Genomic DNA, 57,671 nt, shown 5'->3' on the forward strand with positions numbered 1-57,671 from the left:
CTGTTATCCGGATGGGAAAAACCGAGAGGCATCACGGCGGATGAGTTTGTGTATTACGACTGTGTTGAAGATGGGCTTAATGATGTCAACAGTGGAAAAATCGATTTCTTTTACGGCCTATCCTCCCATATGGAAAATATTATTCGGCAAAAGAGTCTCTTTAATGTCCTTCAGGTCAGCCTGCCGAACCGCAGCACGGATATTAGCTTCGCGGTAAAAACCCCTGTGGATTCACCCTTGTTTTCTATCTTGAATAAATCGGTTACCAATATGACTGAAGCCGAAAAAGAGGCCATCAGTAGCCTTAACATGGTCTCTATCGGAGAGACTCAGTTCACGCTGTCAGGAATTGTGTCTTCCAATCCCTTATTGGCAGTCGCTGTCGTTGCGCTGTTTTTGTTAATAGTCGTAACTGCGGTTATACTCTCTTACCGTGTCCGGTTGCGTTCCGCTAAAATGCGGTTAGGGTTGGAGAAGGCAGAGGCAGAAAGCCAGGCCAAAACAGAGTTTCTTTCACGGATGAGTCATGAGATTCGTACACCAATGAACGCCATTATGGGGTTAGCAGATTTAACGGAACAAGTTCCCAGTCTGCCAAAGAAGGCAAAGATGAACCTGCATAAGATCAGGTCTTCCTCACACTATCTGCTCAGCCTTATCAGCGATATTCTGGATATGAGCCGCATTGAAAGCGGCAGGATGGAGCTGGAACAGGAGCCGTTTTCAATGGATGTGCTGCTTTGCGATATCGAGAGCATGCTGGCCACTGATGCAGAGCGCCGAAAAATCCATTTTCAGGTGGAAAGTGATCTGCGCGGGGAAGTCTATGTGGGCGACAATATTCGTCTCCGACAGGTAATTTTAAATCTGTTGTCCAATGCTTTTAAATTTACCCCGCAGGATGGAACAGTGCGCCTGTGCGCCAATGGAGAGTCGGAAACCGATACAAAACGCATTTTAACCATTAAAATCTCTGATACCGGTTCGGGCATTTTACCGGAGGATCAACAGCGCATTTTCCGAAGTTTTGAACAGGTGGGAGCCAGTAGCGCCAAAAGTCAGGGCACCGGGCTGGGCCTTCCCATCAGCCAGAGTATCGTTCGTCTGATGGGCGGTGATCTGCTTTTAAAAAGCAAACCCGGTGAAGGCAGTGTGTTTTATTTTACCATCACCCTCCCAAAGGGAAAATTGGACGACACGCCAGCAGGTGGGACGGCAGATAAACAGACACTCAACGGTATCAGTATTCTGTTGGCAGAGGACAATGATCTCAACGCGGAGATTGCCACGGAGCTGCTGCAAAGCCAGGGCGCAGCCGTGCAGCGGGTGGAAAATGGTAGGATGGCCGTGGAATTGCTGAGTGACAAACCGTCTGGCACATTTCAGGTGATTCTGATGGATGTCCAGATGCCGGAAATGAACGGTCTGGAAGCTACCGCCGCCATTCGTGCAATGGAAAGGCCAGATGCAAAGTCAATCCCTATTGTTGCAATGACCGCCAATACTTTTAAGGAGGATATGGAAGCAGCGATGGCAGCGGGGATGAATGGATTTATCTCCAAACCAGTGGATGTTGAGGTACTATATAATGAGATTTGTGTTGTCCTTCACAAACATATGAACTAATAAAGGTTAAAGATGGGTTATAGAGATCAGAATGCAAAAAGCTGAATTTGCAGCCATTTCATAAGGATATATCAGAGATAAATAGATCATCCAAGCCAAAGAATGGACAATCAATATAAGTAGCTTTTAAATAAACAGCCTATCTATATATTTTGAAAAAATAAAAAAGTAAATTACTATTGATTTGAGTATTTTTAGGTAATATAATAAATATATAAATAACCTTTTTGGGGCGGTAAATGATTTTTTAAAAGTATAAAATTGAATTAAATATGAAAAATTAATACTGCCTCTGGCAGGCAACTCATGATGTGTTGTAAAGGGGAACTCTGGTGAGAGTCCAGTGGCTGGTGCGCAGCCGTAATATCCTTTGAGATTAAGTCGGAAATTCGTTTTTTATATTCCATGGACAAAGAGCTCGCTTTTGGTTCTGCCATGATCCAATGATCTCCATAGCACTTTTGGAGCTTCTGTAATTATTTTTGACATTGTTTTTATTGTGTCAAAAGTATATCAGGAGCTCCTTTTTTGTTGGAATTATCCGGTAATGGCCGGTTGACATAGATAAATTAAAAAAGCAAAGGAAAGGAAATAAGAATGGAAAATTACAAAAGTAATGCACTCAAACGTTGGTTAGGTATATTGTTGATTGTAGCCATGGTACTTTCAACCATGACTCCGTACACCAAAGTTCGGGCTGCTGAAGAAGAAATGCAGCCGTCTGTGATTTTTTCGCTTGAAAAGGCTACGGTAGACGGCGGTGCAGATATTGGTTTGTCCGATGGTGCACTCAATGTGAACAAAGATGCTCTGATGACAAAAAATGCTGGCATCGACCCGGAAAAATTGGCGCAGAGGGAAGCGCAACCAGCCAGTCTTACGAAAGCGCAGGAGCGCTTTTAAAAAGCCTGGACGCATCATAATCCGAAGTGTGCCCTTTTTTGTGGGCTCCTAAACGAGGTCCACCTCCAATCCGTTTGTTTAAAAACAAATGGATTGGAGGAAAAAATGAAACGAAAACCAAGAGAATTTAGCCTGGAAGCGGCCTGCTATATAAAAGATCATTCAAAATATCATAAAATTACTTAAAAAGGATGGAAGAACTTGATCCAGAAGCCTTTTCCAGCAGATGGTTTATACCAATTGGGGGCGCTTTACTGGAAGTTGATTATCAGAACTATCAAGATTTTTATCGCGCTAAGGAGCGGCAAGATTATTTAGAAGCATTAGATGAAGAATATTATGCGATTTCTTATGAGACTTTAAAAGAACAAACACATCGAGAAAAAGAGGCAATCAGCGTTAAGGAAGTGGATGTGAATAAAATTGTTGAAGCAAGTATGTTGTTTGAAGAGCTCAGGAAAGCATTATCTCGCCTAAATAAGGATGAAGCAACGCTGATTAAAGCGCTTTATTTTGAAGATCAGACAGTGAAGGCGTTAGCCAACCGACAGGACGTTTCTGTCCACACAATATACAAACAGAAGAAAAGAATTTTACAAAAATTAAGAAAAATGATTGAAGGTTAATGAATTAAAAAGGACGCCCGCACTTTTGAGAGTGTCCTTTAAACAGTGCTGAAAAGTATTTTAAGCTTTATGACCACCGATTTGAAGATTTCGTTCCATCGTCGTTGCGCCTTCCTGTAGGTTCATGCCCTTAAAAATAGCATTGTTTCCGATACCAGCAGTAACGGGAATGCCTGTGGTTGCCCAAACGTCCTGAATGATCATTTTTGCCAGCTCGCGCGCGGTTATGGGGTGTCCGTTTTTATTGCGATTGGTCGAAAGGTAATGGGTTAAGTCCATAAAAACTCCGTCGATACTGTACACATGGATGTCCTCTTCAGAGATATATTGAAGATATATCGCATATATCCGGGCACTGTAGTCAATGTAAAGCTGCATTCTTGGAGGCGCAGCAATATAGGCAATCTCCCTGCCCGTTTGCAATTTGATTGCTTTTATTTTTTGTTCAACCTCGAAAAGGCGGGGCCTGCTGGGAATGCCATATCAGGGGAGACAGCCAGGCAAATTATTTTCTGAGTATGCGTCACATCAGCGACTACCAGGTTGGTCGTCAAAGGGTCAAGCCCACGTTCAACACATTCCACCGAGGCATAGAATGCTTTTAAATCAACGCAGAGATAAATGTGATCAGACATTTCCTCTGATGTACCAGGTGAGAGTTATTTTGTAGAAACGTTCATCATCGTGGATCTCACTTACCAATTAGCATAATTTCAGTGTTTACATAAGAATAAATAAAATTGGTCTTTTTTAAAAAAATCGTGGTAGATTTTTCGCGATGACACTGAAGAGAGGGCGATTCGACGGTTACGTGCTGCACTTCTTGTGATATGGAGTGAAGAAAGATGGATTCCCCTTACTTTCGTGGATTTCTCACCAAAAACCTTATCCAGATAATGCTTTGCCGGTGGTGTATGGCGAACCGGCTAAACTAAAATATTATGTTGAATTCTGGATTTATTGGAAAGAAAAAATATTGTTAGATGATTATCTACAGGATTGGCTTTTTAATGTCAAATACTACACATTAGATTCAGGCTCATTTGATCGTGTTGAAAGTACATATCTAGCGCGTATAAAAGGAAAGTTTGAAAATACTGCATTAAATGAAGTCACTTCACGACAAATACAAGATTTAATTAACAAAGATTGCGAAAACCTATCATTTTCAACGGTAAAAAAATAAAACTATTATTTAGATGAAATTTTCAAATATGCTTATACGGAAGGTGATATAAACAAAAACCCGATGACAAATGTAAGATTGCCCCAAAAAAGCCATTTCAAGCCAGAAAAAAGTAGAGATACTAGAAGATGATGAGATCTTGAGAATTGATGAACTCGCAGATAAAAGAAATAAGTCTGGAAATCCAATTTATTTATATGGATACTTAATAGTTTTTTTAATTCACACAGGATTGAGACGAGGAGAATTATTTGCGCTTAAGTGGGAAGATGTTGATTTGGAAAATCGGGTAGTGAATGTTAATAAAAGTATGGTACGTATACGGGATCGAAGTGTAAAGGAAAAAGTGTTTATAAATGGGAGATTAAAAGTACAAAAACTGAAAATGGTATGGGGTGCGTCCCATTAAATGATAAGGCTATTCATGCGATTATGGAACAAAAAAAGTATATCATAAAATTTCTATAGAATTTTAATTTGTTGCAACAACAAAATATGAACAACCAATTGGAAATAGTGGTATGAATAATTTATTAAGATCTATGCTAAAAAAGCTGAAGTAAATAAAAATATGACAGTACACCAATTAAGACATACTTTTGCTAGTAGAATACTAAAAATAGGGGTGGATATAAATGTTGTAAGCCAATGGTTAGGATACGAAAATATATCAACAGCATATGATATTTATATTCACGCAACTAAAAACCAAGAAAATGTAGCCGTCCAATTATTGTGCAGGCTATAATATCTGATATATATAACTATGTTTATTTACAAAGTGGTGTCAAGTGGAATAACAATTTTAAAAAAAAGCCCTAAAACAAAGCGTTTCAAAGCTTCTATATGTTAGTCTACCAACCGGGCAGTGCTTTTATCTTTGTAGTTTAATGATAACGGATACCTGTAGAATGGTCAAATTGTTTTTTCGTTTTTCAGGAAAGCAGGCGGGCTCTGGCATATCTGCGTAAAAGGTGGGGTTAAGGCTTTTTAATATGCAGCGTAAGCCAGTTATGCATAAATGGAGCATATTGACAGCAACCGAAAAAGATGGGATGGATTCGTCCCATATAAGCAACTGATTTTCGGAATTTTAAATCATAATGCATGAGACACCCGTTTAGCCATTTAATCACAAATGTTAAAGAAGAGACTGGCCGCTGGTTCAGAAAATTCATCTGATGGCTCCCAGATGTCTACAATATCACGAATCAAGAGTGTTTTACCGGATATTTGAAGCGTCCGTGTTTCCGGATTGATCTTTTCAACCCTGCCGGTGATTTCCATATGAGAACCGAGCGGCTCATTATTTTCCTTCGATTTTATTTCCGGCACAAAATGCCTGATGGTAACAGCGGCTTTTTGTCCCTCGTTCAGCCGCTTAGCCAGAAGATGCAGCTTCCGGTCAAGAATAGCCTTTGCGTCGTCGGTCAATTCGATTCTTTTTTCATATTTTATCTGCTTTAGCCTGAGCGCTTCCTCATAGCCCTTAAGCGCGGCAAAAGGGCTGAACTGCTTCGCCCGGTCTGCGCTTGACATATGCGGCCGCCTGTCAGAAATTGGACGGACTCGGTCCATGATATCATCGTAGTTCCCCATGAAGTAAAGCCTCCTTTCACGCTTTATGGCCGCCGATTTGGTTATTGCGCTCTAAGGTTGTCGCGCTGTCCTGCAGGTTCATGCCTTTAAAAACAGCGTTGTTTCCATATTTCTGCTTTATTTTGAGCAGCGTCTGCTGCATCCTTTCCTCTTGCTTTTCCTGTTCTGCTTCAAGAGAATCCTCTTCAAACAGGCTGAGCTGCCGGTATGCTGCGTTACGGCCCGTTACCCCTTCAACATCATTGAACGTCAGAGATACCCGTCGCAGCATAAGCGCCTTGTCGATGATCCGATCATAGAGCGCAAGTGCAGCGCGCATGATTTTCTTTGTCGAGTTGCTGTAGATGGGGCGGCCGCCCGCGTCAGTCAGTTGTTCTGTGCCATGTGCCGGCTTCGGTACTGCGCGGCCAAAATGGTCGATATGAACCCCACCGCTGTAGCGGTGATCATTCAGCCCAGCTTTGTCATAACTGATATGCAGGGTTACGCTGGATGCGGACAACCCTTTTTCAATGAGATCGTATACTAAAAGATCCACCATTTCCTGGACAATCAGTCTTCCCTGTACAGAATCATAAGCATGCGGAAGCACCTGACCCGAGGAGATGGAGTGGGTGCTTGGCCTGTAGTTTTTGATATCCGCCATGGTACAGGGCTCAATTCCCCAGGCATGGTCAATGAGTAACTCCGCGTCGATGCCAAACGCTTTATAGAGCAGATTTTCACCATACCTGTTATCATCGCCTCCCTGCAAGCTCATCCTGGCTACATCGCCCATTGTGACCATCCCGTTTTTCTCAAGCCGCCTGGCGATCCCCCGGCCCACGCGCCAGAAATCAGTGATCGGCCGGTGATCCCACAGAAGCTTCCGGTAGCGCATTTCATCCAGCTCGGCAATACGCGCGCCGTCGGCATCTGCCTTTACATGCTTGGCGACAATATCCATGGCCACTTTAGCCAGATATAGGTTTGTTCCAATCCCAGCGGCGGCTGTAATCCTAGTGTTAGCCAGAACATCGTGAATGATCATTTTTGCCAGCTCGCGCGCCGTACAGTGGCTGACCGAAAGATAATGGGTCACATCGATGAAAACTTCATCGATACTGTAAACATGGATATCCTCTTCCGAAACATATTTAAGGTATATCGCATATATTCGGGCGCTGTAATCAATATAAAGCTGCATTCTGGGAGTCGCAGCAATGTAGCGAACATCCTTTCCGGTTCTCAGACGGACGTCCTTCAGTTTTTCCTCAACTTCAAAAAGTCTGGGCCTGCCGGGAATACCATAGGCTTTTAGGGCAGGGGAAACCGCCAGGCAGATGGTTTTCTGAGTGCGAGTGACATCAGCGACCACAAGATTGCTTGTGATGGGGTCAAGACCGCGTTCTACACATTCTACCGAGGCATAAAATGACTTTAGATCAATGCAGAGATAGATGGGGCCAGTCTTTTCTGAGCCGTGAAGGGGCATATTTTTTGAAAGAGCATTCATCATTACAGACCTTTCTTACAACATCGTTTCAAAAATTCCGGCGTTTATTACGATATCGGAATAGAACTTTTGTTTATTAAATAACGAACGTAAGTTTTATTAATGTTATATTATAACGATATTGCAAAATTGTCAAGGCATAAATTTGCCTTAATGCACAGGCCTGTTTGAAAACAAGAAATATGCTGTCCGCCTTGCATGTTTCATTCAAAAGAAATACAATAGGGCTACAGACAAATGGTGTATAATAAAATAAGCTTATGATAAAAGAAGCAGCAAAGGAGAATGAAAATAGATGAAACGCATATTTTTAGTTGAGGACGATCAGGCGATCGCGAGAAACCTGATGCTTTTACTCCAGTCGGAAGGGTTTGCCGTCACCCATGCCGCCACCCGGCGGGAAGCCTCGGAAGTGCTCGCCAGCAGTAAGTTTGATCTGGCACTCATTGATGTGTCTCTGCCTGACGGAAACGGTTTTACAGTTTGTACAGAGGTCAAGGAAGCACAGGATATTCCCGTGATTTTTCTGACAGCCTCCGGCGATGAGGCCAGTGTTGTCACTGGACTGAATATGGGTGCGGATGACTATATTACAAAGCCCTTCCGTCCCCGTGAACTGATTGCGCGAATCGGAACCGCCCTGCGGAAAAGTGGACGCGCTGTATCTGCCTTTGAGGTATGCGGACTCCAGGTCGATACAGCGAGCGGTGTGGTAAAGAAAAATGGCGGCGAGGTTTTTCTTTCAGCCTTGGAATACCGGCTGCTATTGATGTTTGTGAACAACCCTAAAAGCATTATCACAAGAGACCGGCTGCTGGACGAGCTGTGGGACGCGGCGGGTGAGTTTGTCAACGACAATACCTTGACAGTGTATATCAAACGCCTGCGGGAAAAGATAGAGGATGATCCCGCGAAACCCAAAATTATCCGGACCGTCCGCGGGACAGGCTATCGTCTGGGTGACGGCTATGCTCAGGAATAGAGAATTTAAGCGGTTCGCGGTTTTGTTTTTGCTGATGGCCGTCTTTTTTACAGCGCTGGGATTTTTCATCAGCCGGGCGGCGGGGATACTGGCTCTTTTGTCTGCCGCCGCGTTTGGATTTGCTTTTTATGTGTATACCAGAGCCCGGTATAGAAGTATTGCAAAAATTTCCGATCAAATCGATCTGGTGCTTCACAATTACGACCGTCTGGATATTGACGAATTGGATGAGGGCGAGCTTTCCATTCTGTACAGCGAGGTGAAAAAAATGACACTGCGCATCCGTGAGCAAAACGATGCGTTAAAAAAAGAAAAGACACATCTTGCCGATTCGCTGGCAGACATCGCTCATCAGCTCCGTACACCGCTCACATCCATGAACCTTCTTTTGTCATTGCTGGCCAACTGCTCTGATGAAATTGAGCGGAAAGCTTTTGTGCGGGAAACCGAGGAACTGCTCATGCGCATGGACTGGCTGCTCACCTCCCTTTTAAAGTTATCCCGTCTGGATGCGGGCGTCGTGGTATTTCAGAGGGAACCGATTGATGCGCAAAGTTTAATATACGCTGCGCTTCGTCCACTTCAGATACCGATGGAGCTGCGCGCTGTCAATGTACAGATAAAGGCGCCAGAGGGAGCGAGGCTTCAGGGAGACGCCGGCTGGCTTTCAGAGGCCATCCAAAACATTCTCAAAAATTGTATGGAAAGCGTGGGCGAGAGTGGGAGCATTGAGATTATCTGCACAGATAATCCACTCTTTACCGAGATCGCCGTCCACGACAGCGGCCCGGGCTTTAAAAAAGAAGATATGCCATACCTGTTTGACCGGTTTTATCGGGGGAAAAGCACAGATGCATCGGGCTATGGTATTGGACTGGCGCTCTGTAAAATGATTGTAACAGGGCAGGGAGGGTCCATCACTGCAAGCAACCGCCCTCAGGGAGGCGCGGCCTTTACCCTTCGTTTTCCAAAGTGACAGATCTCTCACCTGAAAGTCACCGGAATGTTAGAGAAAAGCTTTATTATATGGGTATACCAAGAGAAAGGAGGCTCACATAATGGAGCTGTTAAGAATTGAAAATTTATGCAAGGTCTATGGTACAGAAGAAAACCAGGTAACCGCCCTCGACCATGTTTCACTCACAATTGAAAAGGGAGATTTCACGGCGATTATCGGTTCATCCGGTTCAGGAAAGTCTACCCTGCTTCATATGATTGGCGGTGTGGATGTGCCCACCAGTGGAAAGGTATTTTTGGATGGACAGGATGTCTATGCCCAGAGCAATGATAAGCTGGCCATTTTCCGCAGGCGGCAGGTCGGTCTGATTTATCAGTTTCACAACCTTATTCCCACACTCAATGTAGTGGAAAATATCACCTTGCCGGTTTTGATGGACAAGCGGAAGGTTAATCAGAAAAGATTGAATAACCTGTTGTCGCTGCTTGGCCTTAAAGACCGCCAGACCCATTTGCCAAATCAGCTTTCAGGCGGTCAGCAGCAGCGTGTTTCCATAGGACGCGCCCTGATGAACGCCCCGGCGGTCATGCTGGCCGACGAGCCCACAGGCAGTCTGGACAGCCGGAACGGCCATGAAATTGTCAATCTGTTAAAGTTAAGCAATAAAAAATATGGTCAGACCCTTATCCTTGTCACCCATGATGAAAATATCGCGCTTCAGGCGGATCGCATTATCGGTATATCTGATGGTAAGGTTGTGCGGGATGAGAGGGTGCGGCCATGAACATCTTCAACAAGGTCACTCTGCAAAGTCTGAAAAAGAGCCGTACACGGACGATTGTAACCATTATTGGAGTTGTTTTATCCGCTGCCATGATCACGGCAGTTGCCACCTTTGCCGTTTCTCTGCAAAATTATCTGATAAACAGCTCGGCAGTGAAATACGGGAGCTGGCATGTGGAGTTTCTGGATGTGGACTCCGCGTTTTTGCAGGAGCGAAGCCATGACAAGGGGGTCAGAGACACCGCGACAATTGAAAATATTGGCTATGCGGCTCTCAATGATGGAAAAAATCCAGACAAGCCCTATCTCTTTGTGACAGGCTTTAACGAAAAAGCTTTTAAAGACCTGCCCATCAAAATGATTTCAGGCAGGCTGCCACAGAACAGCGGCGAGGTTCTTATCCCCGTGCACCTATCGGCAAATGGCGGTGTCAATTATGCTGTGGGGGATACGCTTTCGTTGGCTGTTGGAGACCGTGTGAACGGTAGCGGCAGACTCACACAGCATACCCCGTATAATCCAGAGGGCGGGTCAGAAGCTGTTGTGCCAAAAGCCGAGAAAATCTATACGGTTGTCGGAATCTGTGAGAGGCCAAGCTTTGAGGAAGCCGCAGCGCCAGGATATACTTTGATTACAGCGTCCGACCCTGCCGACCAGGCAGACAGCTTTAACGTCTTTGTCACCCTTGATAATCCGCGGGAGGTTCAGAGCTACGTAAAGGACAAAGCTGGCGGCTACAACACAATTCTTAATGATTATGTGCTGCGTTTTATGGGACTTTCGGATGACACGCTGTTTAACACGCTGTTATATTCTGTTGGCAGTATCCTGGTTCTTCTGATTATGCTGGGTTCAGTTTTTCTGATCTACAACGCCTTTAACATCTCGCTTAATGAGCGTACGCGCCAGTTTGGGATACTCGCATCCGTGGGCGCCACATCAAAGCAGCTTCGGAATTCTGTGTTATTCGAGGGACTCTGTATCGGTGTGGTCGGCATCCCCATTGGCCTGGCTGTCGGCATTGGCAGTATTACCCTTGTGATTTCTGTCATCGCTGGCAATTTCAGGAATATTCTCTTAACCGATGTGCCTCTGACCTTAACAATATCTGTGCCGGCCCTTATCGCCTCTGCAGTTATCAGCATGATCACGATTTTAATTTCGGCCTATATTCCGGCGCGGAAGGCCGCGAAAAGACCGGTGCTGGAGAGTATACGCCAGACAAATGAAGTCAAAATCGATTCCAAAGCTGTGAAAACATCGGATTTCGCACAGCGTGTTTATGGCCTGGAAGGAATGCTTGCCCTAAAAAACTTCAAGAGAAATAAAAAACGTTACCGCAGTATTGTGCTGTCTCTTACCCTGAGCGTAGTACTGTTTGTATCGGCCAATGCCTTTGGGGAAAGCCTTAAGCAGGCAGCCAAGCAGTCTGTTGTCGATTCAGATTATGACATCTGCTTTACTACTCAGAATATGGATGAAAGCCAGCTGTTCCGGCTTTATGATAAATTGAAAGCGGTGGAAGGGGTCTATGAGAGCTCATATCAGGCGGTGTCAACCTATTCATGCACAGCCAGAGCCAGTGATTTTTCAGAACGCTACCGCGAAGCCCTTGGTCTGGCTTCCCCGGATGAAACAGTAGCCCTGCCAATGGATATCCAGTTTGTTGAGGACAGCGTTTATCTGGATTTTATCAAGGATCTGGGGCTGCCCGCAGAGGAGTATACCGGACAGAACGCGAAAATGACAGCTGTTGCTAAGGCGAAAGGGGACAGCGAACAATCGGGAAAGCGTTCGCTGTACAATATGTTTGACAATACCTCCATGGATTTCACCGTTGTGCCTGGAGCAGACGACGGGACTGCGCAGGATCAGGGTAAGACTGTAAGCCTGACCTTTGTCGATACCATACCGGTAGACGGAATCCCAAGACAATCCGCCCAGGTGAAAAGCGCTACCTTTATGATCGTCGCCCCTTATCAGCTGAAAAGTAATTTTGAGCCAGGGAGTGACGCTGTAACAGGCCTGACTTTCCGGTCAGATAACGCTGCACAGTCGGTGGCTGAGATGAAAACAGTCATCCAGAGCGAGGGGATTACCGCGAATTACAGCCTGTATAATGCGAATGAAATATTTGAGCAAAACCGCAATATCGTGTTCGTTGTGGATGTGTTTACCTATGTTTTTGTCTTCATGATCTCGCTGATCGCCACAGCCAATGTGTTTAACACAATCTCCACAAATATCAAGCTTCGCAGACGGGAGTTTGCCATGCTGCGCTCTGTGGGAATGTCGGACCGCGATTTTAGTAAAATGATGAATTTTGAGTGTGCCTTTTTCGGTATGAAGACATTGCTGTTTGGCGTACCCATAGCGGTACTGCTTTCATGGCTGATTTACAGGGGCATGGATGCCGGCGGCGCAAAGATCGGCTTTATCTTCCCCTGGGCCAGTCTTATTATCAGCGTAATCGGTGTGTTTTTTCTGGTGTTCATCACAATGCTGTATGCGACCCGGAGCATCAAAAAAGAAAACATTATCGACGCGCTTCGGGACGATATGACCTGATTTCAAATAAGATTTTTAAAATCTGTTTGCTGCGCAGCTGATATTGTTTTATACTTAAACAAGAAAGATTAAGGACTGAAAGGTTCTTAAAAACAAGGAGGCTAGTTAGATGAACGTGTTATTACTTAACGGCAGCCCTCATACAGGCGGCGCAGGTTATAAGGCTCTGGCGGAAATGACTGGAGTATTTGAGAAGAACGGAATTGAAACAGAGCTGGTTCAGGTGGGGAACAAAGCGGTCAGAGGCTGTATTGCCTGTAATTACTGCAGAGAGCATGGAAATTGTACCTTTGATGACCTGGTAAATGAAATTGCTCCCAAATTTGAAAAAGCAGATGGACTGGTCGTTTCCAGCCCAGTCTATTACGCGTCGGCCAATGCGACGATGGTGGCTCTTTTGGACCGGCTTTTTTACAGCACGCCCTTTGATAAAACCATGAAGGTGGGGGCGAGCGTTGTCACAGCCAGGCGCGGCGGCCTGTCGGCGACCTTTGACGAGCTAAATAAATATTTTATGATCAGCGGAATGCCAGTGGCGTCTGGACAGTATTGGAACAGCCTGCACGGCAGAAACGCGGATGAAGCGGCTGAAGATCTTGAGGGCCTGCAAATCATGAGAACCCTGGCTGAAAATATGGCATTTCTCATAAAATCCATTGCCCTTGGCAAGGAGCAGTATGGAATACCTCAAAAAGAGGAAACAGTATACACCAATTTTATCCGTTAAAAAGAAAAAATAGAAAAGTGATATAATGAACAGCTTTGAGAGCCGGAAGTTCCTGTTTGGACTTTCGGCTCTTTTGGTGCTGCCATTATTGCTGTTGAGGTTTTGTCTTTAAAAAACGTTAGCTTTTGTATTTTTCAATGGCAAAAGATATGAGTAAAACCCAAGTGGTCATGCTTTCGGATAAATCCAGACCAGTAAGGGCAGTAATTCGGTTCAACCGGTATTGGAGCGTGTTACGATGAATAAAGAGCTGTTCAGCTGATTGTTTCTGATTACACCTTGTGATCATAAAAGTACGTAACGTTTCATAATATTCCGTATGATGGCTTTGATCATGAAGTCTTAGCTGTGTTAGGGCAGGGTGGCAGTACCAGTCCAGCGGATATTTACCCGTATAATTTTCAAGCAGAGCATAAAAGGCATAGTTTGTAAAATTTACAACGCGATTTTTATCCTGATGCTTTTCAGCGAGTTTAATAACGCTGACCGATTGGTTAAAGTAGTGATGAAAATCCATAATATCTGAAAAACGCCAGCTGATTCCTATACGTGCATTGTCTTGCAACGCTAATTTTTCAAGAGCCTCATGTTGGACAGGAGCGACGCCTGAGGTGAGCGCGCAAATATATCCCTTTTTCTGGACAAGATGCCCTTCAGGAAAAATACCTTGCATTTCCTGCGAAAAGGCCCGCTTAATATATCGATTGTCATACCGGTCGACCAGGCGCGCGGTTACAGCCTGCATTTCTGCGGGAAAATCAAGGCTGTCCAGATTGGTGGGACCATTGTCTGAAGCGTTGTCAAGCAGTGCAAAAAGCGCGGCGGCGTAGGGCATGTCCTGTAGAGATACGGGTGCCTGCGGATGGTTTCGGGTGTAAGCGCTGTAAATCAGCTTTGCCAGTATGGGAAGTGTCTGTTGGTGCATGCTGCAAATGGGGGTATGATGGGCAACCATCACCAGGGCAGCCATTACGTGCCGGTCTTCTTCGATTCGTGCGACGAGCTTAGGCTGCATATCGCCTTCCAGAGTAATCTCCTGCACAGGCTGGCCGGTGCGGCTCCAGTCCTGCATGGAATTATTGGCACGGACCTTACGTGAAAAATCGCCAGTGTATGAACCTTGACGGATGTTTTCGGCCCACAAAGGATCCAGAATTTCAAAATCGCTGGAATAGCACAGCACAGCGCCGAAGAGATCAATGAGGATCAGCGCGTTTCCAATATAACGTGCAGCAGTATTTAAAATGCGTTCCATATCCGAAGCGTTGCTGGCCAGATCGATAAATTTAAGTAAATCCTCCTGTATAAAAGGCTTGACAGCCGGATAAAGTTCATTTGTCTGCAAAGTGGATTCCTCCTTATCAGAAAAACGCATATTGAAGTCTGAGCATAAGATTTAGGCAATATGCACAAATTTCTAACGTTTTTTCAGTCTTGTAACCGATATACATTATTCAAAGATGATGATATCATAAAAGCATCGGAAAAACAATCGGATAAAAATAAAAAGGAGTGAAAAAGATGATTACATCGTATGAGATTTTTGTACCCGTTATTATGGGAAGCGGTTCATCAATGCGTACCGGCATGAAAGTGCGGGAAATGGGATGCTCAAAAACGTTGGTCATTTATGACAAAGGAATGAAGGATACTGGCATCGCGGATCGTATTCTGGACAGTTTACACGAAGCGGGGCTGGAAACCGTGATTTTTGACGGCGTGGTGCCGGATCCGCCGGATACGATGGTAGAGGCTGCGGCAGAAGAAGCAAGGAAAGCAGGCATCGACAGTATTGTAGCTGTTGGTGGAGGAAGCGCGATCGATACAGCCAAAGGTGTCAATGTGCTGATCAATAATCCACCTCCGATCAGCAATTATTGTGGCGGCGTTCAGAATGGACTGAAGCCAGGAGTGAAAATGGTATTTATTCCTACAACAAGCGGCACGGGCAGTGAGGTGACAAATATGTGTGTTATTTCCCTTGTGGCGCAGAAAAAAAAGGACAGCGTTGTTTCGCCGGTATGCCTGGCTAATTTAGCGATTGTGGATCCGGACCTTACACTGGGGCTTCCACCTAAAATGACTGCGGCTACAGGCGTCGATGCCTTTGCTCACGCGGTAGAGTCGCTGACTGGCGGACAGGCTAACCCAATGGCAGACGCGCTTGCGCGGGAAGCTATTCGAATGATCGTTAAATGGCTTCCGGTTGCAATTGAGGACGGAAAAAATTTGGACGCTCGTGAGCATATGATTTTAGCTTCAACCTTTGCTGGAATGGCCTTTACCAACGCACTGGTACATATGGGACATTCCATCGGTCATACCTTTGGTGCGTTATTTCACCTCCCGCATGGCATTGCCTGTTCTCTGGCGCTTCCGGAGGTCATTTGCTATACGGCAAAAACAGAAGCACATAAGGTTCGTGAAATTTGTGACTGTATGGGTGTAGAGGTGCCCCAGGATGCGGATAATATAACAGTGGGAGAAATAGCCCGTGAAGCCATCCGATGTTTTTTGAAAAAAGCTGGAATGCCAAATATGAAAGAACTGGATATTCCCAAAGAGCCTCTTGGGGATATCGCAAAAGCGGTAACCCAAGATATCGGGTATGCGATTATACCTTATCGTATCAGCGCTTCAAAAGTACATGAGCTGCTTCTGCATGCTTATGACGCATAATGAGAGAGGAGAATGAACCATGTGGAATAAAATAACATTGGAGATGGATACACTTTCAGTCAACAAATTGCCTTTGGATGAGGAATACCATTTTCTGGGCGCCCGGTCCCTGGTAGCGGAGTATTTAATCCGAAATGTCCAGCCAACCTGTGATGCTTTAGGGCCAGAAAACAGGATTATCTTTTGTACGACGCTATTTGCGGGCACACCAATGACGACTGCCGGGCGACTTTCGGTAGGTACAAAAAGCCCGTTGACTGGAGGCATTAAAGAAAGCAGCGTTGGAGGCTGGGCAGCAACGCTGATGGCAGGTCAGGGGGTAAAGCTGATTGAGGTTCTAGGTCAGTCAGACGGTTTGTATTATTTATATATTGACCCAGAAGGGCAGGTTTCATTGGAGGATGCCTCCCATTACCAGTTGATGGGTAATTATGCTTTTAGCGCAGCGATGCGTCAAAAATATGGTGAAAAAATTGCGATTATGTCTATCGGTCAGGCTGGAGAGCGCCAATATAAAGCGGCCTCCATTCAGGTGACAGAGTTTGGAGAAGGTTACCCATCCCGGGCTGCGGGGCGCGGAGGTGTTGGCGCAGTCATGGGAAGTAAGGGACTGAAAGGAATTGTTATTGCAAAAGCCATAAAGCCTTACAAACCAGAATATGTTGATGAGGCACTTTTTAAAAAAGCCTGTGGAAAAATTAATAAAATGATCGCTTCTGGCGCATCGAAGGATCCTTTTCATAATATTGGAACCATATCAACCATTGAGTCGACCAGTAAAACAGGAATACTACCGGTTCAAAATTTTTCGGGCCGTCTGATGGCGGACTGCAGGGGCGTTAGCGCTCAGACCTTTTTGACCAATCTGGCCAAGCGGGGCGGCTGTAATAAAAAGCCCTGCCAGCCAGGCTGCGTGGTGCAGTGCTCCAATGTTTATAATGATGAAAAAGGCGATTACCTGACATCAGGATTTGAGTACGAGACGGTAGCGCTCTTTGGACCCAACTGCATGATTACCGACTTAGATATGATTGCGTGCATGGATCATCTTTGTGATGACATGGGAATTGATACCATCGAAATGGGGACAGGGATCGCAGTTTGTATGGAAGCAGGCAAGCTGAAATGGGGAGACAAGGCAGCGGCCTACGCGTTGCTTGAGGAAGTGCGTGATGGTACGGAATTTGGTATGGTGCTGGGAAACGGTTGTGAAAGCGCTGGAAAATACCTTGGCTGTGAGCGCATCCCTGTTGTTAAACATCAGGCTCTGGCAGGGTATGATCCCAGGAATACAAAGGGAACAGGGGTTACCTACTCCACCAGTCCCCAGGGGGCCGACCATACCGCAGGGCTGACTATGGGCCGGGCCTTTGATGACGCTGGACGCGCAGGGCAGGCCTATGCCTCAAATAAGCTGCAGTCTGTACTGTGCTTTGCAGACAGTATGATGTGTCTTTTTGCTTTTTCCAACTGTATTCCAGGGGTGCCCCATCTTGCTGAAATGATGGAAGGACTTTATGGCGGAAGCTGGAAGCCCGCCGATCTTCTGGGACTGGGCGTCAGATGTCTGTTGACGGAAAAGAAATTCAATACGCTGGCAGGAATGACCGTTGCAGATGACAGGCTGCCTTCCTTTTTCTATGAAGAGCGATCCAGAGCGACCGGTTCTCAGTTCGACTTAATTGATGAAGAGCTGGATGCCATCTTCGAATTCTAATGATAACCATTATTGATCCCTTCGGAAATCAGATTCAACTCGATTTTTACCAGGGCATGACTACCAACCAAGCATTAGAGAAAGCCCAGGTGATTTTCGACAGACTGGATATTGTTCTAATGAACCAGGAAAGAATTATCCCTCCACCTTTTGAAACAGAGGTAGAGGATAAAAGTACAATTCGCGTCCTCAGGATCGTCAGCGGGGGTTAATGGCTTACAGACAAAGGTTCGATAAATCTCTATTTCCATATCATCGCGTAAACGCCCAAAACTAGAAGAGTTATACTGAAAATTCGTGAATAGGGCACGTTAAAGCTTAAGAAAAACCCAAATAAGTCAAAGACCACTCTTTTGTGATAAAGAGTGGTCTTGTTTTTTACAGTCCAATGCCGAATTTATTTAAGTAGCCCATGATAAAGATAAAGAGAATCACGAAAGGTAAAATCCATGTTACGTAAAAGCGGATGCTCTTTGGAAATTTTAAGCCGTTGCCGGTATTGGCTTCAGTGATAAAAGCGTCCCAGCCCCAGCCTTTCTTAGAGACACAGAACAGCAGGTAAACAAGAGAGCCCAGCGGCAGCAGATTATTGCTGACGATAAAGTCCTCAAGATCAAGAATACCGGTGCCCTGGCCCAGCGGCTGAAAACCTGAAAGCACATTAAAGCCAAGAATACAAGGCATGGACAAAAGGATAATGGCGGCCAGGTTAATTAAAACGGATTTTTTTCGGCTAAAGCCCCAGCGGTCAATGGCGAATGAAATAATGTTCTCAAATACCGCGATAACGGTTGACAGTGCGGCAAAGCTCATGAACACAAAGAACAGAGCGCCCCAGACCTGGCCCATGGGCATTTCGTTAAAAATGTTGGGGAGTGTCACAAAAATAAGGGCAGGGCCTTCGTTGGGCGCGACATTAAAAGCAAAGCAGGCTGGAAAAATAATCAATCCAGACATAATGGCCACAGCAGTATCAAGCAATGTGACACGGAGGGCTTCGCCGCCCAGTGTGTGGTCTTTTCCGATATAACTGCCGAATATTGCCAGTGCGCCAATCCCAAGCGACAAGGTAAAAAAGGCCTGTCCCATGGCCGCGAAAATAGCCTCGCCTAAAATCATATTTCCCTGAGCGTCATACATCAGATTATTGAAGTCAGGCATCAGATAAAATTTCAGGCCTTCCGCCGCCCCTTCCAGCGTGACCGCGCGTCCAACCAGAATAATCATGACTGCCAAAAGGCAGATCATCATAACCTTTGTGATCTTTTCAACCCCATTTTGAAGTCCCCGGGAGCAAACCCCCATACAGATCAATACCACGATGACCATAAAAACCGTCATCAGGACAGGCTGTCCCATCAGATTTCCAAACTCTGCGGAAACACCGTCAGCGTTTAAACCGACAAAATCCCCCTTGGCCATTTTAAAGAAATAAAGCAGCAGCCAGCCAGCTATAGTGGTGTAGAACATCATCAGCAGATAATTTCCCGCGATACCGAAAAAGCTGTAGAGATGCCATTTTGTTCCCTTAGGCTCTAATTCATCAAAGGAACGGGCAATACTTTTCTGACTGGCACGGCCGACAGAAAATTCCATGACCATGATCGGCAGGCCCATGATGATTAAGAATAATAAATACAGTAAAACAAAAGCAGCGCCGCCGTATTTTCCAACAATATATGGAAAGCGCCAGACATTTCCCAAACCGATGGCACAGCCAGCCGAAATCAGGAGAAAGCCCAATCGGGATGAGAAAGTTTCTCTTTTTTGCACAATACATACCTCCCTTGCAAAAGTTTTCTTTTTAAATAAGTACAACTTGCAAATTATATCAGAAAACCTTAAGAGGGTCAATGGACGGTAAAGAAGTGCATAAAAAAGGACAGGGCAGCCCTGTCCTAAAAAGTAAAGTATATTTATTTTTTTGCGGGATGTCTGTCTTCGCTTTCTTCTGTTTCAGAATCATAGAGATTTTTGAAAATTTCCGCAGTTTTTATTCCAGCCTTCGCGTAGCTTTTACCAACAGCGACCCCGGTATCTTTGTAGGCCTTTCCAATATTTTTTCCAGATTGAATAATATTCTCAATTTCTTTTTTTACACTTGACATATTTTCAGCCACCTTTCGCATTGTTTTGGTCATATTTTTCTTGAATTTTTATGACAACAATATTATACTTTTATTTGAATCTATACACAATGTATAAATTCTATATGCTTTGTATGAATTTAAATAAAATTTAGAAAAAATGTATAAATTTGAATTGACTGTCCGATAATTATTTAGATTATAGAAGGGAAAAGTATGGTAAAAGAAAGACGGGATGTGCGAAAATCTAAAAATGCAATTAAGAATGCCTTTATTCAGCTCATTATCAATCAGGATATTCGAAAGATAACCGTTAATGACATTTTGACGCTTGCTGATGTCAGCCGCGGGACTTTTTATGCGCATTTTCTGGATATTTACGACGTCCAGGAACAGGTCGAAAATGATTTGATGGACCGCTGCATGCAGGTTATTGGAGAAAACAGCATCGACGATGTTATCGATGATCCCTATCCACCAATTTTGAAGTGTATACAGTTTTTGATGGAGCATGCTGAAACCATCAGAAGTTTGTCTCAGGGTAACCAAAATGGAGCGTTTATTACCAAATATAAGGTGATTTTAAAAGAAAGCCTGTTCAAAAGCTCCCATTCGATTACAAATGAAGTCACCTTATCCGTTATAGATGCCTGTATTGTTGGCGCAGTTGTGGAGGGCGGGTTGGAAAAAATTATACGGGATATTCCTTTAAATGCCGAGGAGACGGCCCAGATCATCAGCCGGTTTATTTCGCGCGGTGTAAAAGGAATGATTGAATAAAAAAGCCCCTTCGGAAAGCCCGAAGGGGTGTATGTTAACTCAGTATTAAATAAAATCTGTTTAAGCAATAAGCGGGATTCCGGAAGCGACAGCTTTAGCCAGGTAAGCATGTTTATTGAGACGGCGCCAGGTGATGCCGTTAAAGCCAGCTCCTCCAAGCATTTGCCAGATTTCTTTTTCAGAATACATGCGGATTTCTGTAACCTCATTGATGGGTTTGCAGAAGGTGTTGAGATAGCGCAGTGTAGCGCCCAGATAGGTATCGCAGATGACCAGGATGCCCTTTGGCTTTAATACCCGGTGTACTTCCTTTAAGACATTATCGGGATAAGGATAATGGTGGAAGGTTGAGGTGCTGACCACAACGTCGAATTGGTTGTCTTCATAGGGGAGGCACTGTGCGTTCCCAAATTTGAACGAGACGTTTTTGCCTTCCAGACGTTCTTTGGCGCCATTCAGACGGTCCAGAGAATAGTCAAAACCGCAGGCTTCCATGTCCGGAAAGGTTTCGAAAAGCTGCTCAAGCATTTTTCCGCCGCCGCAGTCAAGGTCGAGTAACGTTTTGAATTCGTGTCCTTCAAGGGATTCCACAACTTCCTGACGACAGTCATGGGAATACTGTTTAAACTCGCTGGTGTTAAACATTGCCGCTAAAACATCTCTACTGATAACAGATTTTTTTTCTGATTTTTCCTTGGTACTCATAATAATACTTCCTTTCGGCTTCCTGTGCCTACAGTGTAGCACGTTTCAAATCAAAAATAAACCTTAAAATTCACTTTAATTTAAAAATACTGTATACATCTTTTGAATGAAATCAAAACCCAAAAACTTGCAAAAATAGCGTTTTTAAAAGCGTTTTTTGTAATTGAAATGGAATTTTTGAAACAATATATTCCTGGATTGAAATTGAATTTTATTAAATTTTTTCATCCGCAATGGTGTAATGGCGTTTATCAAAAAGCTGTTGCGGGCGTGATAAGAATTCGTAAAATTTATTAGTTATCAAAAGAATATTATATGTATAAAACTAGAAACATGATGTATAATAAAATAAATAAAGCTGCGAGGTGCTGGGATGAATGTGAATGAGAAAACCTGTCTCCGTTTTGCGAAATCCATCAAGGAATTGGCAGCGGTAAAGCCCCTGGATAAAATAACGGTACGGGAAATAACAGATAACTGCGGCTTGACGCGTCAAACCTTTTATCGTCATTTTATTGATAAATACGATCTTGTAAACTGGTATTTTGAGAAGCTGGCAAAAAATACTGTCCGTCAGATGGGGGTCAGCATGACGCTCATTGATGGGCTGACTCAAAAATATACGCTGATTTTAAAGGATATTGTCTTTTTTCGGGCAGCTTTTCAATCCAGTAGCTGCAATTCTCTCTTTGAATACGATATGGATCTGATCTACAAAATGTATGAAGCTGTCATTACCCGAAAAACGGGAAAATCGCTGGAGCCAGATATTGCTTTTTTGCTGGAAATGTACTGCCGAGGCTCAATGGAGATGACTGTTGAATTTGTCTGTGGCAAGCTTAAGACTGACCCGGCAGGCATGGCCCGCCTTTTGGTCGAAGCCATGCCAGAGCGCCTGAAGGGTCTGCTTTCAGAATTGAATTAAGATAATTTCCTTGAGTAAGTGACACTTTCCCCGGAATGTCACATATGTGACATTCCGGGGAAAGTGTCACTTGCTTTAGACTTGAAAAATTATATAATGAATTTAAAGGCGGTGTTAAACGTCATCATTATTTTAATCAAGGAGGGAAGAATTATGGCAACGACAAGAAACGCAATGCTAATGGGACCTAAAAAGGTAGAAATTAAGGAATTTGCCTTACCAGAAAGCATTGGTGACGATGAAATTTTAGTTAAAGTTGAAGGTTGCGGTATCTGCGGAACGGACGTGCATGAGTACAAGGGGGATCCGTTCGGCATAACGCCAGTCACCCTCGGCCATGAAGGAACCGGTGAAGTCGTTATGATTGGGAAAAATGTCAAGATCGATACAAAAGGCGATCCGATCAAAGTAGGGGATAAAGTGGTTACCTCTGTGCTTTTATGTGGTGACTGCGGTTACTGCCGCCGTTTTCCTGAAGTGCCCAACCTCTGTGAAAACTTGGGTGTATACGGGCTGATTCCCGATGATGATGTGCATTTAGACGGATGGTTTGCAGAGCATATTTTGGTGCGCAAGGATTCTTCGATTTTTGTCGTCAATGAATTTAACGTTGATCAGAGAATGCTGATTGAACCGGCAGCGGTAGCCGTTCACGCATTGCAGCGGGCGAAAAAGCTTAACCTGATTGATATGGCGTCAACGGTTTTAGTTCAGGGCTGCGGTCCTATTGGGCTGATGATGATCGCGGTGTTAAGCGCAGCGGGCACAGTCAACATCATTGCGGTCGACGGCGTTGACAGACGGCTGGAACTGGCTAAGAAGATGGGCGCTACTGAGGTCATTAACTTTAGAGAATTAACCACCATCGGAGAACGTGTTGAAAAGGTCGTTGCCCTTACTGGCGGCTTTGGCGCAGATTTTGTATTCCAGTGCACCGGATCTCCGGCAGCGGCGGCTGACGCCTTTAAATATGTACGTCGTGGCGGCGGCTTCTGTGAAATGGGATTCTTTGTCGATAACGGCGACTGTACCATCAACCCACACTTCGACCTGTGTAATAAGGAAATTAACCTTGTTGGATCCTGGGTTTACGGTGCCAACGAGTACATCACGACATTGGGCTTCTTTAAGAAGGCAGCCGAAATGAACATTCCGGTAGAGCTTTTGGTAACGGATAAATTTGATCTGGATCACGCCACCGAGGCGATGGAAACCAACATTGCGATGACCGGTGTCAAGATCGCTATTATGCCCCAGGGGGTAGATTTTAAATAAGCTTTGCAGTAACTGGAAAGGGAGGCGGCCGTTCAGATGAACGGCGCCTCCCTTTTTTCTTAAATTGGATAATAGGTATTCAGAAAATCTTCACGCTGCTTCCAGTCTGGCATCAGATTGCCGAGTGCGGAGTTAAAGCCAAAGTCATGGCTGGGATATTTAAAATGAATCATCTCATGCAGGGCAATATATTCAATGCAGGGAACAGGCACCTTGATAAGCTCCAGGTTTAAGATTAGAATTTTGCTTTTAGGCGAACAGGAACCCCAGCGATCCAGCATGCGGTAAATTCTGAGCTGTGGCATCTGAAGACAATATTTTGCTGCCTTTACGATGGCTTCGGCCAGAATGGGAACAAAAACCTCGCGGGCCTGTTCGCGGTACCACATATCCAGGGCCAGCTCTTTTTGCTTGCGGTTGCCTGGGTCGTTGACCTCCATGATCATATTTTCGCCCTGTATACGGACGTTGGGCTCTGCGGTTGTCTGCATAACAGAAAGGGTGTAGAAATGCCCTAAATATTTATGTCGTTCGCCGGTTTCGTAGCGGTATACTTTATTGTGTTCCGGCGTAATCTTTTGTCCTTTAAACATGATGCTACCTCCAAATCTTTTATTATTATACACGTTTTCATCCATCTGGGGTTAATAAATAGTTGGCGGGAAAAGGGAATAATTTGTGGATATAAAAATTTATCTTAACTTATGAAATTTATATTCATATTTCGATTTGCGGGAAGTCTCATAAATGGTATAATAATAGCATTGTCTGTTCAGGACAAAATCATTACGCTCATAACAAAGGAGAGAAAACAATGGAAACCAAACTCAGTGTTACGTTAATCGAGCATACCCCCGAACCGGAAAAGCTTGTGGCTGCTGCTGCTAAACTCTGTTATTCCCACGCTGGCGCCGCGGAAATTATGGAGGATCTGACCCCGGAAAATGTAGATAAATTTTTAAACCGCCTGATGGATATGGGACACGCATCCCCCATTGAACACGCCAGTTTTACCTTTGCAATTGAAGGTGTGAGCCGCGCCCTGACTCACCAGCTGGTACGACACCGGATGGCAAGCTTTAGCCAGAAATCTCAGCGCTATGTTACAGAGGGACAGTTTAATTACATTGTGCCTTATGAGATTGCGAATATTCCAGAGGCAAAGGAAGAGTATATCCGCGCGATGGAAAATGCCCAGCATTCCTATGATGTGATTGCTGAAAAGCTCATTGAAAAGCATAAGCAGGAATTGATGGCAGAGGGAAAGTCTGAAAAACAGGCTGCGAACATGGCAGAAAAACAGGGAATCGAGGATGCCCGTTTTGTATTGCCGAATGCCTGTGAAACAAAAATTGTGGTCACTATGAATGTCCGTGAGCTGCTGCATTTCTTTAACCAGCGTTGCTGCATGCGTGCCCAGTGGGAAATCCGCGCCTGTGCCATCGCCATGCTGGTGGAATGCCGCAAGGTTGCACCGATCTTATTTAAAAATGCCGGTCCGCGTTGTGTGGAAGGCCCTTGCCCTGAAGGCGCAATGAGCTGCGGCAAGATCAATGAAGTTCGAGAAACCTTTAAAGCTTTATAAGGACAGGTGTGCATAAAAATTTAAAAAGGTTGGAAAAAGTATGAATGACATTCAAAATCCATTAAAGCTGAACATTATTTTATCTTTGGTCGCATCCGTTTTGGGCGTCCTGGTGGTCTTTGTACCTGGTATGGTGGCGGATATCGGCCCATACCAGTTTTATTGCAATTATTTTGGAATTATCCTGATCGCCGGCGGCATTATTTTCGCCTTGTTTTATTTCAAACGCTACAAGGCATTTGAAAATTTTATAAAAAGCGATGCAGAAAAAATCCGTTGGGAATACGATGACGCTTTATATGAAAGCTTTATTGGCGAGCTCAATGCAATCCAAAAAAAAGCCAGTAAAAAGAAGTTTTTTATACTGCTGGCGATTATCATTGTTTTATCGGTCATCCTGTTCTTCCTTTTGAGTGAGGAAAGCAAGATGCTGGCTGTAGCCTTTGGGGTGTTCTTTGCAGTCACTGCGGTAATATTTGTGCTTATTGCACCAAATTCTTTCCGTTTGAGAGCAACGAATAAACCTTATTGCTCCATTATCAGTGAGGATCAGGCTTATATGATGGGCCGGTATCATTCCTGGAACCGCGCCAGAGCCAAGGTGAAAGAGCATGACAATGGACATCACGTTTACCGTGTGCTGGCGATCAACTATGAGGCCATGACAGTCAATGGCAAGCTTTTTAGAGAATGGAACGCTTTGTTGCCTGATGAGAACGCTGAAACTATCCAGATTGCAAAGGGTATGGCCAATAAAATAAACCGCCGTACCAAGGAATTTGAAGGCAAAGGTAAAAAGAAAGACATCCTGGAACGTCTTTTTGATAAAATGCTCGGCCGTTCAGATGATACCAAAGATGACAAAAAAAGTAAGAAAAAAGAGTCTTGAAAAATCTTAAACATTCCGGTAAATTTTCCGGAATGTTTTTTTATGCTTGAAATGCCTATGATATGCGGATTTTGTTGAATGAAAATATTTCATACCGTTTTCTGTGGTAGACAGAAGTATAGCCATATGGTACAATAAAACATACCCCCAAAGTAGAAGGTTTTAAGGATATAAAATGAAACGTCAAATTTTACGGAAAAGCTCTCCAAAAGAGGAGAAAGATAACCTTTTTTATTTTACACTTCTGCGAATCTTAATTCTCGTATTTGTGGCGATGTTGATTGGGTCCATGATTTTAACGTATTTTTTCAACTTGGATATTTATCGAAATAACCTCCGACACCAAACAGAAACCGCAGAGGCGATGCTTGCAGATACCATTGACAACCTGGGTGATGAAACCCTTTATCTCAGCACCAGTGCCAGTATCAGTACACTGCTGGAAGGTGGGGAGGGTATCGCTGATGGAGGCGATAGAGAAAAGGAAGCGATCCATGTGGTCGAAGAGGCTGTGAAGCTGATGCCAAACTATGTCGGTATGCGTATTCTGGGAAAAGATAATCGGATTTATCTTAAAAATACAGCGCTTCAGGTTATTGACGAGCTGGATAGCAGTACAATGGATAACACGCCGGATTATTTTCAGGGAGTCTCATACCGGGTAGATTTTACCACTTATAAAGATGAAGCTGTGGTAGAGGTATGTGCTCCGGTCTGGTCTGCAGACGGCGAGTACCTTGGTTGCATCAGCTTGTATTATGATAATGATTTTATCAGTCTGCCCGACAGCGAAAATGAGCGGAGCACGATTCTGTTTGACAGTGACAGCTGGATGCCGGTAGCAACAAAAGGGGATCTCAGTCTCAGCGATGCCAACGAAGAAGTGGTCAACTGTTCTGGACTTTTGGAAGGAATAATCGAAACCGAAAATACATACGATTCCTTTACCTATGCCGACTCGGATGGGCAAAAAATGATCGGCTTTGTGGCCAGGGACGATCAGTATCCTATGGCGCTTATGACCTCTGTAAGCAGCCGTGTAATCTTCCAAACGATTTTGAAGTACTCAGCCTATCAGATTGTTTTGACTATTATTTTACTGGGTATTTTTGGTTTTGTGCTTTATTATTTTTACAGCCGGATGAAACGCCCGGTGCGGGAGATGAAAGAACGATGCCAGCGTATATTTGAAGGTGAAGAAGGACTTGATTTTGGACATTATAATGATGAAGATTTAAACGCCCTGTCCGATACTCTGTTAAGCTATTGTGAAAAACTTGAAAAAGCTGCTTTTATGGACTTTCATCTGAATTTGGCGAATTTTTCGAAGGGCTATCAGGATATTCTTCGCTTTATTCGAAAAAAGGAACCTTTTACAATCTATATGCTCGACGTGGCAAATTTTGGAAAATACAATCGGATTTTTTCGATTGAAACCGGAAATGAGATTCTTTTGAGCATTAGCAGTGGCCTCCAAAAGATTTTTGGCGATCAGATCTATCATGTCTACGGCGACCGTTTTATGGGCATAAATGCTATGCAGGATGGTGATGATGGAATTCAGCTGGAACTGCAAAAGCTGATGGATTCAGAGATAACTGTTGGCGCTGCCAGCTTTCAGCTTAAATACAAGGTTGGTATCTGCCGTTATCCTGAACATGGTGATAATGCTGAGGAACTGGTGAGGGGACTCTGGCAAGCGCTGAGCTTTGCGAAAAAATTCAGTGAAGAAAACGTCGTTGTTTATAACCAGACTGTACTCAATGATGTGGAACGTGAGAGTAAAATTCTCGAGCTGCTAAACAAACAGATCGAGCTTCAGAATTTTGACGTCTGGTATCAGCCGGTTTATGATTACAGAAAGAAATGCTATACCACAGCTGAAGCTCTGATGCGTCTTCAGGATGAAAATGGACAGTACATTCCGCCTTATGAGGCTATACGGGTGGCTGAAAAGAATAATCTGGTAACAGAGGTCGGAGAACTGGTATTGAGAAGGGCCTGCAAAACCATGAAGTTTTTGTCAAGCCAGGGAACAAGCATTGAAAATATTACGGTCAATCTGTCGGTACAGCAGCTGGTGGATCAGAATTATGGAAAGAAAACCCTGAATATTATCCATGAATCCGGTATTACGCCGGATCAGATTTGTGTGGAAATCACAGAAGCCTTGCTGCTGCAGTCTTTTCCGGCAGCCATTGATGTCCTGAACCAGATGCACGCAGCCGGAATTTGCATTGTTATGGACAATTTTGGTTCGGGCGAGGGCAATATTTCCTATTTTTCCCAGGTTCCTTTTGCCTTTGTCAAGCTAGATCATCATCTGGTGCAGCAGGTACAGCAGAATCAGGAACAATTTGAGTTTGTTCGGAAAATGGTTGAGATGATCAAAATAAAAGATGTTAAGGTCGTTGCCGAGAGGGTCGAAACAGAAGAAGACCTGAACTGTATGATTCGCTGCGGAGCGGACTACATACAGGGCTACTACTACTCCAGGCCTCTTGAAGAGAATGATTTTTTAGAACTTGTTAAAAAGAAAAGTTAAGCAGAAAACAAAGGAGACAGCGCATTTGCGTTGTCTCCTTTGTTTATACCAGGTCGATTTTATCCAGAATACCTGAAAGGTGGGCGATGGTGACGCCGTAGTTGCACATAGGCACCCCCTGGCTTCGGGCACGTTCAACTCTTGAGAGTACGTGCTTGCGGTTAAACATACAGCCGCCGCAGTGAATCACCAAGTCATAAGGCGTCAGGTCCTGGGGAAAATCATTCCCAGCTACGACGTCAACACTCAGGCCTTTACCGACACGCTTTCTGAGCATGTTTGGAATTTTTTCGCGGCCGATATCCTCTTCGAGAGGCGCGTGGGTGCAGGCCTCTGCGATGAGAATCCTGGAGCTCTCTGTCAAATGGTCAAGAGCCTTGGATCCTTCAACAAAGTAGTCCAGATCGCCCTTGTAAGCGGCAAACAGCACTGAAAAGGAAGTAAGCTTGCTTTCAGGGGGCTTTTTGTCATAAACGGTTTTAAAGACCTGAGAATCTGTGATGATAAGCTTTGGCGGGTTCGCCAGACAGGCGATGGCCTCATCAAAACGGTCAGCAGTGGCGCTGTGGACAATACACTTTTTATCTAAAAGCTCGCGGATCGTCTGTACCTGCGGCAGGATAAGCCGTCCCTTAGGCGCCTGGGTATCCTGTGGCATGATCAGCATGACCAGATCACTGTCTGAACACAAATTGCCAGTAATGCTCTCAGCCTCATAATCCTTGGGAAGTGAGCGGATCAGCGCTTCTCGTATATGATCCATGCCTTCTCTTGTTTTTGCGCTGACAATCAGAGGGGGCACTCCAAGACGGGCTTTGATTTCGAGGGCTAGCGGCTCAATATCGGTCAGAATATCTGATTTGTTGATAACGGGAATAACGGGCGTATTCCGCTTTTTAAAGGCGTCGATCCAGTCGTATTCTTCTTCGGTCTGGGTATCTCCCCAGACTACAAGGGCAATATCAGTTTTATCCATAGCCTTGCGGGTCTGCCCAACGCGCATTTCGCCGAGCTCGCCGACGTCGTCGAAGCCGGCAGTGTCGATAAACATACAGGGGCCGATACCGTGGATCTCCATATATTTGTAAACAGGGTCGGCGGTGGTGCCTGCCACGTCAGAGACCAGAGCGATTTTCTGGCCGGTCAGGGCGTTGATCAATGAAGATTTGCCGCTGTTGCGTTTTCCGTAAATTCCAATATGAAGCCGGTTTGAACGAGGGGTGGATGTTAAGCTCATAGGTACTCCTTTTTAATGTCTGGCAAAATAATCAGAAGCGGAAATCCCGCTGGCCCTGGGAGATGGCCTTGAGATTTTCAATGGCGATATTCCGCACCTTATCTTTTGGAATATCCTTTAATTCTTCGTTAATGACAAAGTCGCCCTTGGCCTTGGTATCTGGACTGGCATAATCCTCAAGGTATTCTTTCAGTGTCATCAGCGCATTGGGCTGGCAGCAGTTGGCGATCTGGCCGGATTTTACCAGGCTCATGAACCGATCTCCAGTACGCCCTTCTCGGTAGCAGGCTGTACAGAAGCTTGGAATATAGCCAAGCTGCAGCAGCCAGTTGACGACTTCATCAAGGGTACGGGTATCGCTGACGTCAAACTGGGCTGAGTTATCCTCTTCCTTTTCAGGCTCGACGTAGCCGCCGACTGAGGTGCTGGAGCCTCCGCTGATCTGGGAAATCCCCAAATCCAGAACTTTTTCACGGGTCTTCTGGGATTCGCGGGTCGAGATAATCATACCGGTGTAAGGCACAGCGATGCGCAGAACAGCGACGATTTTCTGGAAGATTTCATCAGAAATGGCATCAGAAAAGGAATCGGGATCAATATCATCTGCGGAGCGGATTCGCGGGACAGAGATGGTGTGCGGGCCAACGCCCTTTGCAGCTTCTAGATGCTCGGCGTGCATTAAAAGCCCTACAAAGTCGTAGCGGTACATGTTGAGCCCAAATAAAACGCCGATACCCACATCATCAATGCCGCCGTCCATGGCGCGGTCCATTGCCTCTGTATGGTAAGCGTAGTCATGCTTGGGTCCTGTGGGGTGCAGTTTTTCATAGTTTTCTTTATGGTAGGTTTCCTGGAATAAAATGTAAGTGCCAATGCCGGCATCTTTAAGCTTTTTATAGTTTTCTACTGTAGTGGCGGCAATATTGACATTGACGCGGCGGATCGCGCCGTTTTTATGTTTGATGCCGTAAATGGTCTGGATACTTTCCAGCACATACTCGATGGGATTGTTGGCTGGATCTTCACCGGTCTCCAGCGCCAGGCGCTTATGCCCCATATCCTGAAGGGCAATAACCTCGTCGCGTATTTCCTCCTGAGTCAGTTTTTTTCGCCGGATATGCTTATTCTGGCGGTGATAGGGGCAGTAGACACACCCGTTGATACAGTAATTTGACAGATAAAGCGGAGCGAACATAACAATGCGGTTGCCATAAAACTTCTGTTTGATTTCCTTGGCAAGGGAATACATTTTTTCATTTTCATCCTCAAGATCACATTCCAGTAAAACAGCGGCTTCACGATGGGTCAGACCTTTGCAGTCCGCCGCACGTTCGATGAGGCTGTCGATGAGCTCCCGGTTATTTTTATTGGCTTTTGCATATTCAAGGGTTTCTAAAATTTCTTCATGGTTAATGAACTCGGTTGCGGTTAATGATTCCTTATTGTACATTTTGATACTTCCTTAGCTAAAATTATTTTTTCGCCGCGTCACCGCGGTCTACAGTCAGATCATATCCGATCTGGCGCATACGGTTTTGAAGGCAGGACCGGCACTCAGCTGCCTCGTCACCGGTGCAGATTTTATTGTCATACAAGGCGTATTTTTTTCTCACAGAAAGAGGTGACAGGTTGGGCATCACTACGTTGGCGCCTGCCAGTACACCTTTTTCACGCCCACTGGGGTCAATTGTACCCAGAGCAGTGGTTGCCGGTATCAAGGCGTTTGGCAGCATGAGACGGATCAGCCCGATTAAGAATAGGGTCTGCTCCAGAGTGCCGGGCCTTTCTCTGCCAAAAGGGGTATCCTTCTGGGGAATAAAAGGCCCTATGCCGATCATAGACGGCTCCAGCGCTTTCATGAATAAAAGATCCTCGGCCAGGTGTTCAGCCGTTTGTCCGGGTGAACCAATCATCATGCCAGTGCCCACCTGATAGCCGATCGCTTTAAGATTATAAAGACAGCTCTGGCGTGTTTTGGGGGAAAGCGCTTTTGGGTGCAGGGTGTGGTAATGTGAAAAGTCTGCCGTTTCATGCCTCAGAAGATAACGATTTGCACCGGCAGCGTAGAGACGTTTATAGGATTCAGCGCTGCGTTCCCCCAGGGACAGGGTAATGGCACAGTCAGGGTAAGTCTGACGGATATATCCGACGATACGGCACATCCGGTCGTCGTTAAACCAAGGGTCCTCACCGCCCTGAAGCACAAAAGTCCTGAAGCCCAGTTTGTAGCCTGCGGCACAGCAGTCCATTATGTCATTTTCGGAAAGCCGGTAGCGTTTTACGCGGTCATTACTTCTGCGGATACCACAGTAGTAGCAGTCGTTTTTACAGTAGTTTGAGAATTCAATGAGTCCGCGGGTATAAATCCGGTTTCCATAATATTTTTGAGCCTGACAGCGGGCTTTTTTAAAGAGAAAGGCCGAAAGCTCGGGTGTCTGTCCGGCAATCAGACGGACCCATTCCGCTTTTTCCAGCGCCTCATTTTTCTCCAGCTTACAGATTAAGTCTTTCATTCTTTACTGTGATGGTAATTTTGAATAAACGGTTTTGGCATTAACATTGGGCAGCATACCCAGCTTCCCGGATAATGCGCTGATCACATCCGTAGGGGCGTCGACAATGACACTGATAACAGATATGCTGCGCTGCTTGTAGGGAATGCCCATTCTGCCAATAATAAACTCGGAGTAGTCATGCAAGATGGCGTTAAGGCTTTCCACCGATTCGGGGTTTTCAACAATGATTCCGATTAAGGCAATTCGTGTTTCCATAACATCTTCCTTTCTTAGTCAAGTAAAAGTATCAAAATGCAAAAAAAGCTCCCTGTGCCGAAAAAGGCTCAGGGAGCGATCATAACAAAATAAGGCTTGCCGATTTCATTAAAAAATGATCACACTGGCAACCCATGGTTATCTGCCCGCCTTCGCGGTTTGGGAAAATCCCTTACCTTCAGCACGATACTTTTGTAAAAACTGACAGCATAGCTTAGGATTGGCGCGAAGCCTCTCTGACAGTCGGGCTGCTAGCATGAATTTACTATAGCACAGTTTTTAACCGGTTGCAATATTTTTTAATTTGAGAGCAAAATTTTACTTCTATTTAGTTATTTGACATACTGGTGCCGGTGTGGATAAAAGGCTATAGGGTGAGGTATATATTCCTTTTGTCAAGCGCCGATTAAAAAACGGGCTGACGATACAGAGTCGGCAGCCCGCTGAAGCGGTCTTCTTAAGTTTATTCAGGATAAATAAGATTGGCTTCGGTCAGATTCATTAAAACTTCATCGAGAAATTTTTTGGATTCATATTTTGCCATGCCCAGATTCATATCCAGATAGTTACCGCAGTCTCTCGGAGCAGCTCCGGGGACGTCTCCCTCAAAATCAGCCATAAACTTGAAGAGGTCAGTTACCAGAGGAACCACATCCTTTGAGGTAAGGTCGCCCTTCATCAGCAGATAGTAACCGGTACGGCAGCCCATGGGTCCAAAATAGACGATCTTTTCGCTGAGTTCAGGGTCATTGCGCAGATAGGTAGCGCCGAGATGTTCGATGGTATGGAGCTCAGCGGTGTTGATGACCGGCTCGCGGTTCGGCTCCTTCATGCGGATATCAAAGGTGGTGATACAGTCGTCGCCGCAGTAATCCTTGCGTGAAACGTAAATTCCGCGCAGCAAATCAATATGGTTAACAGTAAAGCTTGCGATTTTTTTCATGATGTTTCTCCTTTATTATTTAAGTAGACGTTAAGCGTCTCAAGGTAGTGCACCAGAATATTGCCGCAGGGATGAATCTGATATTTTTTATCAAAGGCAGCGTAGGGAATAGACTTGCGGCCATCTTTTTTGGCAGCGTCCCAGTAGGCCTTTAAAGTCTCGTAGGGCAATAAGTAGTGTTCATCAAATAGTTTAAACCAAACGATGAGAAAAGACAAGCCCTCCTGCCGGTTAAAGGCGTCCATGAACTCGATCTGGTGCTCGTGTATATTGGCGATAGGAAGCCGCTTCTGGTTGGTCTCCTTGGCGTCAAAACAGATGGGAATCCCCTGGACATTGCCCATGTAATCGACGGTGCTTTTTTCTTCAAAGTAAGCCAGCTTAATGGTTCCCTTGCCTGGGTCCAGCTCTATGGGCTTAATGGCGGTCGGAAGCTTCTGGACAACAGCCAGCCCCTGCTCAAGGTAAATTTTGTTGGTCTGGTTAATACATTCTTCAAGATAGCTGCCGCGCAGACCGCGGCTGTGCCAGTATCCCATGCTAAAACGCCTCCCTGTCCAGTTTCAGATCCTTTAAAAGTTGCTTAAAGAGCGGCGGATAGGGAGCTGTGAAATCGTAGCCCAGGTCTTTTATGGCATAGTGCCGGCTGTGCAGTAAATGGTGATTTAAACCATACTTCTGATTAAACTGACGGTTGATGGAGGGATCGCCATACTTGTAGTCGCCGATGATGGGAAAGCCATAGTCAGTAAGCTGTGAACGAATCTGGTGAGAACGCCCGGTGTGAAGCGTTACCTCCAGAAGCGTGAATCTGCCATTATCTGTGAGGGGGCAGTAGTCCATCCGAACCTCTTTAGCGCCTTTTCCGGACTGGCTTTGGATGGCTGATTTATTTTCGGTGGTGTCTTTGGTTAAAAAGCCGGTAAGGGTGCCAGGCTTTTTCAATACGCCAGATACAATGGTGTGATATTCTTTTAAAGCCTGTCGCTCCCGAATAGCGGCGTTCACTGCCTGTAAGGTCGGATAATCCTTTGGCATGAGAATAATACCGCTGGTGTTGCGGTCCAGTCTGTTAGAAATGACGACGTCAAAAGCCTCTGTGTTGCCGGGCGTATTTTTTTTCAGGTAGGTCCGTGCTGCATCAATCAAAGAAATGTCGCCGGAGACATCTGCCTGACTTAAAAGGCCGGCGGGTTTGTTGATGACCAGCAGATGATCATCCTCATAAACCGGTGGTTCAAATATTTTTTTGATTTCTGGCGTCAGATCAAAATGTCGCTGTGGCTTTTTTTCCTGAAAGCCTGCGATGGTTTCTTCGGAAAAATAAACTTGGACGGTGTCGCCAATGTGGACTGTGTCTTTGGGCTCGGCCCGGCCGCCGTTAAGCTTGATTCTTTTTTTGCGCAGCATCTTTTGCAGAAAATTTCTGTCCGCCAGTGGCATCAGCTTGGCCAGGTACCGGTCAAGACGCTGGTTTCCTGAGTTTTCATCAATGGTATATTGTTTCATAAAACTTCCTTGCTCTTTTATTGATTGTGGAATGATTATACCATAAAAAATCCGGAATGTCGGACATTCCGGATTGGATATTCATTTTTGTTTAGAGTTTGCCTGCACAGCCCAGAACGTCTTTAAGCTTATGGGCAACCATGGCTTTAATGGCGGCACGGCCTGGTCCAAGATACTCTCTTGGGTCAAAGACCTGCGGCTGTTCTACAAAGACCTTGCGGATGGAGGCTGTCATGGCCAGTCTCAAATCTGTATCAATGTTGATCTTACAGACGCCCCATTTGGCGGCTTCACGCAGCATATCCTCCGGTACGCCCTGTGCGCCCGGGATGGCGCCGCCGTACTGGTTGCATAAATCGACAAATTCTTTGGGAACACTGGAAGATCCGTGAAGCACCAGCGGATAGCCAGGCAGCAAGCCGGAAATTTTTTCCAGTCTCGGGAAATCCAGCTTTGGAGTACCCTTGAATTTAAAGGCGCCGTGGCTGGTACCGATGGTAATGGCCAGAGAATCACAGCCTGTTCTTTCGACAAATTCAACAGCTTCATCTGGATCGGTAAAAGAAGCTTCGTGGTCGCCTACGTTTACAGCATCTTCAATGCCTGCCAGTTTTCCAAGCTCAGCTTCCACGACGACACCGTGATCGTGCGCGTAATCAGCTACTTTTTTAGTCAACGCGATATTTTCTTCAAAAGGGTATTTGGAGCCGTCGATCATGACAGAGGTAAAACCTCCGTCAACACAGGATTTACAGATTTCAAAATCTGCGCCGTGGTCCAGATGCAGGCATATATCCAGATCAGTGGTTTCAACCGCTGCTTCAACCAGCTTTTTAAGATAAACCGGATTGGCGTATTTTCTGGCGCCGGCGGACACCTGCAAAATCAAAGGAGCCTGTTCTTCCTGTGCGGCTTCAACGATGCCCTGGATAATCTCCATATCGTTTACATTAAAAGCGCCCACAGCGTATTTGCCTTCATATGCTTTCTTAAACATTTCAGTAGATGTTACTAATCCCATTTCAAACCTCCTGAGTCGTCGCTCGTTTAAATTTGTTTGATTTATTTCACTTACCAGTATACTCTTATTGGGTCATTTTAACAATACAAAACTTTTGAATTAATGAAATTTTAATAAAAATCCCGGTAAAATCAGGGAAAAAGCCCTGTTTTTACCGGGAACGTTTTTGTCCGTTGTGGGATTAAAAAAGCGCATAAGATTCTCATGCCTCAGACTTTTTTAATTGCTCCATAAGCTCAGTCATGCTTTTGCCAAGCACGGGATGGATGTACCAGGGAGCGATTTCTGCCATGGGTTCCAGTACAAAAAGCCGATCCTGAATTCTGGGGTGTGGAAGGGTAATATGCGGATGGTCGCAGATAAGTCTGTCATAAAATAAAATGTCAAGATCCAGTGTGCGTGGTCCCCAGTGGATAACACGTTGGCGTTTCAGGCGTTTTTCCGTCTCCAGCAGCAGCGTCATGAGATCTGCGGGGGACAGGGTTGTTTTTATTTCTATAACGCCGTTTAAAAAAGCATCTTGATCGGCATATCCCCACGGTTCAGTTTCGATGATGCTGGACTGACAAACCAGGCGGATATCGTTTCGGTTCGTTAGTGAAGTAATGGCGGTCTGAATATTTTTTTCTCGGTCACCGAGGTTTGAGCCAAAGGCAATGAAAGCGCGGTGCCAGCTTCGGCTGATTTCGATGGCGGCGTAATCAAGAGGCTTATGGATGGGCGCCCAAGGCTTTTTCACCAGGACGGTTACGCCCTGTACCAGATCATAGCGGCTTAAAATATAATCTGCCAGCTTTTCTCCGGCAGTTTCGATGAGATCATAGCTTTCTCGTTGGAATTCCGTCTCGATTTCTGCGCTGAGCTCACCGTAGTTTACAGATTTGGACAGGTCGCCGGTAACAGCTGCGGCATGCATATCCAATTCAAGGGTAACGGAAATGACAAATTTTTGTCCCAGTCTTTTTTCTTCCTCGAACACACCGTGGTTGGCAAAGACCTCGAGGTCTTTAATATAAAGCTTATCCATAACTAGCCTCTCATGATAGCCGCGGTCATCAGTGCAGCGCGTCGGTTTTCGAGGACATCATGCACTCGGATAATGGAGCATCCCTTCATCACCCCTACAACAGTGGTGGCCATAGTTCCCTCCAGGCGTTGGTCTACCGGCAGGTCAAGGGTATTGCCGATAAAGCTCTTCCGTGAAGTGCCGAGAAGCACAGGATATCCCAGCTTTTGAAGGTCCTCCAGATGGTGCATGACGGTCAGGTTGTCATCACTTGTTTTAGCAAAACCAATGCCGGGATCAAGTATAATGGCGTCTTTTGAAACGCCAGCCTTCAGGGCGATATCAATGGATTCTTGAAGATCAATAAGCATATCCGCCATTAAATCGGTGTAGTCTGTATTTGTGCGGTTGTGCATCAGGCAGCAGGGAACTTGGTATTTTGCTGTTACCTCAGCCAGATGTGGTTCCCGTTTAAAGCCCCAGACATCATTGATAAGGTCTGCGCCGGCTTCGATGGCGGCTTCGCCGACCTTTGCCTTGTAAGTGTCGACAGATATGGGAATATCAAAGCGTTTTCTGATAGCTTTGATCATAGGGATAACGCGGTTCAGTTCATCTTCTTCGCCAAGAGGGGTATGGGAAGGTCTTGTGGATTCACCGCCGATGTCGATAATGTCGGCACCGGCTTCAATCATTTCCTCTGCGTGACGCAGCGCCTGATCCTGAGAATCAAAACGCCCGCCGTCTGAAAAAGAATCAGGCGTAACATTTAAAATTCCCATTATATACACATGGTTTTTTAAATCAAAATCTTTATTGCCAATTTTCATTTTGTCTCCTTGAGGTTAATAGGTGATTTCTAAATTTTTCTTTTCATTGTTCCAGTTACACTCTTCCTGAGCAGCACAGCCATAGCAGGCCCGGGATTTTTTATCGGCCTGATAAAAAACCGCATTAAAGCCCTGGGTACCAGCAGTGCGGTGAGACAGGATCGCTTCTAAAATAACCGACTGATCTTCTGAGGAAAAGTCCAGATGTCTGAGAAGGCCAACGGCAAGATCGTGAGAAGCCCGTTCGTGGGGGGTCCCGTTTTCGTACTGGACAAAACGTCCGATATCATGCAGCAGAGCAGTCGTATAAATAAGATCTCGATTCAGGCTCAGGCCCTCTTCATTCGCAATGACAGCCGCGATTCTGGCAACATCCAGAAAGTGAGCCAGATTATGACGGCAGAGACGGCGGTCTTTTTCATGAGCTTCGATTCGTTGCAGATAATCCTGGTATTCTGGAAGATTCAGTAGTCGGTTGGTCTGGGTGAGTTTTGAGCTCATGCTCGTATTCCTAGAAGATTGTAGACGTCGTTTTTCAGGCTGGCGTCTGTTTTTAAGATACCATCGCTCATGGCGGTTACGGTCTTTGTGCCGGGACGCTTGACACCGCGCATGTTCATGCAGAGATGTTCGGCTTCAATAATGACCATTACGCCCTGGGCGTTTAGATACTCCATGATGGCGCTGCCGATTTCTGAGGTCAGTTTTTCTTGAAGCTGGGGTTTCTTCGCGTAAACATCTACAGTCCTCACCAGCTTTGAGAGGCCGGCAACTTTACCATTTGGTACATAGGCGATGTGCACCTTTCCGTAGAAAGGCAGAAAATGGTGTTCACACATGGAATAGAAAGGAATGTCCCGTTCAATGACAAGATCATTGGACTCGATGGTAAAAGATTTTGACAGGTGTTCTTCGGCTGTTTGCCCGATACCAGCAAAGATTTCTTCATACATTCTCGCAATACGGTCGGGTGTGTCTACAAGGCCCTCACGCTGGGGATCTTCGCCGATGGCTTCAATCAGCATAGTAACAGCTTCCATAATTTTTTCTTTGTTCATTTGTGTTCCTCCAATATTGAACGCTATAAATTATTAAAAATAAACACAAAAAGCACTGCTCGGTAAAAAGAGCAGTGCTTCCGCAACCTACAATCCCCATCGTAGGGCACAGCGGAAGCGATAAGACACCGCAATGACCTATTTTCGTTTAAAGGCAACTTCCCATCCTTTAACACTTCACGCGTCTTATCTACTCTGTTTATCATTAATTGTGTCTATCTTACCACTATTGCAATAGGTTTTCAATGATAAGATTTAGAAATATAAAAAGAGCTGTTTTTACACAGCTCCTGAAACCTATTTTTTTACAAATTTTGGCAATACCTTCAGTAATCCCACTAAGGCGATTGTGTAAAGTGGTATCAAGAAAATATTGGTGATAATCCGCGCGGGTAAAAGCACGGTTACTGCCTGACCATACAAAATGGTTAAAAACCAGGTGTTCAAAATAATGGAAGTTATCAGTTGGGTCACACTGACGATGAACAGAATATAGTCGCTTCGGTATTCTCCGAGCACCTCGGAACGCCTGACCGTGATGATGGGAAAGATCACAAAGCCGACCATTAAAGCAATAAACAACACTAAAACAAATGGATTCAGTGGTTCACCGGCATAGTAGATTGTGCTGTTTTCAAAGCTGAACAATCCGGTTAATACTAGAACACCAACAGACAACACGATAAAACCAAGGTTAAACCATTCCAGATGCTTGATCTCCTTTTTCCTTAACAGCATCCACAGCAGGCCGGGAATCAACCCTGTCAGGCCGCTGGCAACCGTGAAACCGAGAAAGAATGGACCGCCGGGCTTGATAAAAAAGCACAGCAGATCGGAAATAAAGCCGACGATAAAACCAGCGAGTGGCCCCAATAAAATGCCGGAAAGCATAATTGGGAGAGATGTCAGATTGATTCTGAGGGATGGAAAACCACCCAGAGGAATATACATCTCGAATAAAATTTTCAGCACAATGCTGATGGCAATAAGCAAACCACAATTGACGACCAGTTTCGTACGGGTGGTGCCACGGGATAAAGCATTACTTTTCATGAGAACCTCCTTCAATTTCTGAAAGTAATGCTTCCGCACGCCTACAACTATTGTATCCCGGAGGATAAGACTTGCCTGCATCTGTAGGACAGCCAGGCTCCCTGCGGACAGGGTTGTTGATTTGTACAAGCGGAAGCGACAAGGTACCGCAATGACCTATTTTCGTTTAAAGGCAACTTCCCATCCTTTAACACTTTACGCACCTTGTCTACTCTTTGTATTGATTAGCCCCATCATAGCACAGGTTTATATATTGTGCAATGATTTTTAAGGGTATTATTTAAACACTTACGATGGGGAAAAACGGCTGGTTATGCAGTTTTCAGGCAGGTAGAGAAAAGATTGTTTTTTATGTAAAGGTCTGTTGGGTAAATAAAGAGTATCACAATAAAAAAAGCGGGTCTACCAATTTGGTAAATCCGCCCTGCTTTTTAATGGAGCTGAAGAGGGGAATCGAACCCCTGACCTATTGATTACGAATCAATTGCGCTACCATCTGTGCCACTTCAGCTTAAGATTTCAGCTCTCATATGATAACACAATGGAGCTGTTTTGGCAATCCTTTATTTTCAATATCTGAGCTGCTTTTAAAAAAAAATGAATCCAGCGGCAATGCCTGGGTATATGCTTAAGATATAAAGTGAAAAAATGGAAAAGGGGTTTAAAAAATGAATTACTTACAGTTGCTTGAACACTCAGAAAAGGAAAGAAACGACGCGCTTCTGTCTTTGGATTTGAACCGAATTAAGGTTTATTGTATAAAATTTGGGCTATTTATTCCAGATAATGATAATGTCTTTTGAGAAAGTGTACATAAAGCGGTCTTGCAGATAAGAGACGCAGACGTTGAGCAAAGAGAAAAGTCCAGAAGATGTCTCAGAGAAAACGGCGCTTCACTTGAATGTAGTTTTATGCCTTGAACAAAAGCTGTATCAAGTGAAGGTCGGCTAGACCTCTCAGTTATTGAACAGCGAGATCCATTGAACTAGAATCGAAACATAGTATAGCGAAATGAGTGGAGCAAGTCAAGTGAATAAATCAAAAAATCATTGTTTATAAAACCAGTAAAGTCATAAAAGGATTGAAGTCAATAATTTTAATTCCCTGCAACGTATTTGAGGTGGTTCAGGATAAATATTTCCGGAGAGATTCCCGTCTTTTTATTGATAAAGAGCGGCTAAAGTGGTAAAATAAGTCTATAAATGTATTGAATGATATAGAATGAGGTGGAAAAAGGATGGATGCTTACGCAGCAGAGAAAATTGCGACAAGAAAGTTTATAGAGCATATAGGACAGGAGTTCCTTCGTCAGAATACGAAGAATATGACTTCCAGCTCTGAAACGATAGGAAATATTTTTAAAATCACTTGGAAAATGGATGATGTAAACGCCGATGAGGTTTTGACAACAGGCGACGAAAAGAATGAAACGCAGTTTGTCAGTATAACTGTTGATATGGAAAACGGCGAGGTCCAGGTAGTAGAGGATACAACAACCGAATAAAAAGGTCCCGGTTCGCCGGGATTTTTTCAGGTATAAACAGACAGGAGAAAACGATGCTGAAAAATGACTATTTGATGGAAATGATTGGAGCTATGTGCCGGGCGGTCAGTGAAATAATTTTCAAGCGGTCAAAAAAAGAATATGCAGAGTGCCACTCATTGGCCAATGACCAGTATCAAAGCCTTCTGGGCATGTCGCTTGATATGATTCTCAGTCTGCCATCGGAAACCGTTTTTGATCTGCTTGGAAACTTTGGAGAGGTCGAGCCTAAAAAGGTACTGACTCTTGTGGATCTTCTAAAAGAGGACAGCGAGGTTTTCAGGGCAGAAGCGAACGACGCCACCGCAGACGCCATCCGTGAAAAATGCGAGGATCTTTTAAATCTGCTGGATCGTTACGACCTGGACGATGAGGCTCTGGCTGAGTTGGACAAACGTATGGTGGATTTTGGGATTGACTGATAAAGAAAAGGCTTGTTATTTTAAAGATTTTGGGGTAATATTATTTTAAAGTATTTCAATGGCGAAAGCTTGAGGAAATACTTTTTTTATATTTTGTTTGGAGGAAAACAGAATGGAAAAAAAACCTAAAATAGGGGTACTACCCCTTTATGATACAAAACAGGCAAGCAAATGGAACAGCATCTGGATTTTTCCGGGATATTTAAATGGTATTCTGGAGGCCTCAGGGATGCCCTTTGTGTTGCCGCTTTTAGAGGACGAAGCGGATATCCGCGCGCTTGTAAATGAGTTTGACGGTTTTTTGTTTACTGGCGGACAGGATGTGGATCCAACGCTTTACAATCAGGAAATGACCGAATACTGCAATGAGGTTTCGCCAGAACGGGATTATATGGAGGCGATTTTGTTTGATGAGGTTCGAAAACAGGACAAAGCCCTCTTTGGTGTTTGCCGCGGCCTTCAGTTTTTTAATGTGGCTCTGGGCGGCACACTCTATCAGGATTTAGTAGCACAGAAAAAGGACATGGAACCTATACAGCATGCCCAGAAAACAGAATTTGTTTTTCCAGTGCACGATATTGAGATTAAAGAAGGCAGTAAGCTGTTTGAAATTATTGGTGAAAAAACAATTCGCGTCAACAGCATGCACCATCAGGGAATCGCAGAGCTTTCTCCGCAGCTGGAGGCGACAGCGCGTGCAAAAGATGGGCTGGTGGAAGCCGTTGAGATACCAGATATGACTTATGGTCTGGCAATTCAGTGGCATCCCGAGTTCCTGTGGCCTAAGCGCGCATACGAGCGTGATTTATTTAAAGCCTTTGTGAAGGCGGCGAGAAAGCAGGCATAATAAAAAGACGTATCCGATACCGGATGCGTCTTTTTAAGTTACCGGTTGTGTCTTTTGTAGAGAATACCAATGATGACGACGGCGATGATGACAATGGCTGCAACCACTGCAACCGAAGTCCCGGTAATGGAAGCGGCAGATTTTACCGTGGTAAAATGAATTTCCACAGGCGTTTGCAAGTGCTCTCCAGTTGTTGAGGTCAGAGAGGTACCGACCTTTATGATATATTCCTGATTGTTTTTTAAATTATCCTTTGGATTGATTCGAATCGTTCCCCAATCCTCGGGATCAATCAGATCATCGGATAAGACAATGTCTGCATCTACCTGTTTGCCTTCACTCCAAAGGGTTACGGCGTTCTCATTTGTTTCTCTTACGGCTGTGTTGACCACATTCTGATTGAAGGATACAGAAATTTCTGTGAAAGGTTGTACATCTGTGGCGCCATCCTGTGGGACGCTGGAGGTCAGCGTTAGGGGACTGCCAACCGCCCCCTCATTAAGAGCAGGGTCTCCGGCCGGCGTTTCGGCCAGAATCGGATTGAAACTGCTCATTAGCAGGATGGAGAGAATTGCAGTAAGGCTTGTTTTTAAATATTTATTTTTCATTATTACGGCTCCTTGATTTTACATAAGATACAATAACAATTACCCAAAATTCTTAAATAAAAAACGATTTTCCCATGTCTGTGTTATAATGGTTCAGAAAAGCGATAAAAATTTTAGAAGGGAGCCAGTTTTTGAAAAAAGAAAAGAGAGAAAAAAATGCAAGTGAGCCAACCAAAAAAAGCCGTGGCAAGTTTTTTTTGTATATACTGCTTCGTGTTTTAGTCGTTGCGGTTATGATTGCCCAAATCTGGAATCAAAATTGGAACAATGTTTTTCTATGCGTGCTGACATTAATTTTATTTATGATTCCCAGCTTTGTGGATAAGCAGCTTCACATTGAAATGCCGACAACTCTTGAAATTATTATTATATTATTTATTTTTTCAGCGGAAATTTTAGGTGAGATTCAGGAATATTATCTGATTTTTGACCATTGGGATGCGATGCTGCACACTATAAACGGTTTTTTAATGGCAGCTATTGGCTTTTCATTGATTGATATTTTAAATCAGAATGAAAATTTCAGCATGAGTCTTTCACCGGTTTTTGTAGCCGTTTTTGCATTCTGCTTTTCAATGACCATTGGCGTGCTCTGGGAGTTTTTTGAATTTGGAGCCGATTGGTTTTTCCAAACCGATATGCAAAAAGATACGATTATTCACAGTATCAGCTCCGTGATCTTTAATCCTGAAGGAAAAAATGTTGCGGTAACCATCCCAATCGAAAGCATTGTTGTCAATGGACAGACCTGGAATTATGGTGGCTACATCGATATTGGGCTGGTGGACACGATGTCCGATTTATTCGTTAATTTTATCGGCGCTGTTGTCTTCTCGATCTTTGGTTTGTTTTATATCAAGGGCCGTGGAAAGGGGACCTTCGTAAAGCGTTTTATGCCAAAGCTCAAGAAGAAACAGTTGGAAGAAAATGCGGAAACAGAAGCGTCTGAGAATTTGAGTGACTCTGAGAATAACGCTAAAGAGTAGAACAGAGAGGCGTTGCGAAAGGCGGCGTCTCCCTCTGTTTAATTGAATTTGGACGTTTCTTAGAACTAATTTGTTAATAAAATAACTTGACAATTATTGATGAAAATGGTATTATTGTTTACAGTTAATGAAAACGTTTTTGAAACGCAGGATATAAGGTGGAATCAAGGGGGATACCATCTTCGGAAATGATATCTGGATGAACGTTTTCTTAATGGGGAAAATGAAGGGGAGTTAGATGCCTGGTACAAGGGGGTGCCAGGTATCTTTGTTTTTTGATAAAATTTACCGGAGGATAGCGATAATTCACACGAATAGAAAGGGTATAATATAGAAAGAACATATAAAATAAACAAGGAGCATGATAAAATGCTTGTTTTAGTTGTATCTGCTTTATTATTCAGCCTTTCGTCCAATCTTGACAACATTGTAGTTGGTCTGGCCTTTGGGATTAAAAAAATTCATCTTGACGCAGTCTCGAATCTGACTGTCGCTGTTATTACGACAACAGGAACGGTCATCGCTATGCTCTTTGGCAAATGGCTGTCCGGATATTTGCCAGATCGTATAGGAAATGAGTTGGGTGCCGGGATTATTATACTGTTGGGGATTTATTTTGTCATACAGGGAATCATCAAGCTTTTAAAGGAGAAAAAGTCAGGCAGCTATGCTATGAAAAGCACGGATGAAATGGCAGAGAAGATGGACGCATCGGTTCGTGATAAGTCCCATATTCGATACCGTGAAATTGTGACCGTGGCACTTGGACTGACCTTTAACAATTTAGGAACAGGGATAGCGGCCAGTATTACCGGTGTCAATATCGTCTTGACAGCAGTGTGTACTTTTATGATAAGCCTTATCGCTTTATGGTTGGGTTCACGACTTGGAGGACGCGTAGTTGGTCCGCTTTTAGGGGATTACGCGCCGGCTGTCTCCGGTGTGTTATTGGTTATCTTAGGTTTAATTGAAATGTTCTGGTAAATATGAATAAACTTCTTGTTATTTTGGTGCACTTAGGATAGAATAAGAAAGACAAATGAGTTGATGCCCGGGGAGCTTTTGCTGAGATTGGATTGAATCCTAAACCCGTTTTACCTGATGCGGTGTAACGCCGTCGTAGGGAGGACAAGTTGAGCCAAGCAGCGTACCCGTGGGTGCGCTTTTTTTGTTGAAAAACTGAAAAAGTTAAGGAGAAAATATGGAGCTGTACACAACTCAAATGGATGCCGCACGCCGTGGCATTGAAACGGAAGCAATGAAGCGTGTCGCGGAATATGAAAACATGCCCTTAGACACTTTAATGGGCTTGGTGGCAAAGGGACAGGTAGCTATACCGGCCAACAAGAACCACCGCTGTCTGACGCCCTATGGGGTCGGCAGTGCATTAAAGACAAAAATTAACGTCAATCTTGGGACATCCAGAGACTGTCTGAATTTGGATGTGGAAATGGAAAAGGTAAGAAGTGCTGTCGACATGGGAGCAGAAGCCATTATGGACCTGAGTTCCTTTGGGGATACACGTAAGTTTAGACGCAAGCTGACAGAGAGCTGTCCGGCCATGCTCGGCACTGTGCCGATCTATGACGCCGTCGTGTATTACAACAAGCCGCTTCAGGAAATTACCCCTCAGGAATGGATTGATGTTGTGCGGATGCATGCAGAGGACGGCGTTGATTTTTTGACGCTGCATTGCGGAATCAACCGTTCAACCGCGGACCGCTTCAAGAATAACGGCCGCCTGATGAACATCGTATCCCGCGGAGGTTCACTGATTTTTGCCTGGATGGAAATGACCGGCAATGAAAATCCGTTCTTTGAGTTTTATGATGAGATTTTGGAAATCTGCCAGGAACATGATGTTACCATCAGTCTTGGCGATGCCTGTAGACCTGGCTGTATTGCAGACGCCGGTGATATTTCGCAGATTTCTGAGCTGGTAACCCTTGGAGAGCTGACACAGCGCGCATGGGATAAGAATGTCCAGATTATTGTTGAAGGACCTGGACATATGCCGCTTAACCAGATTCAGGCCAATATGGAAATTCAGCAGACAATCTGTAAAGGCGCACCTTTTTATGTGCTGGGACCACTGGTAACAGACATCGCGCCAGGCTATGACCACATTACTTCGGCCATTGGCGGCGCCATCGCAGCTACCTATGGGGCATCCTTTCTGTGTTATGTCACGCCGGCTGAGCATTTGAGACTGCCAGACGTCGATGACGTTAAAGAAGGTATCATCGCGTCAAAAATTGCGGCTCATGCAGCGGATATTGCTAAGGGACTGCCGGGAGCAGCCGACTGGGATTATCAGATGGGCGTTGCAAGACGCGAGCTTGACTGGGATAAAATGTTTGACCTGGCCATTGATCCTGAAAAGGCAAAACGTTACCGCGCAGAATCAACACCAGAGAACCAGGATACCTGTACCATGTGCGGGAAGATGTGTTCAGTGAGAAATATGAACAAGGTCTTAAACGGCGAGCATGTGGATATTATGGAAGACACAGTGAAGTGCCCTTCCGATAAATAAACAGCGCGCGCAGGTGACTGGTTCGGCTTAAAAGGTCGGCTTTCACCTGCGCTTTATTTTTAGAGGAGAAAAGATGATTCGATTAAACGAAAATTTTGTCAATATTTTTGAAAATACTCAGAGAAAACCACAACTGGTTCATAACATCACCAACTATGTCACCGTCAACGACTGCGCGAATATTCTTTTGGCGATGGGGTCTTCCCCGATCATGGCGGATGATATTAAAGAGGTAGAGGAGATTACCACGATTTGCAGCGCGCTGGTACTCAATATCGGAACACTGAACAGCCGGACTGTCGAATCGATGATCGCGGCTGGAAAAAAAGCCAATGAACTGGGGCATCCTGTGGTACTGGACCCTGTGGGGGCAGGCGCTTCAAAGCTCAGAACAGAAACAACCCACCGGCTGTTGAAGGAAGTGAAGTTTTCTGTTATCCGGGGCAATATTTCTGAGATTAAGACAGTCTATGCCGGAGCGGGTACAACAAAAGGCGTTGACGCCGACGTTAAAGATGCCGTGACGGCTGAGACACTGGACGCGACCATCGCTCTGGCTAAAGAGCTGGCCGAAAGAACAGGCGCGGTCATTGCGATTACAGGAGCCATGGATATCATCGCAGATGCCCAAAAGGCCTATGTGGTAAAAAATGGCCATCGAGATATGTCTAAGATTACCGGTACTGGCTGTATGCTCAGCGCCATGACAGCAGCCTATGTGGCGGCCAATCCGGAAAAGGTCTTGGAAGCGGCTGTCTGCGCGGTAGCCAGCATGGGAATTGCCGGTGAGCTGGCTTCACGCCAGGTCACAAATAATCAGCTGGGTACAGGAAGCCTGAGAACCTTAATCATTGATAATATCAGCACTATGACAGGAAATACCATTGAAACCTACGCAAAAATTACCTTGATTCCATGAGGTGAAAAAGCTAAAATAATGTTATAAAATATTTCAATCGGGTATAAAATAAACAGGAAAAGTGAAAGCTGAAATTTGACTGTCAAATTAGGAGAATTATGAAAAACAATGTGAAAAAAGAAGACATGCTGCTCTATATCGTTACAGACCGTTCCTGGCTTGGAGAAAGTACTCTTGAGGAAGAGGTTTGTGCTGCGATAGAAGGCGGCGCGACCTTTCTTCAGATCAGGGAAAAGGATATGGCACGCCAAGATTTTGTTGGCGAAGCCCGGAGCCTGAAGGGACTGGCGGAGGCGGCAGGTATCCCCTATGTGATCAACGATGACGTGGACATCGCTTTGGAAGTGGATGCGGACGGTGTGCACATTGGTCAAAGCGATGGTGCTGTAGCGGAGGCCCGCAGAAAGATTGGTCCGGATAAAATTCTGGGTGTGTCTGCGCAAACCCTTGAACAGGCTTTGGCCGCAGAGAAGGACGGCGCAGATTATCTTGGTGTAGGGGCTGTTTTCTCAACTTCTACGAAAACAGATGCGAAGGAGGTTTCTTTCGAGACGCTTAAGAGCATTTGCGGCAGTGTGAAAATCCCTGTGGTTGCTATTGGTGGCATCAATGAAGAAAATCTGTTGGAGCTTTCTGGCTCAAAGGTTGATGGCGTTGCGGTTATTTCAGCTGTGTTTGCCCAGCCGGATACGCGGGCGGCGGCACAGAAAATTCGAAAATTATCTGAAAAGATGGTGAAATCAAATGATTAAGGCATTGACAATTGCAGGCTCCGATTGCAGCGGAGGCGCGGGTATACAGGCAGATATCAAAACTTTTACGGCTTATGGTGTTTATGGTATGAGTGTTATTACAGCCATAACAGCACAAAATACGACAGGCGTATTCGGTGTGGAAGATATCTCTGAAAAAATGGTAGAAGCCCAGATGGATGCAGTCTTTACGGATATTGTGCCAGATGCGGTAAAAATAGGGATGGTCTCGTCTGAAGCGATTATCCATGCTATTTCCAAAAAGCTGAAGGAATATACGCCCTCAAATATTGTATTGGACCCGGTTATGGTTTCTACGAGCGGTGACGCACTTTTTGACAGGGCCGCCCAGTCGGTTTTAATTAATGAACTGATGCCGCTGGCGGATTTGATCACTCCGAATATTTCGGAAGCTGAAATTTTGTCAGGTATTCCCATTCAAACCAAAAACGATATGATCCGCGCTGCCCGTGATATTGCAGGTTATTATAAAGGGGCAATATTGATAAAAGGCGGACATTTGGAGGATCGGGCAGATGATTTGTTTTATTATGAAGGCTTTGGTTACTGGCTTCCAGAAGAAAAGGTCGATAATCCCAATACTCATGGCACAGGCTGTACGCTGTCCTCTGCGATTGCCGCAAGTCTGGCACAGGGTGCCACGATGATGGATGCTGTTAAGAATGCAAAAGCCTATGTGCATGGCGCAATCGTAGATGGCCTTGACCTTGGAAAAGGAAACGGACCCCTGAATCATTTGTATCAATTGAAGAATTAATTTTGTCTAACCCCCTCTGGGGGTTTTCTTAATTTGCTTGTAAAAACTTGAAAAAGGTGTTACACTGGAAATAACCCCTGGAGGGGGTTATGGAGGTGCATCATGTTTCATTTGAAAATGAACAGAAATGACCTGAAGGTCATTGGTGTATTAGCGTTGCCGGTAATGGCGGAGACAATATTACAGACTTTTTTGGGAACAGTTGATACCCTTTTTGCAGGGCAGATTTCAGACGAAGCCATTGCGGCAGTTGGCGTAACGAACCTGATTGTCAACATCTTTATTGCGTTTTTTACAGCAGTCAGTGTTGGCACACTGGCTGTTATCGGCAGATATGTTGGCCGTAGTGATACGGAAAAGGGTAACAGGGCGCTTCAGCAATCTGTTTTGCTCAGTCTTTTTATCGGTCTCAGTGTCGGAGTGCTGAATTTACTGCTTTACAGGCCGATTCTTGAGATTTCCGGTGCCGGTGAAGGCATTTTGGTTTATGCCATACCCTATTACATGGTCGTGGTCGTTCCCATTGTGTTCTTATGTCTTTCATTGGTTTTATCCAGCTGTTTGAGGGCTACAAAGGATAATATTACGCCAATGGCCGCTACAGGGATAGCCAATGTACTGAACATTCTTTTAAATGTTTTTTTTATAAAGCTTGGGTTTGGTATCATGGGACTGGCGCTTGCAACCACACTGTCGCGTGTTTTTGGCGTCGGCCTGCTGCTTGCTCGGCTGGCAAGAGGAAACGGTTTTTTAAGGCTGCCGATTAAGGGGTGGGATATTGATATGGAGATGATCCGGTCGATTTTGCGCATTGGCGTCCCCGCTGGTGGAGAAAAGCTTATCATGCGTGCCGGCCAGTTGGTGTATGGCGCCATGATTTTGTCTATCGGCGGAGAAGCCTATGTGGCCCACAATATTGCAGGGACCATTGAAAACTATACCTATATCCCTTCCATGGGGTTTGGTGTGGCGGCGGCAACGCTGGTCGGCATTGGCTTAGGAGAAAACAATCCAGAGAAGGCACGCCGGATGGCGTTGATGTCCAATACACTCTCAACCATCTTTATGGTGTCGGTGGGGATCGTGATTTTTATTTTTGCACCGTTTTTTGCGGCAGCTTTCAGTTCAACGCCAGAGGTTCAGGCGCTTACGGTAACAGTTCTGCGGATGATCGCGCTTTTTCAGCCCTGCAGTGCCCTCACCCAAGTCATTGAGAGTGCGCTTCAGGGAGCTGGCGATACGCGGTATCCCATGTTTTTGACGCTGTTTGGCATCTGGGGAATAAGGGTCTGTGTCGGTTATTTTCTTGGCATTATCTGCGGCTTTGGCCTGGTAGGTGTGTGGACTGCTTATATTATTGATATCTCCGTGCGTGGTTTTTTACTGCTTCGGCGTTTTAATGGTGGTAAATGGCAGATGGTTGCTATATAATACAAGTAAAAGAACAAGGTGAACAGGAGAAAAATAAAATGGCAGCTAAGCATGAACATGAGCATGAAAACCGTAGGGCGGTGCTTAACCGGATGTCCCGCGCCATTGGCCATATGGAATCCGTAAAAAGGATGGTGGAGGAAGGAAGAGACTGCAGTGAAATTCTGATACAGGTCTCTGCGGTGAAATCCGCTATAAACAATATAGGTAAGTTAATTTTAAAGGATCATATCAGCCACTGTGTCGTCGATGCTGTTGAGGAAAACAATCTGGAAGTTCTGGAAGAATTAAATGACGCGATTGATAAGTTTATAAAATAATAATATTTAAAGAATTTTATGATATTCTAAAAAATGAAGACCTTCTATAGTGTTCTTTTGGTTTACGGACACAGGCATTCTGCCGGGGAGTGGGTCTTCGTTTTTCATGTCAGAGTTAAAAAACAGGGGATAAAGAGGTGGAAGCAGTATGCGAGAGTCTATAAAAGCCCTGAAAATTAAAGAGCATTTCATCAAAGCATTTCCGCCGGCGCTGATCCTTTTGTCCATTTTCTTTTCAAATCAGTTTTTTTTCGGTGCGGCCAACGCTATGCTGGCGTCACCGGTAACAGTTCTTTTTCTCAGAACACGCAACGAGGACGGGGTGGAATGGCATATTCTGAAAGCCTTGAGTGTTAACGTTCTTCTGGCCTTTTGTGCTTTTGCGGCAGGGCTTAACCTTGCAATGACGCTCATTGTCAATTTAGCGGTTCCGTTTTTACTTGTTTATTTTATGACGGATGAGTATACGCCAGGCAGCTATTTTCCATTTGGGATGAGCTTTGTTTTTATGCAGCTGATCCCGATTCAGTTTACCGATATTCCCATGCGTCTTCTGGCGCTGGTTTATTCTTTTATTCTGATTTATATTGGTTTGAAGATATGGAAGCATTTCAAACCAGTACCAGCTGTTCATGATATTTCCAAAAATGCTTTTGTTAAAATCACTGAGTCCTTTTCAGCTTTGGTTCAAAACAATCCTGAAGAAGCGAGGGAAGCCCAACGCGCGCTTTTAAAGATTAATCAGAATCTGTGCAACCGGATTTATAAATCGAGACGGCTTCGTTATTTTACCACCATAGAAGGTGCGTGCTATTTTCGGCTTGTAATGATTTTTCAGCGCATGGAAAACCTGATACTGACATTCTTCAGGAACCCGAAACTGATGACTGCTGCCAATAAGGTTTATCTTGAAAATTTCATAAAGGTTCTGAAACATTTGAACAGGGTTTTTGACAGCCGCGAATACAGTGAAGTCATTCAGGAGCTGATTAGTTTTTCGGACAACTGTTTTATGGACCAGACGGATATTAATGACAGCATGCTGCTGGATGTTAATCTTTTAATCAACGCTTTGGAGGGAATTTCGAAAACAGCTGGAAAGGGTGTTTACAGGGAATGGGTGGTGCCAAGAAAATCGAGAATGCTATGGCGTATTTATGCTCATCTTTCAAGGGATTCCTTTAAATTTCGCTTTGGGGTCAGGCTGTCACTGGTTTTGACTTTTACGTTTTTGGTGTCCAGTCTCTTGCCAGTAACACATGGCTACTGGCTGCCGCTGGCCGCCTATTTGCTCACGCGTCCTTTTTATGATGAGAGTGTAAGCAAAAGTCTGGACCGGATAAAGGGAACAGTCATTGGACTGATAGCGGCCTTTTTCCTCTTTTCAATCTTTACCACGTACCCTGAGCATATGGTTTTGGCAGTCATTGCCGCCTTTTGCATTTACGCGGCCGATGATTATTCAACACTTGTTGTCTTTGCGACCTGCTTTGCTCTTTCGCTGACAACGCTGTCCATGCAGTCTACCTACGCTTTGGAATTGCGTCTGCTTTTTACCACAGGCGCAGTTATTGTGTCCATACTGGCCAGTAAATTTATACTGCCCATGCGGTACTACGATCAGTTTAAAATAGATATGGAGCGTCTTGTGCTGCTGGACCGGGCGGTGGTTAAATACACAGAGGAGCTTTTGGGAGGAGCGCCGCACCAAGACATCGTTCGAGAGCTTATCCTTAAATCCTATCTTATCAGTGATCAGATTGAAATGAATTATCACGCGTCGGCCTTTGGCTCGTGCGGGCAATTTGTGGAGGGCTTTTTAGCGGAAAACCGTCAGCTGATGACTACCTTGATCGATGTGTACTATCTGATTACGCTGCAAGGGGTTGAAGCGGAGGAAGAACGGTTTGTCAAAAAAGCAGTTGAGCGGTTGGGAATCTGGTTTGAAAAAATACAGCAGTGTTTGAAAAAGAAGGATGCCGCTGACCAGGAACCGGAAAAGATCATTGTAAAGACAAACGCAAGCTACATCATGCGTCTGCTGAGTGCTGGACAGGCAGAAGCCAAGGCTTTTCTGGCTTTTGTCGAAAGAAATATCAGTAGTTTTTAATAAAACCGGATGCTTCACAGCATCCGGTTTTATTAGTTTTGACAGACCATCGGATGGCGGAATTTGAGGCAGAGCATGGTAATGTCATCATGCTGCTCAGCGTCCTGTGTGAAATCGGACAGAAAATCGCGAATCTGACGGAGAATATATTCTGAAGAGTGATCATCATAATGAGGAAGCCCATTCAGTGCTTTTTTTAAACGGTATTCCTGAAAAAAGGCACCGTTTTTATCCACCGCTTCGGTGACGCCGTCCGTGTATAAAAAGAGGGTGTCGCCGGGATTGAGCTTAAGTGTCTGGCGCTTGTAGTGCACATCTGGAAGAATAGACATGACAAAACCCGAATCCATAGCAAGAGGTTCGAACTTTTCATTCCGCCGCCTTAAAAGCGGAGGATTATGGCCTGCGTTGACAAAGGACAGAATACCTGTCTTCAGGTTTAATATACCGAGGAAGGTGGTCAGAAAAACCCCTTCGGCGGTATTTTTATATAAATGATGGTTGGCTCTGGTGAAGATTTCATCAACATCTAATCCTGTTAATACCTGGTCGATAATATGCTCTTTTGAGCTCATCATGAAAAGAGCCGCAGGGACGCCCTTGCCGGACACATCCGCGATGATAAAAACCAGCTTGTCGTCATCCATTAAAAAGAAATCATAAAAATCGCCGCCGATTTCCTTGGCCGGAGTCATGCGGCCGCTGATGCTGAATTCTGTCCGGTCTGGGAAGGTTGGAAACGGGTCGGGCAGCATGGCTGTTTGAATCTGCTGAGCGATGTTTAATTCGGTAGATGTTCTCTCCTTCTCAGCTGCCAGCCGCTCTTTTTCCGCGACATTATCCCAAAGCTTGCGCATGGTATCATTGATCTTATCAATCATTTCGTTGAACGCAGTGGCAAGAAATTCCAGTTCATCACCTGTGTGAATATCCAGCTTTTTATCCCAGCTTTTCCCATCCATTTGTTTTATATCCTCTGTCATGATCAGCAAAGGGTTTAAAAGTTTCTGACTGATGGCGTTGGAAATGCCAAAACCGATCAGGTTAATGGCGACCAGCGGAATAATGGACAAATCATAAATAATCAGGGCAAAGGTCTGGTTGTCGGTATTGAGCAGGTTCATGCTGTACAGGATACCAATGGTCGCTGCAAAAACTGCCATGACAGAGATCAGGGAGAAATAATAGACTAAGAGGGTGATTTTGATCTCAAAGTTCAGCTCAATCTTTTTTAAAAACATCAGAACTATTGGGAAAAGCAGCGTACAGACAAGGGTATTTGAGACGACGATGGGCAGTCCAAGTCCAACGAATTTTTGCAGGGCGTCGACTCCAGGCTCCACGACGCGCGTTAACAGCGCATAGGCAGCGGGGACAATGTTGACCAGCAGAATATATAAAAAAAGATAGTAAAGGATCGGTTGGTCCGGATTTTGTCCTCGTTTTTAGGGAAAAAACCCATGATTAAACCGTACAGGCCATTGGCGACGCTCCAGTTTAGCAAAAATTCGATGCCGTAGCCAGTGACCATATCGCTCATGGCGTTGCCGAGAAAGCCAACAGTAAAACCATAAAAAGGCCCCAGAAGATACCCTGAAAGTAGTGGAAGGATAAGCTGGGGCCGGATGGATACATAAGGCACCTCGACCAGGCTGAAATCTGCCAGAAGAATGTTCAGTGCCGCGTAGACAAAGGCCATAATCAGGGCAATCATTATTTTAAAAGGGATGGATAGATCCCTGTTTGTGTTGTCCATATAGAATCTCCTTGATGAAGGTTGCACCCATTATAACATAGATTATCTAAAACGCAACAAGCCGAGGAACAATAGGATTAACTGTCCCTCGGGCTTGTTTAATCAGTCGGCTTAGAAACATTTTTGATGGTTTTCCCGTCGATGGCAATCCCCTTTTTCTTCACACTGGTAACAGATTTCGTTGGGAGTGTACACATCATCTTTATAAGCTTTTATGTTTTCAAGCGTAGTAGCCGCAATCTGATGCAAGGCCTCTGTCGTTAAAAAGGCCTGATGGCTGGTCAGTAAGACATTGGGGAAGGTAATGATCCTTGCGAGATCACGGTCGTCCATGATTTTATTAGACCAGTCTTCAAAAAAGTAACTGTCCTCTTCTTCGTAGACGTCCATGCCAACTCCGCCGATTTTATGAGAGTTGATTCCCTTAATCAGGGCTTGAGTATCAATCAGTGCCCCGCGTGAGGTGTTGATTAAGATGACGCCGTCCTTCATCATGCCAATGGTCTGGTCGTTGATGATATGGCGTGTCTCCTCCGTCAGCGGACAGTGGAGTGAGATAATATCTGATTTTTCCATCAGCTTTTTCAGCGGTACATACTGGATGTCCAGTTTTGGATTAGGAAAGACATCGTAGGCAATGACGTTCATGTGAAAACCCTTTAAAATATCAATCATCATCTGCCCGATGCGCCCGGTACCAATGACACCGGCTGTCTTGCCATAAAGATCCATGCCCGTTAAGCCGTCAATATTAAAGTTAAAGTCACGTGTTCGGGTGTAAGCCTTATGGGTTTTACGGTTAACGGCAAGGAGCAGTGAGGCCGCGTATTCTGCAACGGCAGCCGGAGAATAGGCCGGTACCCTGAGAATACGGATACGTTTTTCATAGGCCTCTTTCATGTCGACGTTATTATAGCCGGCGCTGCGCAGAAGAATGAGGTGTATGTTCATTTCTGACAGCCGGTCCATAATTTCCTTTGTGACCTTGTCATTGACAAAGACACAGATCGCGTCAGCGCCTTGGGCATATTCCAGCGTGTGAATATCCAGCCGGTTTTCAATATAGCGTGGTTCGTGGCCCGCTTCCTTCAAAAGGGGATCGAACCAGAGTTTGTCATAGGGTCTTGTATCATAAAAAGCAATTTTCATTTAAGTGCCTTCTTTCTTTAGGTTTTATGTTTTTTCCGCTCAATATGATAGAGCAGAAAGGGGAGTGTTAGTACGACTAAAAAGCTGATAATCAGGATCATATCATATCGGATATAATTGTCAGGCGCCAGCTGGTCAGGCGGAAAAAAGGTCACCACAAAAGTGAAGATGGACATTAACAGCCCAACGCCGGCAATAATCGTCTTGACAAGGCGTCCACCAGGTATCTGATAAGCGCGCTTATAGTCGGGATGCTTGTAAAGTAAAATAAAGTAAGCTCCGAAGAATAAAAAGTAAGTGATCAGATAAATTACAACGGATAAAGAGATGGCGGTTAAAAACGAGAGGTTATTTCCGCCACCGCCAAAGGTCAGGACAGCCGCCCAGATTGTTACGATGATCCCCTGACCCAAAATCAGGTTTGTGGGAATGCCGCGGCCATTGGTTTTTTTAAAAATCTTTGGCAGCAGGTTATCCTTGGCCGCCACATAAAGGCCACGTGACGGGCCGACCACCCACGAGCTGACCTCAGCCATAACGCCAATGGCAATCATGGCACCGAGAATACGAACCATCCAGAGCAAATCTGGATTAAAGTAACGGAACAGATTTTCAAAAGTCTGTACGACTCCGGAGCTGTAGCTCAGATTCTGGGCAGGAACCACCATCGCGACAGAAATGCCGCCTACGGTGTTTAAGATAATCGCCAGCACGACCAGGATAATCATAGTCAGAGGGTAATTCCGACTGGGGTTTTTTAACTGGTTGACATGGGTGGCTGAAACCTCAATTCCCATAAAGGAAAGAATAAACGAGGCGAAGATTACCAAATCATCCACATTTTTAAAATCAGGGATCAGGGTATGTACATTCATTTCCAGATGGATCGGTCCGCCAGAAGAAACGTAAGCGCCGGTCAACCCAAAAAGCAGCAGTACTGGAAATAGAATACCGGCGATAAAGCCAACTTTTGAGATCATGGCAGTGTATTTTGTACCGCCAAGCTGTGATAGGCTCAGGGCCCAGAAAACCACCAGAACACCAATGAATTTAATGAAAGGATTTTGTTCCAAAGCAGGTATGTTAAAGACATAGGAGAATGAGCCAAGGATAAAGTAAATCATTGATATGAATCCGATGGTAATCTGGAACCACTGAAAAAATATGGCTGCAAAGCCAAAGCGTTCACCAATGGTCTTACCGACCCAGGTAAACACGCCACCTTCCTCCCAGCCTTCAACCGTGGCCATCTCTGCAGCACAGAGCGAGACTGGTATAAACCATAAAAAACCTCCTGCAACCAGAAAAAATGCTAGTGAGAAGCCTGAGGAGGCAAAAGTCGCGTATTTATCCGCTGTCATAACCATTGAAGCTGTCATTGCGAAAAAGCTGAAAAGCGTCAGCTTTGAAGTTTTTGATGTATCGTTAAGTAGTTGATTTTTCATT

The 57,671-nt window shown here is 44.8% G+C and carries 58 protein-coding genes, 1 tRNA gene, 1 pseudogene and 3 riboswitches (1 of these 63 cut by a window edge); of the genes and pseudogenes, 32 read left to right on the top strand and 28 right to left on the bottom strand.

The window, feature by feature from the left end:
• Positions 1–1,626, top strand: partial view of an ATP-binding protein gene (locus DW091_RS05025; protein ID WP_224168746.1) — the 3' portion only. Its footprint begins 1,215 nt before the window's first position; the window shows 1,626 of its 2,841 coding nt (coding positions 1,216–2,841); the start codon falls outside the window, past its left edge; the stop codon is at positions 1,624–1,626.
• A gap of 266 nt (positions 1,627–1,892) precedes the next feature.
• Here the strand turns inward: DW091_RS05025 and DW091_RS20030 are convergent, their stop codons facing one another.
• Positions 1,893–2,063, bottom strand: coding sequence for a hypothetical protein (locus tag DW091_RS20030; RefSeq protein WP_158577827.1), 171 nt, complete (start codon positions 2,061–2,063; stop codon positions 1,893–1,895).
• Positions 2,064–2,223: 160 nt separating this feature from the next.
• Between DW091_RS20030 and DW091_RS05030 the strand changes: the two genes are divergently transcribed.
• The gene (locus DW091_RS05030) at positions 2,224–2,529 is read left to right on the top strand and encodes a hypothetical protein (RefSeq protein ID WP_118517556.1); all 306 of its coding nucleotides are present in this window, start codon (positions 2,224–2,226) and stop codon (positions 2,527–2,529) included.
• A 191-nt stretch (positions 2,530–2,720) separates the two neighbouring features.
• A complete protein-coding gene (locus DW091_RS05035; protein WP_058693882.1) occupies positions 2,721–3,155 on the top strand; it encodes a sigma-70 family RNA polymerase sigma factor in 435 nt (144 codons plus the stop codon).
• 141 nt (positions 3,156–3,296) lie between these two features.
• Here the strand turns inward: DW091_RS05035 and DW091_RS05040 are convergent.
• Positions 3,297–3,790, bottom strand: a pseudogene (locus tag DW091_RS05040) (DNA methylase); the annotation flags it as partial.
• Positions 3,791–3,990: 200 nt separating this feature from the next.
• Here DW091_RS05040 and DW091_RS05045 point away from each other — a divergent pair.
• Entirely contained in the window at positions 3,991–4,341 is a 351-nt protein-coding gene (locus DW091_RS05045; protein ID WP_058693884.1) for a hypothetical protein, read from the top strand.
• A 118-nt stretch (positions 4,342–4,459) separates the two neighbouring features.
• Positions 4,460–4,750: a tyrosine-type recombinase/integrase gene (locus DW091_RS05050; RefSeq protein ID WP_263422103.1), complete on the top strand. Its 291-nt coding sequence runs from the start codon at positions 4,460–4,462 to the stop codon at positions 4,748–4,750.
• Between the two features lie 719 nt (positions 4,751–5,469).
• Here DW091_RS05050 and DW091_RS05060 read toward each other — a convergent pair.
• Positions 5,470–5,940 carry a hypothetical protein gene (locus tag DW091_RS05060; protein ID WP_118517559.1) on the bottom strand — a complete coding sequence of 157 codons (471 nt, stop codon included), beginning with the start codon at positions 5,938–5,940 and terminating at the stop codon, positions 5,470–5,472.
• Between the two features lie 16 nt (positions 5,941–5,956).
• Positions 5,957–7,438 carry a DNA methylase gene (locus DW091_RS05065; protein WP_224168747.1) on the bottom strand — a complete coding sequence of 494 codons (1,482 nt, stop codon included), beginning with the start codon at positions 7,436–7,438 and terminating at the stop codon, positions 5,957–5,959.
• A 292-nt stretch (positions 7,439–7,730) separates the two neighbouring features.
• Here DW091_RS05065 and DW091_RS05070 point away from each other — a divergent pair, with 292 nt between their 5' ends.
• The 5 genes from DW091_RS05070 (at position 7,731) to DW091_RS05090 (ending at position 13,453) form a co-directional block, all read left to right on the top strand.
• Positions 7,731–8,417, top strand: coding sequence for a response regulator transcription factor (locus tag DW091_RS05070; protein WP_118517560.1), 687 nt, complete (start codon positions 7,731–7,733; stop codon positions 8,415–8,417).
• The gene (locus DW091_RS05075) at positions 8,404–9,393 is read left to right on the top strand and encodes a HAMP domain-containing sensor histidine kinase (RefSeq protein WP_074617208.1); all 990 of its coding nucleotides are present in this window, start codon (positions 8,404–8,406) and stop codon (positions 9,391–9,393) included. Before DW091_RS05070 ends, DW091_RS05075 begins: the two co-directional genes overlap by 14 nt.
• 82 nt (positions 9,394–9,475) lie before the next feature.
• Entirely contained in the window at positions 9,476–10,159 is a 684-nt protein-coding gene (locus DW091_RS05080) for an ABC transporter ATP-binding protein (RefSeq protein ID WP_038352694.1), read from the top strand.
• Positions 10,156–12,726, top strand: a complete 2,571-nt coding sequence (locus DW091_RS05085) for an ABC transporter permease (protein ID WP_118517561.1) — start codon at positions 10,156–10,158, stop codon at positions 12,724–12,726. The genes DW091_RS05080 and DW091_RS05085 overlap by 4 nt, the downstream gene beginning before the upstream one ends.
• Before the next feature lie 109 nt (positions 12,727–12,835).
• On the top strand, positions 12,836–13,453 hold the full coding sequence (locus DW091_RS05090) for a flavodoxin family protein (protein ID WP_058693889.1): 618 nt from the start codon (positions 12,836–12,838) through the stop codon (positions 13,451–13,453).
• Positions 13,454–13,571: 118 nt separating this feature from the next.
• On the opposite strand, the gene DW091_RS05095 is transcribed toward DW091_RS05090, so the two are convergent.
• Entirely contained in the window at positions 13,572–14,798 is a 1,227-nt protein-coding gene (locus DW091_RS05095) for a helix-turn-helix domain-containing protein (protein ID WP_058693890.1), read from the bottom strand.
• Positions 14,799–14,974: 176 nt separating this feature from the next.
• Here DW091_RS05095 and DW091_RS05100 point away from each other — a divergent pair, with 176 nt between their 5' ends.
• The 3 genes from DW091_RS05100 to DW091_RS20035 are packed head-to-tail and all read left to right on the top strand — an operon-like array spanning position 14,975 to position 18,061.
• Positions 14,975–16,132 carry an iron-containing alcohol dehydrogenase gene (locus DW091_RS05100; RefSeq protein ID WP_058693891.1) on the top strand — a complete coding sequence of 386 codons (1,158 nt, stop codon included), beginning with the start codon at positions 14,975–14,977 and terminating at the stop codon, positions 16,130–16,132.
• Positions 16,133–16,151: 19 nt separating this feature from the next.
• On the top strand, positions 16,152–17,849 hold the full coding sequence (locus DW091_RS05105) for an aldehyde ferredoxin oxidoreductase C-terminal domain-containing protein (RefSeq protein ID WP_118517562.1): 1,698 nt from the start codon (positions 16,152–16,154) through the stop codon (positions 17,847–17,849).
• A complete protein-coding gene (locus DW091_RS20035; protein WP_058693893.1) occupies positions 17,849–18,061 on the top strand; it encodes a hypothetical protein in 213 nt (70 codons plus the stop codon). The genes DW091_RS05105 and DW091_RS20035 overlap by 1 nt, the downstream gene beginning before the upstream one ends.
• 166 nt (positions 18,062–18,227) lie before the next feature.
• Here the strand turns inward: DW091_RS20035 and DW091_RS05115 are convergent, their stop codons facing one another.
• The gene (locus DW091_RS05115; protein ID WP_058693894.1) at positions 18,228–19,622 is read right to left on the bottom strand and encodes a sodium-dependent transporter; all 1,395 of its coding nucleotides are present in this window, start codon (positions 19,620–19,622) and stop codon (positions 18,228–18,230) included.
• Between the two features lie 143 nt (positions 19,623–19,765).
• Positions 19,766–19,969 carry a hypothetical protein gene (locus DW091_RS05120; protein ID WP_158577829.1) on the bottom strand — a complete coding sequence of 68 codons (204 nt, stop codon included), beginning with the start codon at positions 19,967–19,969 and terminating at the stop codon, positions 19,766–19,768.
• A 183-nt stretch (positions 19,970–20,152) separates the two neighbouring features.
• On the opposite strand from DW091_RS05120, the gene DW091_RS05125 reads away from it, so the two are divergent.
• The gene (locus tag DW091_RS05125) at positions 20,153–20,716 is read left to right on the top strand and encodes a TetR/AcrR family transcriptional regulator (RefSeq protein ID WP_058693896.1); all 564 of its coding nucleotides are present in this window, start codon (positions 20,153–20,155) and stop codon (positions 20,714–20,716) included.
• A 60-nt stretch (positions 20,717–20,776) separates the two neighbouring features.
• Here the strand turns inward: DW091_RS05125 and DW091_RS05130 are convergent, their stop codons facing one another.
• Positions 20,777–21,421, bottom strand: a complete 645-nt coding sequence (locus DW091_RS05130; protein ID WP_058693897.1) for a methyltransferase domain-containing protein — start codon at positions 21,419–21,421, stop codon at positions 20,777–20,779.
• Positions 21,422–21,523: 102 nt separating this feature from the next.
• Between DW091_RS05130 and DW091_RS20040 the strand changes: the two genes are divergently transcribed.
• From DW091_RS20040 to DW091_RS05140, 3 genes are all read left to right on the top strand, one after another.
• A complete protein-coding gene (locus DW091_RS20040) occupies positions 21,524–21,718 on the top strand; it encodes a hypothetical protein (protein WP_158577830.1) in 195 nt (64 codons plus the stop codon).
• Between the two features lie 76 nt (positions 21,719–21,794).
• Complete coding sequence (locus DW091_RS05135; RefSeq protein ID WP_058693898.1) at positions 21,795–22,346, top strand: TetR family transcriptional regulator; 552 nt, start codon at positions 21,795–21,797, stop codon at positions 22,344–22,346.
• A 153-nt stretch (positions 22,347–22,499) separates the two neighbouring features.
• Positions 22,500–23,621: a zinc-binding dehydrogenase gene (locus DW091_RS05140; RefSeq protein WP_224168748.1), complete on the top strand. Its 1,122-nt coding sequence runs from the start codon at positions 22,500–22,502 to the stop codon at positions 23,619–23,621.
• Between the two features lie 59 nt (positions 23,622–23,680).
• Here DW091_RS05140 and DW091_RS05145 read toward each other — a convergent pair whose 3' ends face one another.
• Positions 23,681–24,214, bottom strand: a complete 534-nt coding sequence (locus DW091_RS05145; protein WP_074617215.1) for a YgjP-like metallopeptidase domain-containing protein — start codon at positions 24,212–24,214, stop codon at positions 23,681–23,683.
• A 221-nt stretch (positions 24,215–24,435) separates the two neighbouring features.
• Here DW091_RS05145 and thyX point away from each other — a divergent pair, with 221 nt between their 5' ends.
• The 3 genes from thyX (at position 24,436) to DW091_RS05160 (ending at position 28,640) form a co-directional block, all read left to right on the top strand.
• The gene (gene thyX, locus DW091_RS05150) at positions 24,436–25,206 is read left to right on the top strand and encodes an FAD-dependent thymidylate synthase (RefSeq protein WP_058693900.1); all 771 of its coding nucleotides are present in this window, start codon (positions 24,436–24,438) and stop codon (positions 25,204–25,206) included.
• Positions 25,207–25,246: 40 nt separating this feature from the next.
• Entirely contained in the window at positions 25,247–26,095 is an 849-nt protein-coding gene (locus tag DW091_RS05155; protein ID WP_074617216.1) for a hypothetical protein, read from the top strand.
• Between the two features lie 313 nt (positions 26,096–26,408).
• Positions 26,409–28,640, top strand: a complete 2,232-nt coding sequence (locus DW091_RS05160) for an EAL domain-containing protein (RefSeq protein WP_158577831.1) — start codon at positions 26,409–26,411, stop codon at positions 28,638–28,640.
• 43 nt (positions 28,641–28,683) lie between these two features.
• On the opposite strand, the gene hydF is transcribed toward DW091_RS05160, so the two are convergent.
• The 14 genes from hydF to DW091_RS05230 all read right to left on the bottom strand — a co-directional run bounded on the left by hydF (position 28,684) and on the right by DW091_RS05230 (position 40,579).
• Positions 28,684–29,877 carry a [FeFe] hydrogenase H-cluster maturation GTPase HydF gene (hydF, locus tag DW091_RS05165; RefSeq protein WP_096920652.1) on the bottom strand — a complete coding sequence of 398 codons (1,194 nt, stop codon included), beginning with the start codon at positions 29,875–29,877 and terminating at the stop codon, positions 28,684–28,686.
• A 31-nt stretch (positions 29,878–29,908) separates the two neighbouring features.
• Positions 29,909–31,327 (bottom strand): [FeFe] hydrogenase H-cluster radical SAM maturase HydG, encoded by a 1,419-nt coding sequence (hydG, locus tag DW091_RS05170; RefSeq protein ID WP_058693904.1) that lies wholly within the window; start codon positions 31,325–31,327, stop codon positions 29,909–29,911.
• Between the two features lie 22 nt (positions 31,328–31,349).
• Positions 31,350–32,390, bottom strand: a complete 1,041-nt coding sequence (hydE, locus tag DW091_RS05175; RefSeq protein ID WP_096920653.1) for a [FeFe] hydrogenase H-cluster radical SAM maturase HydE — start codon at positions 32,388–32,390, stop codon at positions 31,350–31,352.
• Positions 32,391–32,393: 3 nt separating this feature from the next.
• Positions 32,394–32,648, bottom strand: coding sequence for a TM1266 family iron-only hydrogenase system putative regulator (locus tag DW091_RS05180; protein ID WP_058693906.1), 255 nt, complete (start codon positions 32,646–32,648; stop codon positions 32,394–32,396).
• Between the two features lie 463 nt (positions 32,649–33,111).
• Positions 33,112–33,591: an S-ribosylhomocysteine lyase gene (locus DW091_RS05185; RefSeq protein ID WP_074617221.1), complete on the bottom strand. Its 480-nt coding sequence runs from the start codon at positions 33,589–33,591 to the stop codon at positions 33,112–33,114.
• On the bottom strand, positions 33,588–34,130 hold the full coding sequence (locus tag DW091_RS05190; protein WP_096920654.1) for a Holliday junction resolvase RecU: 543 nt from the start codon (positions 34,128–34,130) through the stop codon (positions 33,588–33,590). The genes DW091_RS05185 and DW091_RS05190 overlap by 4 nt, the downstream gene beginning before the upstream one ends.
• Position 34,131: 1 nt before the next feature.
• Complete coding sequence (locus DW091_RS05195; protein ID WP_118517564.1) at positions 34,132–35,100, bottom strand: RluA family pseudouridine synthase; 969 nt, start codon at positions 35,098–35,100, stop codon at positions 34,132–34,134.
• 91 nt (positions 35,101–35,191) lie between these two features.
• Positions 35,192–36,121, bottom strand: coding sequence for a class II fructose-1,6-bisphosphate aldolase (gene fba, locus DW091_RS05200; RefSeq protein ID WP_058693910.1), 930 nt, complete (start codon positions 36,119–36,121; stop codon positions 35,192–35,194).
• Between the two features lie 202 nt (positions 36,122–36,323).
• On the bottom strand, positions 36,324–37,148 hold the full coding sequence (folK, locus tag DW091_RS05205) for a 2-amino-4-hydroxy-6-hydroxymethyldihydropteridine diphosphokinase (RefSeq protein WP_058693911.1): 825 nt from the start codon (positions 37,146–37,148) through the stop codon (positions 36,324–36,326).
• Positions 37,149–37,150: 2 nt separating this feature from the next.
• Positions 37,151–37,957, bottom strand: a complete 807-nt coding sequence (gene folP / locus DW091_RS05210) for a dihydropteroate synthase (protein ID WP_118517565.1) — start codon at positions 37,955–37,957, stop codon at positions 37,151–37,153.
• A gap of 15 nt (positions 37,958–37,972) precedes the next feature.
• Positions 37,973–38,458 carry an HD domain-containing protein gene (locus DW091_RS05215; protein WP_058693913.1) on the bottom strand — a complete coding sequence of 162 codons (486 nt, stop codon included), beginning with the start codon at positions 38,456–38,458 and terminating at the stop codon, positions 37,973–37,975.
• Complete coding sequence (gene folE / locus DW091_RS05220) at positions 38,455–39,015, bottom strand: GTP cyclohydrolase I FolE (protein ID WP_074617226.1); 561 nt, start codon at positions 39,013–39,015, stop codon at positions 38,455–38,457. The genes DW091_RS05215 and folE overlap by 4 nt, the downstream gene beginning before the upstream one ends.
• Positions 39,016–39,122: 107 nt before the next feature.
• Positions 39,123–39,215: riboswitch (THF riboswitch) on the bottom strand.
• A 97-nt stretch (positions 39,216–39,312) separates the two neighbouring features.
• Positions 39,313–40,068, bottom strand: coding sequence for a folate family ECF transporter S component (locus DW091_RS05225; protein WP_038352668.1), 756 nt, complete (start codon positions 40,066–40,068; stop codon positions 39,313–39,315).
• Between the two features lie 126 nt (positions 40,069–40,194).
• A riboswitch (THF riboswitch) is annotated at positions 40,195–40,286 on the bottom strand.
• Positions 40,287–40,503: 217 nt separating this feature from the next.
• A tRNA-Thr gene (locus tag DW091_RS05230) sits at positions 40,504–40,579 on the bottom strand.
• Positions 40,580–41,305: 726 nt separating this feature from the next.
• Here DW091_RS05230 and DW091_RS05235 point away from each other — a divergent pair.
• From DW091_RS05235 to DW091_RS05245, 3 genes are all read left to right on the top strand, one after another.
• Positions 41,306–41,572, top strand: a complete 267-nt coding sequence (locus tag DW091_RS05235; RefSeq protein WP_058693915.1) for a hypothetical protein — start codon at positions 41,306–41,308, stop codon at positions 41,570–41,572.
• A gap of 53 nt (positions 41,573–41,625) precedes the next feature.
• Complete coding sequence (locus tag DW091_RS05240) at positions 41,626–42,033, top strand: hypothetical protein (protein WP_074617227.1); 408 nt, start codon at positions 41,626–41,628, stop codon at positions 42,031–42,033.
• Between the two features lie 112 nt (positions 42,034–42,145).
• Positions 42,146–42,880, top strand: coding sequence for a gamma-glutamyl-gamma-aminobutyrate hydrolase family protein (locus tag DW091_RS05245; protein ID WP_074617228.1), 735 nt, complete (start codon positions 42,146–42,148; stop codon positions 42,878–42,880).
• A gap of 38 nt (positions 42,881–42,918) precedes the next feature.
• Here the strand turns inward: DW091_RS05245 and DW091_RS05250 are convergent, their stop codons facing one another.
• Positions 42,919–43,488, bottom strand: coding sequence for an Ig-like domain-containing protein (locus DW091_RS05250; protein WP_058693917.1), 570 nt, complete (start codon positions 43,486–43,488; stop codon positions 42,919–42,921).
• 131 nt (positions 43,489–43,619) lie between these two features.
• Between DW091_RS05250 and DW091_RS05255 the strand changes: the two genes are divergently transcribed.
• The 9 genes from DW091_RS05255 (at position 43,620) to DW091_RS05295 (ending at position 53,320) form a co-directional block, all read left to right on the top strand.
• Positions 43,620–44,474 (top strand): hypothetical protein, encoded by an 855-nt coding sequence (locus tag DW091_RS05255; protein ID WP_096919960.1) that lies wholly within the window; start codon positions 43,620–43,622, stop codon positions 44,472–44,474.
• 369 nt (positions 44,475–44,843) lie between these two features.
• Entirely contained in the window at positions 44,844–45,458 is a 615-nt protein-coding gene (locus tag DW091_RS05260) for a manganese efflux pump (protein ID WP_074617230.1), read from the top strand.
• 58 nt (positions 45,459–45,516) lie between these two features.
• A riboswitch (TPP riboswitch) is annotated at positions 45,517–45,617 on the top strand.
• Positions 45,618–45,675: 58 nt separating this feature from the next.
• A complete protein-coding gene (thiC, locus tag DW091_RS05265; RefSeq protein WP_096919961.1) occupies positions 45,676–47,010 on the top strand; it encodes a phosphomethylpyrimidine synthase ThiC in 1,335 nt (444 codons plus the stop codon).
• 73 nt (positions 47,011–47,083) lie between these two features.
• Positions 47,084–47,929: a hydroxyethylthiazole kinase gene (gene thiM / locus DW091_RS05270; RefSeq protein ID WP_118517566.1), complete on the top strand. Its 846-nt coding sequence runs from the start codon at positions 47,084–47,086 to the stop codon at positions 47,927–47,929.
• A 98-nt stretch (positions 47,930–48,027) separates the two neighbouring features.
• Positions 48,028–48,681: a thiamine phosphate synthase gene (gene thiE, locus DW091_RS05275; protein ID WP_074617232.1), complete on the top strand. Its 654-nt coding sequence runs from the start codon at positions 48,028–48,030 to the stop codon at positions 48,679–48,681.
• Positions 48,674–49,459 carry a bifunctional hydroxymethylpyrimidine kinase/phosphomethylpyrimidine kinase gene (gene thiD / locus DW091_RS05280; protein ID WP_074617233.1) on the top strand — a complete coding sequence of 262 codons (786 nt, stop codon included), beginning with the start codon at positions 48,674–48,676 and terminating at the stop codon, positions 49,457–49,459. The genes thiE and thiD overlap by 8 nt, the downstream gene beginning before the upstream one ends.
• Positions 49,460–49,561: 102 nt before the next feature.
• A complete protein-coding gene (locus DW091_RS05285) occupies positions 49,562–50,890 on the top strand; it encodes an MATE family efflux transporter (protein ID WP_118517567.1) in 1,329 nt (442 codons plus the stop codon).
• Between the two features lie 38 nt (positions 50,891–50,928).
• On the top strand, positions 50,929–51,210 hold the full coding sequence (locus DW091_RS05290) for a metal-sensing transcriptional repressor (RefSeq protein ID WP_058693925.1): 282 nt from the start codon (positions 50,929–50,931) through the stop codon (positions 51,208–51,210).
• Positions 51,211–51,358: 148 nt separating this feature from the next.
• Positions 51,359–53,320 carry an FUSC family protein gene (locus DW091_RS05295; protein WP_118517568.1) on the top strand — a complete coding sequence of 654 codons (1,962 nt, stop codon included), beginning with the start codon at positions 51,359–51,361 and terminating at the stop codon, positions 53,318–53,320.
• Positions 53,321–53,352: 32 nt separating this feature from the next.
• Here DW091_RS05295 and DW091_RS05300 read toward each other — a convergent pair whose 3' ends face one another.
• From DW091_RS05300 to gadC, 4 genes are all read right to left on the bottom strand, one after another.
• Positions 53,353–54,663, bottom strand: coding sequence for a SpoIIE family protein phosphatase (locus DW091_RS05300; protein ID WP_147365274.1), 1,311 nt, complete (start codon positions 54,661–54,663; stop codon positions 53,353–53,355).
• An 8-nt stretch (positions 54,664–54,671) separates the two neighbouring features.
• Positions 54,672–55,076, bottom strand: a complete 405-nt coding sequence (locus DW091_RS05305) for an ECF transporter S component (protein ID WP_058693928.1) — start codon at positions 55,074–55,076, stop codon at positions 54,672–54,674.
• 111 nt (positions 55,077–55,187) lie between these two features.
• On the bottom strand, positions 55,188–56,225 hold the full coding sequence (locus DW091_RS05310) for a 2-hydroxyacid dehydrogenase (protein WP_058693929.1): 1,038 nt from the start codon (positions 56,223–56,225) through the stop codon (positions 55,188–55,190).
• Between the two features lie 17 nt (positions 56,226–56,242).
• Positions 56,243–57,670 carry a glutamate:gamma-aminobutyrate antiporter gene (gene gadC, locus DW091_RS05315; protein ID WP_118517570.1) on the bottom strand — a complete coding sequence of 476 codons (1,428 nt, stop codon included), beginning with the start codon at positions 57,668–57,670 and terminating at the stop codon, positions 56,243–56,245.
• Position 57,671: the final 1 nt, after the last annotated feature.

Origin of the sequence: Eubacterium sp. AM05-23, from assembly GCF_003477535.1 — a bacterium.
Lineage (GTDB): Bacteria > Bacillota > Clostridia > Eubacteriales > Eubacteriaceae > Eubacterium > Eubacterium maltosivorans.

Coding starts and splice junctions, on each gene's coding strand:
- DW091_RS05035 (WP_058693882.1), top strand. CDS start 2,721: ATGGAAGAACTTGATCCAGAAGCCTTTTCCAGCAGATGGTTTATACCA.
- thiC (WP_096919961.1), top strand. CDS start 45,676: ATGGAGCTGTACACAACTCAAATGGATGCCGCACGCCGTGGCATTGAA.
- DW091_RS05305 (WP_058693928.1), bottom strand. CDS start 55,076: ATGGACAACACAAACAGGGATCTATCCATCCCTTTTAAAATAATGATT.
- DW091_RS05060 (WP_118517559.1), bottom strand. CDS start 5,940: ATGGGGAACTACGATGATATCATGGACCGAGTCCGTCCAATTTCTGAC.
- thiE (WP_074617232.1), top strand. CDS start 48,028: ATGAAAAACAATGTGAAAAAAGAAGACATGCTGCTCTATATCGTTACA.
- hydE (WP_096920653.1), bottom strand. CDS start 32,390: ATGAAAGACTTAATCTGTAAGCTGGAGAAAAATGAGGCGCTGGAAAAA.
- folE (WP_074617226.1), bottom strand. CDS start 39,015: ATGAACAAAGAAAAAATTATGGAAGCTGTTACTATGCTGATTGAAGCC.
- DW091_RS05245 (WP_074617228.1), top strand. CDS start 42,146: ATGGAAAAAAAACCTAAAATAGGGGTACTACCCCTTTATGATACAAAA.
- DW091_RS05135 (WP_058693898.1), top strand. CDS start 21,795: ATGAATGTGAATGAGAAAACCTGTCTCCGTTTTGCGAAATCCATCAAG.
- DW091_RS05295 (WP_118517568.1), top strand. CDS start 51,359: ATGCGAGAGTCTATAAAAGCCCTGAAAATTAAAGAGCATTTCATCAAA.
- DW091_RS05185 (WP_074617221.1), bottom strand. CDS start 33,591: ATGAAAAAAATCGCAAGCTTTACTGTTAACCATATTGATTTGCTGCGC.
- DW091_RS05215 (WP_058693913.1), bottom strand. CDS start 38,458: ATGAGCTCAAAACTCACCCAGACCAACCGACTACTGAATCTTCCAGAA.
- folP (WP_118517565.1), bottom strand. CDS start 37,957: ATGAAAATTGGCAATAAAGATTTTGATTTAAAAAACCATGTGTATATA.
- DW091_RS05070 (WP_118517560.1), top strand. CDS start 7,731: ATGAAACGCATATTTTTAGTTGAGGACGATCAGGCGATCGCGAGAAAC.
- DW091_RS05075 (WP_074617208.1), top strand. CDS start 8,404: ATGCTCAGGAATAGAGAATTTAAGCGGTTCGCGGTTTTGTTTTTGCTG.
- DW091_RS05105 (WP_118517562.1), top strand. CDS start 16,152: ATGTGGAATAAAATAACATTGGAGATGGATACACTTTCAGTCAACAAA.
- DW091_RS20030 (WP_158577827.1), bottom strand. CDS start 2,063: ATGGCAGAACCAAAAGCGAGCTCTTTGTCCATGGAATATAAAAAACGA.
- thiM (WP_118517566.1), top strand. CDS start 47,084: ATGATTCGATTAAACGAAAATTTTGTCAATATTTTTGAAAATACTCAG.
- DW091_RS05145 (WP_074617215.1), bottom strand. CDS start 24,214: ATGTTTAAAGGACAAAAGATTACGCCGGAACACAATAAAGTATACCGC.
- DW091_RS05065 (WP_224168747.1), bottom strand. CDS start 7,438: ATGATGAATGCTCTTTCAAAAAATATGCCCCTTCACGGCTCAGAAAAG.
- DW091_RS05125 (WP_058693896.1), top strand. CDS start 20,153: ATGGTAAAAGAAAGACGGGATGTGCGAAAATCTAAAAATGCAATTAAG.
- DW091_RS05030 (WP_118517556.1), top strand. CDS start 2,224: ATGGAAAATTACAAAAGTAATGCACTCAAACGTTGGTTAGGTATATTG.
- thyX (WP_058693900.1), top strand. CDS start 24,436: ATGGAAACCAAACTCAGTGTTACGTTAATCGAGCATACCCCCGAACCG.
- thiD (WP_074617233.1), top strand. CDS start 48,674: ATGATTAAGGCATTGACAATTGCAGGCTCCGATTGCAGCGGAGGCGCG.
- DW091_RS05235 (WP_058693915.1), top strand. CDS start 41,306: ATGGATGCTTACGCAGCAGAGAAAATTGCGACAAGAAAGTTTATAGAG.
- DW091_RS05140 (WP_224168748.1), top strand. CDS start 22,500: ATGGCAACGACAAGAAACGCAATGCTAATGGGACCTAAAAAGGTAGAA.
- DW091_RS05225 (WP_038352668.1), bottom strand. CDS start 40,068: ATGAAAAGTAATGCTTTATCCCGTGGCACCACCCGTACGAAACTGGTC.
- DW091_RS05260 (WP_074617230.1), top strand. CDS start 44,844: ATGCTTGTTTTAGTTGTATCTGCTTTATTATTCAGCCTTTCGTCCAAT.
- DW091_RS05195 (WP_118517564.1), bottom strand. CDS start 35,100: ATGAAACAATATACCATTGATGAAAACTCAGGAAACCAGCGTCTTGAC.
- fba (WP_058693910.1), bottom strand. CDS start 36,121: ATGGGATTAGTAACATCTACTGAAATGTTTAAGAAAGCATATGAAGGC.
- DW091_RS05180 (WP_058693906.1), bottom strand. CDS start 32,648: ATGGAAACACGAATTGCCTTAATCGGAATCATTGTTGAAAACCCCGAA.
- DW091_RS05085 (WP_118517561.1), top strand. CDS start 10,156: ATGAACATCTTCAACAAGGTCACTCTGCAAAGTCTGAAAAAGAGCCGT.
- DW091_RS05240 (WP_074617227.1), top strand. CDS start 41,626: ATGCTGAAAAATGACTATTTGATGGAAATGATTGGAGCTATGTGCCGG.
- DW091_RS20035 (WP_058693893.1), top strand. CDS start 17,849: ATGATAACCATTATTGATCCCTTCGGAAATCAGATTCAACTCGATTTT.
- DW091_RS05080 (WP_038352694.1), top strand. CDS start 9,476: ATGGAGCTGTTAAGAATTGAAAATTTATGCAAGGTCTATGGTACAGAA.
- DW091_RS05310 (WP_058693929.1), bottom strand. CDS start 56,225: ATGAAAATTGCTTTTTATGATACAAGACCCTATGACAAACTCTGGTTC.
- DW091_RS05190 (WP_096920654.1), bottom strand. CDS start 34,130: ATGGGATACTGGCACAGCCGCGGTCTGCGCGGCAGCTATCTTGAAGAA.
- hydF (WP_096920652.1), bottom strand. CDS start 29,877: ATGAGCTTAACATCCACCCCTCGTTCAAACCGGCTTCATATTGGAATT.
- folK (WP_058693911.1), bottom strand. CDS start 37,148: ATGGATAAGCTTTATATTAAAGACCTCGAGGTCTTTGCCAACCACGGT.
- DW091_RS05290 (WP_058693925.1), top strand. CDS start 50,929: ATGGCAGCTAAGCATGAACATGAGCATGAAAACCGTAGGGCGGTGCTT.
- DW091_RS05100 (WP_058693891.1), top strand. CDS start 14,975: ATGATTACATCGTATGAGATTTTTGTACCCGTTATTATGGGAAGCGGT.
- DW091_RS05155 (WP_074617216.1), top strand. CDS start 25,247: ATGAATGACATTCAAAATCCATTAAAGCTGAACATTATTTTATCTTTG.
- DW091_RS05090 (WP_058693889.1), top strand. CDS start 12,836: ATGAACGTGTTATTACTTAACGGCAGCCCTCATACAGGCGGCGCAGGT.
- hydG (WP_058693904.1), bottom strand. CDS start 31,327: ATGTACAATAAGGAATCATTAACCGCAACCGAGTTCATTAACCATGAA.
- DW091_RS05250 (WP_058693917.1), bottom strand. CDS start 43,488: ATGAAAAATAAATATTTAAAAACAAGCCTTACTGCAATTCTCTCCATC.
- DW091_RS05130 (WP_058693897.1), bottom strand. CDS start 21,421: ATGAGTACCAAGGAAAAATCAGAAAAAAAATCTGTTATCAGTAGAGAT.
- gadC (WP_118517570.1), bottom strand. CDS start 57,670: ATGAAAAATCAACTACTTAACGATACATCAAAAACTTCAAAGCTGACG.
- DW091_RS05285 (WP_118517567.1), top strand. CDS start 49,562: ATGTTTCATTTGAAAATGAACAGAAATGACCTGAAGGTCATTGGTGTA.